This window comes from Pseudescherichia vulneris NBRC 102420 (assembly GCF_000759795.1).
GTDB classification, from domain to species: Bacteria; Pseudomonadota; Gammaproteobacteria; order Enterobacterales; family Enterobacteriaceae; genus Pseudescherichia; species Pseudescherichia vulneris.
In genome coordinates, this window is record NZ_BBMZ01000021.1 from 1 (window position 1) to 57,671 (window position 57,671).

At 56.5% G+C, this 57,671-nt stretch carries 54 protein-coding genes (1 of these 54 running past the window's edge); 27 read left to right on the forward strand and 27 right to left on the reverse strand.

Going from position 1 to position 57,671, the window contains the following annotated elements:
- Positions 1-166 precede the first annotated feature (166 nt).
- The 13 genes from EV102420_RS15910 to EV102420_RS15975 all read right to left on the reverse strand — a co-directional run bounded on the left by EV102420_RS15910 (position 167) and on the right by EV102420_RS15975 (position 13,658).
- On the reverse strand, positions 167-607 hold the full coding sequence (locus tag EV102420_RS15910; protein WP_042393877.1) for a DcrB-related protein: 441 nt from the start codon (positions 605-607) through the stop codon (positions 167-169).
- A gap of 285 nt (positions 608-892) precedes the next feature.
- Positions 893-2,014: a hypothetical protein gene (locus tag EV102420_RS22765; protein ID WP_255211689.1), complete on the reverse strand. Its 1,122-nt coding sequence runs from the start codon at positions 2,012-2,014 to the stop codon at positions 893-895.
- Between the two features lie 91 nt (positions 2,015-2,105).
- Positions 2,106-2,615: a hypothetical protein gene (locus tag EV102420_RS15925; RefSeq protein WP_255211690.1), complete on the reverse strand. Its 510-nt coding sequence runs from the start codon at positions 2,613-2,615 to the stop codon at positions 2,106-2,108.
- Between the two features lie 59 nt (positions 2,616-2,674).
- The gene (locus tag EV102420_RS15930; RefSeq protein WP_052512376.1) at positions 2,675-3,253 is read right to left on the reverse strand and encodes a hypothetical protein; all 579 of its coding nucleotides are present in this window, start codon (positions 3,251-3,253) and stop codon (positions 2,675-2,677) included.
- Between the two features lie 64 nt (positions 3,254-3,317).
- Positions 3,318-3,851, reverse strand: coding sequence for a hypothetical protein (locus EV102420_RS15935; protein ID WP_147282689.1), 534 nt, complete (start codon positions 3,849-3,851; stop codon positions 3,318-3,320).
- Positions 3,790-4,149: an immunity protein Tsi6 family protein gene (locus EV102420_RS15940; RefSeq protein ID WP_042393584.1), complete on the reverse strand. Its 360-nt coding sequence runs from the start codon at positions 4,147-4,149 to the stop codon at positions 3,790-3,792. The genes EV102420_RS15935 and EV102420_RS15940 overlap by 62 nt, the downstream gene beginning before the upstream one ends.
- A gap of 218 nt (positions 4,150-4,367) precedes the next feature.
- Entirely contained in the window at positions 4,368-5,024 is a 657-nt protein-coding gene (locus tag EV102420_RS22635; protein ID WP_042393587.1) for a hypothetical protein, read from the reverse strand.
- 82 nt (positions 5,025-5,106) lie between these two features.
- A complete protein-coding gene (locus EV102420_RS15950; protein ID WP_042393590.1) occupies positions 5,107-7,035 on the reverse strand; it encodes a type VI secretion system Vgr family protein in 1,929 nt (642 codons plus the stop codon).
- Between the two features lie 330 nt (positions 7,036-7,365).
- Positions 7,366-8,826 carry a mannitol dehydrogenase family protein gene (locus EV102420_RS15955; protein WP_042393592.1) on the reverse strand — a complete coding sequence of 487 codons (1,461 nt, stop codon included), beginning with the start codon at positions 8,824-8,826 and terminating at the stop codon, positions 7,366-7,368.
- Positions 8,827-8,992: 166 nt separating this feature from the next.
- Positions 8,993-10,537 (reverse strand): MFS transporter, encoded by a 1,545-nt coding sequence (locus EV102420_RS15960; protein ID WP_042393596.1) that lies wholly within the window; start codon positions 10,535-10,537, stop codon positions 8,993-8,995.
- A 24-nt stretch (positions 10,538-10,561) separates the two neighbouring features.
- A complete protein-coding gene (gene uxaC, locus EV102420_RS15965; protein WP_042393598.1) occupies positions 10,562-11,968 on the reverse strand; it encodes a glucuronate isomerase in 1,407 nt (468 codons plus the stop codon).
- A gap of 40 nt (positions 11,969-12,008) precedes the next feature.
- Positions 12,009-13,223: a starvation-sensing protein RspA gene (rspA, locus tag EV102420_RS15970; protein WP_042393601.1), complete on the reverse strand. Its 1,215-nt coding sequence runs from the start codon at positions 13,221-13,223 to the stop codon at positions 12,009-12,011.
- Between the two features lie 108 nt (positions 13,224-13,331).
- The gene (locus tag EV102420_RS15975) at positions 13,332-13,658 is read right to left on the reverse strand and encodes a YnfA family protein (RefSeq protein ID WP_042393604.1); all 327 of its coding nucleotides are present in this window, start codon (positions 13,656-13,658) and stop codon (positions 13,332-13,334) included.
- Positions 13,659-13,764: 106 nt separating this feature from the next.
- Here EV102420_RS15975 and EV102420_RS15980 point away from each other — a divergent pair, with 106 nt between their 5' ends.
- The gene (locus tag EV102420_RS15980; RefSeq protein ID WP_042393607.1) at positions 13,765-14,106 is read left to right on the forward strand and encodes a DUF1283 family protein; all 342 of its coding nucleotides are present in this window, start codon (positions 13,765-13,767) and stop codon (positions 14,104-14,106) included.
- Positions 14,107-14,108: 2 nt separating this feature from the next.
- Here EV102420_RS15980 and EV102420_RS15985 read toward each other — a convergent pair whose 3' ends face one another.
- On the reverse strand, positions 14,109-14,819 hold the full coding sequence (locus tag EV102420_RS15985; protein WP_042393609.1) for a YnfC family lipoprotein: 711 nt from the start codon (positions 14,817-14,819) through the stop codon (positions 14,109-14,111).
- 258 nt (positions 14,820-15,077) lie between these two features.
- Between EV102420_RS15985 and atzF the strand changes: the two genes are divergently transcribed.
- From atzF to urtE, 8 genes are read left to right on the forward strand one after another with little or no spacing between them, the layout of a single operon-like run.
- Positions 15,078-16,880: an allophanate hydrolase gene (gene atzF / locus EV102420_RS15990; protein ID WP_042393612.1), complete on the forward strand. Its 1,803-nt coding sequence runs from the start codon at positions 15,078-15,080 to the stop codon at positions 16,878-16,880.
- On the forward strand, positions 16,873-20,493 hold the full coding sequence (uca, locus tag EV102420_RS15995; RefSeq protein ID WP_042393613.1) for an urea carboxylase: 3,621 nt from the start codon (positions 16,873-16,875) through the stop codon (positions 20,491-20,493). The genes atzF and uca overlap by 8 nt, the downstream gene beginning before the upstream one ends.
- 2 nt (positions 20,494-20,495) lie before the next feature.
- The gene (locus tag EV102420_RS16000; RefSeq protein ID WP_042393616.1) at positions 20,496-21,182 is read left to right on the forward strand and encodes a GntR family transcriptional regulator; all 687 of its coding nucleotides are present in this window, start codon (positions 20,496-20,498) and stop codon (positions 21,180-21,182) included.
- Positions 21,183-21,216: 34 nt separating this feature from the next.
- On the forward strand, positions 21,217-22,488 hold the full coding sequence (gene urtA, locus EV102420_RS16005; RefSeq protein ID WP_042393618.1) for an urea ABC transporter substrate-binding protein: 1,272 nt from the start codon (positions 21,217-21,219) through the stop codon (positions 22,486-22,488).
- Positions 22,489-22,547: 59 nt separating this feature from the next.
- Positions 22,548-24,122: an urea ABC transporter permease subunit UrtB gene (urtB, locus tag EV102420_RS16010; RefSeq protein ID WP_042393620.1), complete on the forward strand. Its 1,575-nt coding sequence runs from the start codon at positions 22,548-22,550 to the stop codon at positions 24,120-24,122.
- Positions 24,122-25,198 (forward strand): urea ABC transporter permease subunit UrtC, encoded by a 1,077-nt coding sequence (urtC, locus tag EV102420_RS16015; protein WP_042393622.1) that lies wholly within the window; start codon positions 24,122-24,124, stop codon positions 25,196-25,198. The genes urtB and urtC overlap by 1 nt, the downstream gene beginning before the upstream one ends.
- Positions 25,191-25,982, forward strand: a complete 792-nt coding sequence (urtD, locus tag EV102420_RS16020; protein WP_042393624.1) for an urea ABC transporter ATP-binding protein UrtD — start codon at positions 25,191-25,193, stop codon at positions 25,980-25,982. Before urtC ends, urtD begins: the two co-directional genes overlap by 8 nt.
- Position 25,983: 1 nt before the next feature.
- A complete protein-coding gene (gene urtE / locus EV102420_RS16025; RefSeq protein WP_042393626.1) occupies positions 25,984-26,682 on the forward strand; it encodes an urea ABC transporter ATP-binding subunit UrtE in 699 nt (232 codons plus the stop codon).
- 47 nt (positions 26,683-26,729) lie between these two features.
- Here the strand turns inward: urtE and bioD are convergent, their stop codons facing one another.
- From bioD to ynfL, 3 genes are all read right to left on the reverse strand, one after another.
- Complete coding sequence (bioD, locus tag EV102420_RS16030) at positions 26,730-27,425, reverse strand: dethiobiotin synthase (RefSeq protein ID WP_042393628.1); 696 nt, start codon at positions 27,423-27,425, stop codon at positions 26,730-26,732.
- Between the two features lie 125 nt (positions 27,426-27,550).
- Positions 27,551-28,771 (reverse strand): sugar metabolism global transcriptional regulator Mlc, encoded by a 1,221-nt coding sequence (gene mlc, locus EV102420_RS16035; RefSeq protein ID WP_042393630.1) that lies wholly within the window; start codon positions 28,769-28,771, stop codon positions 27,551-27,553.
- A 107-nt stretch (positions 28,772-28,878) separates the two neighbouring features.
- A complete protein-coding gene (gene ynfL, locus EV102420_RS16040) occupies positions 28,879-29,799 on the reverse strand; it encodes a multidrug efflux transcriptional activator YnfL/SxtR(Kp) (protein WP_042393632.1) in 921 nt (306 codons plus the stop codon).
- Between the two features lie 109 nt (positions 29,800-29,908).
- On the opposite strand from ynfL, the gene ynfM reads away from it, so the two are divergent.
- The 6 genes from ynfM to EV102420_RS16065 all read left to right on the forward strand — a co-directional run bounded on the left by ynfM (position 29,909) and on the right by EV102420_RS16065 (position 34,647).
- A complete protein-coding gene (ynfM, locus tag EV102420_RS16045; protein WP_042393635.1) occupies positions 29,909-31,165 on the forward strand; it encodes a multidrug efflux MFS transporter YnfM/SxtP(Kp) in 1,257 nt (418 codons plus the stop codon).
- A 129-nt stretch (positions 31,166-31,294) separates the two neighbouring features.
- On the forward strand, positions 31,295-31,585 hold the full coding sequence (locus tag EV102420_RS16050) for a contact-dependent growth inhibition system immunity protein (RefSeq protein ID WP_042393892.1): 291 nt from the start codon (positions 31,295-31,297) through the stop codon (positions 31,583-31,585).
- Positions 31,586-31,615: 30 nt separating this feature from the next.
- Positions 31,616-33,100: a carboxypeptidase M32 gene (locus EV102420_RS16055; RefSeq protein ID WP_042393638.1), complete on the forward strand. Its 1,485-nt coding sequence runs from the start codon at positions 31,616-31,618 to the stop codon at positions 33,098-33,100.
- Positions 33,101-33,263: 163 nt separating this feature from the next.
- Complete coding sequence (gene asr / locus EV102420_RS21570) at positions 33,264-33,605, forward strand: acid resistance repetitive basic protein Asr (RefSeq protein ID WP_072015283.1); 342 nt, start codon at positions 33,264-33,266, stop codon at positions 33,603-33,605.
- 55 nt (positions 33,606-33,660) lie between these two features.
- Positions 33,661-33,744: a small membrane protein YdgU gene (gene ydgU, locus EV102420_RS23020; protein WP_462687435.1), complete on the forward strand. Its 84-nt coding sequence runs from the start codon at positions 33,661-33,663 to the stop codon at positions 33,742-33,744.
- 96 nt (positions 33,745-33,840) lie between these two features.
- Positions 33,841-34,647 carry a trypsin-like serine peptidase gene (locus tag EV102420_RS16065; RefSeq protein WP_042393642.1) on the forward strand — a complete coding sequence of 269 codons (807 nt, stop codon included), beginning with the start codon at positions 33,841-33,843 and terminating at the stop codon, positions 34,645-34,647.
- Here the strand turns inward: EV102420_RS16065 and EV102420_RS16070 are convergent, their stop codons facing one another.
- The 4 genes from EV102420_RS16070 to EV102420_RS16080 form a co-directional block, all read right to left on the reverse strand.
- Positions 34,648-36,810, reverse strand: a complete 2,163-nt coding sequence (locus tag EV102420_RS16070) for a putative bifunctional diguanylate cyclase/phosphodiesterase (protein WP_042393644.1) — start codon at positions 36,808-36,810, stop codon at positions 34,648-34,650.
- A 159-nt stretch (positions 36,811-36,969) separates the two neighbouring features.
- Positions 36,970-37,107: a hypothetical protein gene (locus tag EV102420_RS22535; protein WP_165570671.1), complete on the reverse strand. Its 138-nt coding sequence runs from the start codon at positions 37,105-37,107 to the stop codon at positions 36,970-36,972.
- Between the two features lie 73 nt (positions 37,108-37,180).
- Entirely contained in the window at positions 37,181-37,603 is a 423-nt protein-coding gene (locus tag EV102420_RS16075; RefSeq protein WP_042393646.1) for a hypothetical protein, read from the reverse strand.
- A 158-nt stretch (positions 37,604-37,761) separates the two neighbouring features.
- A complete protein-coding gene (locus EV102420_RS16080; protein ID WP_042393647.1) occupies positions 37,762-38,001 on the reverse strand; it encodes a BssS family protein in 240 nt (79 codons plus the stop codon).
- A gap of 427 nt (positions 38,002-38,428) precedes the next feature.
- Between EV102420_RS16080 and EV102420_RS16085 the strand changes: the two genes are divergently transcribed.
- From EV102420_RS16085 to EV102420_RS16095, 3 genes are all read left to right on the forward strand, one after another.
- Positions 38,429-39,313 carry an SDR family oxidoreductase gene (locus tag EV102420_RS16085; protein WP_042393648.1) on the forward strand — a complete coding sequence of 295 codons (885 nt, stop codon included), beginning with the start codon at positions 38,429-38,431 and terminating at the stop codon, positions 39,311-39,313.
- A 53-nt stretch (positions 39,314-39,366) separates the two neighbouring features.
- Positions 39,367-41,202, forward strand: a complete 1,836-nt coding sequence (locus EV102420_RS16090) for a glycoside hydrolase family 15 protein (protein ID WP_042393651.1) — start codon at positions 39,367-39,369, stop codon at positions 41,200-41,202.
- 99 nt (positions 41,203-41,301) lie between these two features.
- The gene (locus EV102420_RS16095; RefSeq protein WP_042393653.1) at positions 41,302-41,814 is read left to right on the forward strand and encodes a ferritin-like domain-containing protein; all 513 of its coding nucleotides are present in this window, start codon (positions 41,302-41,304) and stop codon (positions 41,812-41,814) included.
- A gap of 184 nt (positions 41,815-41,998) precedes the next feature.
- Here EV102420_RS16095 and smrA read toward each other — a convergent pair whose 3' ends face one another.
- The gene (gene smrA / locus EV102420_RS16100) at positions 41,999-42,562 is read right to left on the reverse strand and encodes a DNA endonuclease SmrA (RefSeq protein WP_042393655.1); all 564 of its coding nucleotides are present in this window, start codon (positions 42,560-42,562) and stop codon (positions 41,999-42,001) included.
- A gap of 411 nt (positions 42,563-42,973) precedes the next feature.
- Here smrA and ogt point away from each other — a divergent pair, with 411 nt between their 5' ends.
- From ogt to uspE, 3 genes are all read left to right on the forward strand, one after another.
- Positions 42,974-43,489: a methylated-DNA--[protein]-cysteine S-methyltransferase gene (gene ogt / locus EV102420_RS16105; RefSeq protein WP_042393659.1), complete on the forward strand. Its 516-nt coding sequence runs from the start codon at positions 42,974-42,976 to the stop codon at positions 43,487-43,489.
- Between the two features lie 194 nt (positions 43,490-43,683).
- Positions 43,684-44,436: a fumarate/nitrate reduction transcriptional regulator Fnr gene (gene fnr / locus EV102420_RS16110; protein ID WP_131406021.1), complete on the forward strand. Its 753-nt coding sequence runs from the start codon at positions 43,684-43,686 to the stop codon at positions 44,434-44,436.
- Positions 44,437-44,579: 143 nt separating this feature from the next.
- Positions 44,580-45,530 carry a universal stress protein UspE gene (gene uspE / locus EV102420_RS16115; RefSeq protein ID WP_042393661.1) on the forward strand — a complete coding sequence of 317 codons (951 nt, stop codon included), beginning with the start codon at positions 44,580-44,582 and terminating at the stop codon, positions 45,528-45,530.
- A gap of 56 nt (positions 45,531-45,586) precedes the next feature.
- Here the strand turns inward: uspE and pntB are convergent, their stop codons facing one another.
- A complete protein-coding gene (gene pntB, locus EV102420_RS16120) occupies positions 45,587-46,975 on the reverse strand; it encodes a Re/Si-specific NAD(P)(+) transhydrogenase subunit beta (protein WP_042393665.1) in 1,389 nt (462 codons plus the stop codon).
- Between the two features lie 10 nt (positions 46,976-46,985).
- Positions 46,986-48,515: a Re/Si-specific NAD(P)(+) transhydrogenase subunit alpha gene (gene pntA, locus EV102420_RS16125; RefSeq protein WP_042393668.1), complete on the reverse strand. Its 1,530-nt coding sequence runs from the start codon at positions 48,513-48,515 to the stop codon at positions 46,986-46,988.
- 489 nt (positions 48,516-49,004) lie between these two features.
- Here pntA and ydgH point away from each other — a divergent pair, with 489 nt between their 5' ends.
- The 3 genes from ydgH to folM all read left to right on the forward strand — a co-directional run bounded on the left by ydgH (position 49,005) and on the right by folM (position 52,269).
- Positions 49,005-49,949: a DUF1471 family protein YdgH gene (ydgH, locus tag EV102420_RS16130; protein WP_042393671.1), complete on the forward strand. Its 945-nt coding sequence runs from the start codon at positions 49,005-49,007 to the stop codon at positions 49,947-49,949.
- Positions 49,950-50,126: 177 nt separating this feature from the next.
- Complete coding sequence (locus EV102420_RS16135) at positions 50,127-51,512, forward strand: amino acid permease (RefSeq protein WP_042393674.1); 1,386 nt, start codon at positions 50,127-50,129, stop codon at positions 51,510-51,512.
- A 34-nt stretch (positions 51,513-51,546) separates the two neighbouring features.
- Positions 51,547-52,269, forward strand: coding sequence for a dihydromonapterin reductase (gene folM, locus EV102420_RS16140; protein ID WP_042393678.1), 723 nt, complete (start codon positions 51,547-51,549; stop codon positions 52,267-52,269).
- On the opposite strand, the gene EV102420_RS16145 is transcribed toward folM, so the two are convergent.
- Positions 52,266-52,601, reverse strand: coding sequence for a GlpM family protein (locus EV102420_RS16145; protein ID WP_042393680.1), 336 nt, complete (start codon positions 52,599-52,601; stop codon positions 52,266-52,268). The genes folM and EV102420_RS16145 overlap by 4 nt on opposite strands.
- Positions 52,602-52,727: 126 nt before the next feature.
- On the opposite strand from EV102420_RS16145, the gene rstA reads away from it, so the two are divergent.
- The 3 genes from rstA to tus all read left to right on the forward strand — a co-directional run bounded on the left by rstA (position 52,728) and on the right by tus (position 55,855).
- Complete coding sequence (gene rstA, locus EV102420_RS16150) at positions 52,728-53,444, forward strand: two-component system response regulator RstA (RefSeq protein WP_042393683.1); 717 nt, start codon at positions 52,728-52,730, stop codon at positions 53,442-53,444.
- 3 nt (positions 53,445-53,447) lie between these two features.
- Positions 53,448-54,758, forward strand: a complete 1,311-nt coding sequence (rstB, locus tag EV102420_RS16155; protein WP_042393685.1) for a two-component system sensor histidine kinase RstB — start codon at positions 53,448-53,450, stop codon at positions 54,756-54,758.
- A 167-nt stretch (positions 54,759-54,925) separates the two neighbouring features.
- Positions 54,926-55,855 (forward strand): DNA replication terminus site-binding protein, encoded by a 930-nt coding sequence (tus, locus tag EV102420_RS16160; protein ID WP_042393688.1) that lies wholly within the window; start codon positions 54,926-54,928, stop codon positions 55,853-55,855.
- Between the two features lie 10 nt (positions 55,856-55,865).
- Here tus and fumC read toward each other — a convergent pair whose 3' ends face one another.
- Both fumC and fumA read right to left on the reverse strand, forming a co-directional pair.
- Positions 55,866-57,269 (reverse strand): class II fumarate hydratase, encoded by a 1,404-nt coding sequence (gene fumC, locus EV102420_RS16165; RefSeq protein ID WP_042393691.1) that lies wholly within the window; start codon positions 57,267-57,269, stop codon positions 55,866-55,868.
- Positions 57,270-57,389: 120 nt separating this feature from the next.
- Positions 57,390-57,671, reverse strand: partial view of a class I fumarate hydratase FumA gene (gene fumA / locus EV102420_RS16170; RefSeq protein ID WP_042393694.1) — the final stretch only. It continues 1,365 nt past the right edge of the window; the window shows 282 of its 1,647 coding nt (coding positions 1,366-1,647); the start codon falls outside the window, past its right edge — the gene reads right to left on this strand; the stop codon is at positions 57,390-57,392.

Consider the following 57,671-nt stretch of genomic DNA (forward strand, 5'->3'; position numbering starts at 1 on the left):
CCGCCCCTGTGCCCAGCAGCGGGGCCGCCACGGTGGCCGCCGCCGCCACGGCCGAGCCGATGGCGGCATACGCCATGCCTTCAGCCAGCACACTGGTGATATCAGCGAAGAGGGAGGAATGAATAATCTCATCGCCCTGCCGGGCCGCGTAATTGTCGCTCATCCTTTAGACGCTCCGGGTGTTATGCAGCGTCAGGGTCTGTTTCAGGGTGTTCCAGCGCTCGCCATCTTCGTCAGTGAAGGGACGCAGCGCAGAAAGGGTAAAAATCATCAGCACGGGTTTATCCGGCACCTCTACGGCTAGCTGCCGCTGCCACATGCGCTGGCCGTTACGCTCGAATGTGGTTTCGACCTCTGTCGCAGGGATATTGCCACCCGCGCCTGCGGTTAAGCGTTGAAAGTCACTCTGGGTCATCTCACCCATTTGCGTACGCAGCACGTCCCACTGGCGCTGAAACTCTTTTTCGGCATTGCTGCCTTCTGGGATAGTGCCCCGGCTGATCACCACGGATAAACCGCTTTCGTCATCACGCAGAATAGTCATGCTGGTATCCTGCCAGGTGGCAGGAAAAAGGGAAAAGGTCCCTTCCTGAAGGGTATATTTCATCATTTAGGCTTTGCTCCTGCGCCAGTAATAAAATCCGTCTTATTTAATATCGATGCAATGCATGCAAAGGCGAGAGATTTATTACTCTTACAGCTAATAACGATTGATTAAGGTTCTAATGAACATTTCAATCAATAAAAATGTACCTGTACTTTACCCGCTGGGTTTTTCCGCGTTTTGTTTTAAAGTGCTATTGCTTGTTATGAATTATTCACCCCCTGAATAACGCAAGCTATTACAGGGGGTGCTAATATTGACGCTGTTATTAATGAGCGTTACGGTGGGTTAAGGCATTACCGGGAGAGATTGTCGGGTTAAATCATAACTGTTGGGCGCGTAGTAATTTCCCTTCATCGGCGCTTTAACAAGATGCCATTTCATTTTTGCTCCATCAAGTTCAAGCGTCGCGCGTCCATTCTTACCCCCAAATGACGAATCAAATACAATCTCTGCCTTGCCGTTCCTAACTAAACCATGAATGTTATCTTCCTCATCTCCGGGGCAGTCAATACGATTTCCGGCCTGCGTAATATAGCAATAGGTTCCGGTCAAGACATTGCCTGTCTGATTTAATGATAAATTCAACGTAGATTGCCCTGCATCTTCACCCTCCCAGCGACCGGTGAAATTGCTTTCAGCATTTGCCTTTGTCTCTTTTGACCAGACGCCCTTTTCATCAAGAACAATCTTATTATTGCTTATAACGGTCAGGCTATTATTAACTTTACTCAACATATAGACCACCTGCCCATTCTTGAATTCATAGCTGATAATCGGGCATGAATCGGAATCGCACTCCGCCCTTGATGCCTTGCCACGAAGGGTTAATTCCGCACCATCCTTTTTCCGTTTGCCATGGTAGGTTGCATCGTTACATTGGCCATCGGGTTGGCACTGGGTAGTCACTTTGATGATAAATTTATCAGTAGTAAAAGAGTCCACTTCAGATCCTTTTCCGCGCTTTTCCTCTGCCAGAGTAAAGCTCATCCCCTTGAAGCGTGCCGCCCACGCTTTGATAGCAGGATCAATCTCATGATGCTCATTATCATTCGTTTTGTACTGAATGATTTGCGCATCTGGCGTGACCCACCCTGCATAAACTTTACCATTCGGGTAAATAACGAAAGCAGAGGCGTTTTCGAGATAGAGATCGTTTAGCCAACCTTCAATAAAAAGCCCGCCGTCCGAAGTCTGGCGAGGCTCGCCAAAGACATCAAAATTTTCGACGAAGGCGTCATAGTCTTCACCCAGCGTGTCCTGGAGTTTGGATTTAATCTCTTTATCGCTGAGGGAAGCTGAAACCTGCTGTAGCTGGTTATATTTTGTGAGATCGATTGAGCTTAATGCCACAGGCGACATAAACAGTAAACTTGAGAAGAACGGGAGCAGAAGATACCTCTTAAACATAACTACACCTTCCATGCGCTTTTGAACTGTTTATTCTATCAGGAAGGGTTTCAATTTCTACCCACCTTTGATGGCAATGTATTACTGGCTTTTAATCACCTGCAATCACTACCCTGGCCAGGCAGTCAGGATCTTTTACCGTAAAGCTGAAACTGATTTTTTGGCCGTTGGTATCCGCAGGCGTAGTAAAGCTGGTGACCTCCTTTTCTGAGCGCCCACGAGGATAGTCTGTAATGTTCAAATCATGATAATGCTCTTTGATGCTTGCAAGAGTAACGCATTGATTATAAGGCGAAAAAACCAACAGAGGAGTCATATCTTGTCGACTTTTACTTAAGCGCAACTCAATGTCAGCAATTAGTAGGCCATCCGCAAGCTTGACAGGCTCAGCCGTATAAAATTTTATATACTCATTTTCATGAGATAATCTGAACGTCAGCAATGAGTCATCCAAATTGTCAATAGACAAGCTTTTTATAGCCGAGCGTGCTGCTGGAATAAACTGCCATATATTTTGTGACTGTTCGCTTCCCTCTGCCATTCCTGTAGAGAGCAGCATGGCAATTGCCAAACCTCTTTTAATAGTATCGATACTTTTCACAATCCCTCTGCCCCTATAACTTTCGTACGCCAAGCGTGCATTACGCTGAGACAATACAATCACTCTGAACCGTTATCATAATTCATTGTTATTTTCAGAACGTTATTATCTTTGATTTGGAAAGAGAGCACCTTTGCTCCAGTCTCATAAGAGATCCACTCTTCCCCGTCATCATTTTGATCTTGCCCCGCTCCGTATGATTTTCGCAAATCATCAACGCTTGTTCCAACATGGATACCACGCGGGGTAGCAATATCGGGTGCCGTTACAGTAATCTGTGCGACAATATAATCATCGACACTTCTTTCAGCCTTATCCCACCAAAGATTGGCGCTATAAAGTTCTACACCGGGCTTTTTATGCTGATAAAATTTATAATTTGTATCATCAAATGGAACCTTACCCACAAAGGTTCCGCTGTCCACTATCCCTATCTCAGCGGCAAGATTATTGTTCCATCTGTCACCTAATGAGACGGAGTGATTATTTATGGTTACAGAAAAATCACCTTTGGTTAAGGTATTACTCAAGGGCGCGTCGATGGGTTGTGTAGTTTGTCCCGCAATCACAACGTTGGGCAGACAGAAGGTCGTTGAAAGCAGAAAAAGATAGTTCAATAGATTTTTTATTTTATTCACACTGCGTGTCCTTTAAAATCCCATAATTCAACTTAAACCGCACAGATTAAGCCTGCGCTTAGTGTTATTGACAGTTTGCTATTTTTTGAGCATTTTTGACAATTAATAAAACCTTGGTGTAATGATCGGCCGACACCTGATGCATCAGGGTTCCTTCCAGCTTTGCGCATCCGCAAACCGTTACTGGCCCCTGGTATGAAAATACCTGCATCGACCTGACTTCCTGTTCAGGCTGGTTATCAGGATCGTCATCCTCTGTGTCTGCCGATGGTAACACGCTAACCGGTTCTGCCAGGATGACAACCGGCACCGTCACCGTCACCTTTTTATCGCTAGCGTTTTCGCCATAGCCAGGCGGCCCGGCAAACTGCTTTTCAACAACTTTACCGACGATCGTAACGCTTTCTGGCTCATAGTGGTAGACCGTTTCAGCATAAAGCGAAGCGCTGATGAGCAGCAACAGCAGTCCCGACAAGCCCTTGATTTTATATTTTAATGTTAACATCGCCTGCCTTTTGATAAAAAATTTTGAAAGGCTACTTGGAGTTGAATTTTTTATATCGCTTTTGTCTTTTAAGATACTCAGCATCTTGCTCATGGGGCAGAATAACCTTTAAGCCCTGTGCCATTTGTGAGGCTATATAATTTGCATTTGATAGATGCCCGGCAAGCTCCTCATCGGTAGTTTCAAACTCTTTAGATGCCAGTGCGCCAAGGTTTAGCGTATGTAACTTGCTTTTATCGCTTTCAGTCCCAATCAAAATGCTCTTAATATATTCCAGCTGTTCTTTGGCCAAGGTGTACAATGGGAATTCGGAGTTACTTGAAATTCGTTTGCTAACTGCATGGATAGCATCATTGATATAATCCAGCGCCGTATAACTTTGTTTGTTCATCAAACACCTCAATATTCACAATGTAATTAGTGGCTTTGCTATTGCTCGGCATTAAATTACAGAAACTCATTGGCATAAATTCCAGGAGGCGTTCTGCGTAACGAATAGTAATTATTAGCTCGCTTTGACCTTCGATCATTGTAACCTCTTTAACTAAAATTCACCTTATCTTACCTTATAGCACATACTCAGGGTTGAGTTTTAATCTGATACAAAAATCACAACGTTCCGTTGACCCACTGACCGGCCTGTTCTACCAACACCCTGTCACCTTCGCTAACTGTCAGTTTCACTGGTTTATAGGCCACTTTGTAACTAACATTTCCATTATTAAATTCTGCACCCACTACCTCACCTGCTAAGTTTTGCAGCGTCTTACCTTTGAGTGCAATCACGCTGTTATCACTTCTACGCACGCCCAAGTAAGACATGTCATTACACGGAGCGTTAAAATCGCCGCAGTGACTGGTAATCGTAACAGTGAATTTGTTTGTTGAAAATTCTCGTGTGATCGAAGAGGTAGCAGGCGGTTGCCGGGTGAGAACGTAATTCAGTGGGGCATAGTAATCGCCATGGACTGGCGCTTTTATAACCTGCCACTTCATCTGTTCACCATTGAGTTCAAGCTCCGCATGACCGCTTTTACCCCCGAATGACGAACTAAACACGACTTCTGCCTTGCCATTTCTGACTATGCCATGAATGTTTATTTCATTATCTGGCGGACAATCAATACGATTACCCGCCTGGGCGATATAACAATAGGTTCCAGTTAATCTGTTATCTTTCTGACTCAATGATAAATCTAACATTGATAGTTCTTTGTTTTCTCCGTGCCATTGGCCAGTAAAATCGTCTTGCGCGATGACAGGCATACTACACGCACTAGCTAAGACCCAAAAAATAAATAGCTTAATGTTCACTGCAACACGTCCTATTTATAAGGTGTTTATATCTTTAGGTTGTCAAAGGCGGCGTGAAATGCGCCCGCACCGCCTCCTCAATATCACTTTTATGTCCTGCACCCGGCGCGGTAGTTCCTGGCTGGGTTCCGGATACGTTAAGGTGAATCTTGCCGCCGGTGGTTATATACCCTTCGCCCTCAACAAAGACATTAAACTCTTTGCCGATTAGGTTAATCTTGCCGTTGGCGTTCAGCTCGATTGCACTCTCCCCGGAGACCAGACGTAGCTTCGTACCCGAGGCAATGACATACTGCTCCACCGCCGCGTCCAATTTCCCCTTCCCGGTCAAGATCTCGCTTTCTCCTTTCACTGCCTGAGTATGATTAGCCTCAACGCGGTGCAGTTCATTTTTGCGCACGTAGTGGCTGCGCGCGCCGTTCACGCTGTGTGACTCATCATTTTTGACGAGGGTATCCATATTCCGCTCGGCCTGGATCCACACCTGCTCCTCTCCCGCCCTGTCCTCAAAGCGCAGAACGTTGGCGTTATCCGGCGAGCCATCTTTGGTGCGGCTCATGAATCCCATCTGCGTGGCAGCGGCCGGGAGTGCCCACGGCGGCATGCTCGCCTCGTTGTATACCCTGCCGGTGATGATTGGCCGGTCCGGATCGCCGTTGATAAAATCCACCACCACCTCGTCGCCTACGCGAGGGATCTGCACCCCGCCGTAGCCCTGACCTGCCCACGCGCTGGAGACGCGCACCCAGCACGAACTGGTATCATCTCCTTTCGCCAGCCGGTCCCAGTGGAACTTCACCTTCACCCGGCCGTATCTGTCCGTCCAGATGCTCTCGCCCTCCGGCCCTACTACCCTTGCCGTCTGCGGGCCGTACGTTCGCGGCCACGGGGCGGTCTGCGCCGGACGGAACACCACCGACGCCGGGATGACCGTAAACACGGTAGAGTGAACGGTGTCATCTTCGGAGCCGCTGGCGTAGCGGTTCTCCACAAACTCATAGGTTGCGGAGATGGTTAGATACTCGCCGTTATCGCTGAAGAACGGCGCATCGCTCAGGGTGAAGATGTACCCCGGCGCGATGCCCATTGCCGTGGCGGTGGCGTGTATCTGCCGATGCTCCACCTGCCAGCGCTCCTGGCGGATGCGGGCATAAAACTCGCCGTGGCCGTGCTCAACAAAGCGCCCCGGCCAGTCATAGACATCGATGCTTCCCGGCTGCGGTGAGACGGCGTTCTGCTGCGCCTGCAATAGCCATGCATTCGGCTTGCGGAAGTCGTAGTCGTCCAGGCTGTAGAGCCCCGGCGTCACGCTGTCCTCCAGTGCCCACTGACCGATACCCTCTTCGTCCGTGCTGCCGCCCGACGGCGTCACGTGGTAGGGGATGATTTCATAGCCGCTGAAGGGCTGATGCTGCACGGCTGCATCCGTCAGCACCAGCGTGTGCCTGTCCGCCTCATGACGGAAATGGTAAGCAATACCCTCTAGCTCCATCAGACGGCTAATAAACGCGAAGCTGCTCTCCTGATACTGTACGCAGTAGTCCCACACCCGATAGCTGCCGGTAAGCCTGCTCTCCACGCTGACCTGAAACTCGTCCAGCAACGTGTTGACGATCTGCGGCACCGTCTGGCCCTGAAAGATGCGCAGGTTGCGGTCACGCTTCATCCGCCACAGGTCCGGCTCGACGGTCAGCTTATACGCCGCATAGCGTTTACCGGTCAGCTCCACCGCACTCACGGCCGCCTTAGTGATTTTGCCGTTGATGTAACGCGGAGACAGCGGGTTCTGCGTCGGGATGGTGATGGTCACCGGCTGGCCCAGCAGCATGCTGCGATCCAGACGGGCATCGGTGCCGAGCACGGTTAGCGTCAGTTCAAACGACTCGGACATCGCCTCACGGCCAGAGAGTTTCCAGAAAAGCAGCCCCTCAACGGGAAGCTGAACGGTTATTCGATTGTGCAAAATGCCTGATCCCTTTAAGCAAAATAGAGCGGATCTATACCCTGACTACCTGGCGGGCTGCACTAGCAGGATGTAAGCAGGTTATTCCTTGCAGAAGCATGCAGAAGGCAAAGCGTGGACTTAATAGCTGGGTAGGATAACGAAGAGAGAAGATCGCCAGGTCACTCAGGCGCCGTATACTGCGAAACGGCAAATGACAAAAATGGCCCAGCGGCAACGGCTGCTAATAATTTGATAAATATCGCATTAGGAAATCCTTAGAGGCCAGAAAAACAAAAAATGCCGATCGCTGTTAATCGATCGGCATTGCGTTTTGAAAATGGTGTTTGATTAACGTTGCGCGTACTGCGCAACGGTGGCTTTCGCCCCTTGAGTCAGCAGCTGCTGATAGGCCTGCTGGACCCGTTCCACGAAAGCACGCTCCTGCGGCAGCTCTTTACCAAAGATCGCTTCAATGCCCAGCAGCGCCATCACGCGGGATTCGCCCTCTTCGCTGCCGTTCACCGCCTGCTGAATAGTAGACAGCAGCGGATCGCTGACCTCAATCGCCTGCCCTTGCTCATCTACGCCGCCAACGTAGCGCATCCAAGCCGCCACGCCCAGTGCCAGCAGGGAAAAGTCGCTGTTGTGCACCAGATGCCAGCGAACGGAATCCAGCATACGCTGGGGCAGCTTCTGGCTTCCGTCCATCGCGATCTGCCAGGTACGGTGGCGCAGCGCCGGGTTGCTGTAGCGAGCAATCAGCAGATCCGCGTAGTGAGCCAGATCGACGCCCTTCACCTTCAACGTCGGTGCCTGCTCGTTTAACATCAGCGCATGCGCAGCGCGGCGATAGTTTTCGTCTTCCATGCACTCGTTGATGTGCTGGTAACCGGCCAGATAGCCAAGGTATGCCAGGAACGAATGGCTGCCGTTGAGCATTCTCAGCTTCATCTCTTCGAACGGCACTACGTCAGCCACCAGCTCCGCGCCTGCTTTCTCCCACTCTGGACGTCCGGCAACGAAGTTATCTTCTACTACCCACTGACGGAACGGCTCACAGGCCACGCCCGCCGGATCGCGTACGCCGGTCAGCTGTTCGATTTTTTCGAGCGTATCCGCCGTTACGGCCGGAACGATACGGTCCACCATGGTTGACGGGAAGGTAACGTTTTGCGCAATCCACTCGCCAAGCTCAGCGTCCACTGCCCGAGCGTAGGCGCAGACCACGTTGCGCACAACGTGACCGTTCTCCGGCATGTTATCGCAGGACATCACGGTAAAGGCTGGCAGGCCAGCGGCTTTGCGGCGGGCCAGCGCTTCAACGATAACGCCCGGTGCGGATTTTGGCTGCTGCGGGTTTTGCAGATCGGCAACGATCAATGGATGATCCAGCATTAACTCGCCGGTGGCAGGCGCATGGCAATAACCTTTCTCCGTGATGGTCAGAGAGACAATCGCCACCTGCGGCTCACAGAGCGCGGCAAACACGGTTTCCAGGCCGTCGACCTGAGCGTGTAGAGCACGTTTCACCACCCCGACGACGCGCGACGTCCAGGCATCGGCGGACATCTCCGCCACGGTATAGAGGTTATCCTGCTGCTTAAGATCGGCAATCTGCTGCTCGCCACCGATCAGGTTGACCTCGCAGTATCCCCAGTCACTGTTGTGCTCTGCCGCCAGGATGTCCGTATAGACGCCCTGATGGGCGCGGTGAAATGCACCAAAACCTAAATGGACGATACGGGGAACCAGTTTCGTGCGATCGTAGTCAGGCAGCGTAGCCTTTGCCGTTAAGAGCGTGTTTTGCATTATATGACCTATGGTTTGATGAGATCAGGACGCATCGAGAGTAACGCTTGTATGGTTGTATGTTTTGACCTGAATTAAGCTTTTAGCAATTGGTATGACATCATTACTTAGTTATGTGACAGCCTGCCATAGTGCGGGGCTATTATGGTGGGCCGTCACCGATGCATTAACTTAACGTTGTTACCGAGCGTACCGTTTTTAACGGCTTAACGTCGGGATCGCACCACAGCGCTTCATAGGAATAGCCAGTCAGATCCTCAACAATTTTACGCGTTTCCGGGGTTACATCCGCTTTAGCACCGTGTGCTTTCAGGCGATCCACCTCATCGACAAAAATTTTGTGGGTGCGCTTATTTAAATGGAAGGTCACCGCCTGCCACAGGGCCAGTATCAGTAATCCTGCCGTCCCGGCAAACAGCAAAGTCGCAATGGTGGTGATAGCCTGTTCCGGTTGAACCTGGCTTCCCTTCACAAAGCCGCCGCTTTGCAACATCAGACCTACGATAAACGTAGCGATAGCTACCGTAGTTTTTCGGGAGAAGGTCATCACCGCAGCAAAGAGCCCTTCGCGACGCTGGCGGGTGATCATCTCATCAATATCCGGAATGAATGGGAAAACGTTCCAGGGCGTGAACTCCAGTACACAGCGTCCCACCTGATACAGCGCCGCCAGGATCACAAGAACCGTCACCTTATTGCCCATCGGGAATTGATAGACGAGGAACAGCCCCGCCAGGCACAACATCATTAGCGTGTAGGCAAAAATATAGAGCCGGGAAGGACCATATTTTATTATCGCTACCCCGGCAATTAACGTGACGGGCAGCCCGACGATGCTCATCGACAGCAGCGTACCTGCCAGAGATGAGGAGACATTTAGGCAGTAGACGCAGAAGAAAACGAAAACCGTGTTGTAGACATCCTTCGCCGTGAATGAAAAGAGATAGATAGCCAAATGTTTTCTAAAGGCCCGTACTTTCAACGTCGAGCCATACTCTTTGAACAGGTGCCCTACGCCAATGAGTTTTTCAGTAAAGGTTGCTGGCGAGCGGGTACGTTCTAGCTCTTGCAGCATCTCCGGCGTCAGCTCCCGCTCCCACGTTACTTTCCAGGAGATGAATACGCAGATCATAAACAGTACCGCAAAAACGACGCCGTTGATAAAATAGGCATTGGGATCGTGTTCACCGAAATGGCCGATCAGCAGGCCTGGAATAAACGTTGCCAAAAACGTGCCCAGCGCAGAGAGAAACATACGGCAGGTTGAAAGCTTGGTACGTGAGTTAAACTCTTTAGTCATCTCTGACGGTAGCGTTTCCCAAGGAATCAGAACCATCGCAGCAATAACCTCAAAGGCAAGGTAAACCGCCAGATAGAACCAGAAACTCATGCCGGTAACCCAGAGTAGGGTATAGACCAGCATGAGGGGCGCGCCAATTAACAGAAAAAATCGTCTCCGGCCAAACCTTTTACCCAGCGTGTTTTTATAAAAATGATCGGTAAAGCTGCCCATAAACAGACTGACAATCGCATCGACTATTCGCGCCACCGCTACAATGGTTGCAGCCTCTATCGGCGATAACCCAACAAATGTCGTATAAAAAAAGAGTAGCCAGGCACCGATTACCGTAAATGCCCCCCCGCCCATAATATCTGTCAGGCCATAGCCTATACTGACCGGAATTGTTATTTTTCTTGTAGTACGAGTCATGTTCTATCCTCATCGGAAAGCGTTTTAGAATCTGAAATAGCGACAAGCGTTGTCGTGGCAAATATTTCTGATCATCCGCGTCAATATTTCTCGATTGTCAGGAATCTCACCTTTTTCAACCCATCCGCCAATAAGGTTGCAGAGGATACGGCGGAAATAGTCATGGCGAGTGTAGGAGACGAAACTGCGTGAGTCGGTTAGCATCCCAATGAAATTCATTAGCAATCCCTGTTCTGCGAGGGTTATTAATTGATTCTCCATACCACGGCGGGTATCGTTAAACCACCAGCCCGAGCCAAATTGAATAGGTGACTTCACACCTTTCTCGCCATGCTGGAAATTGGCGATAGTGGTGGCAACCACATCGTTATAGCTGGCATTGAGGTTATACAGAATGGTTCGGGGAAGTGAACCCGCCCGGTTCATCGCATCCAGTAACTGATTGAGTGAGGCGGCCAAACCCGACTGATCGTTGATGGAGTCAAACCCGCTGTTTATGCCAATACGTTGATGCATTTGGCTATTATTATTGCGGATCGCCCCAAAATGGATCTGCATTGCCCACTCCCTGGCCTTGTAGTGCCCGGCCAGCATCACAAAGAGCGCGCTGTTTAATTCAACGTTTTCAATAATGCTTAATGGCTCTCCCGCTGCCTTGCGCATAAATAGCTGATTGATCCATGCAGGTTCGGCGGTACGGTAGTCAATGTTGACCGGTCCATGATCGGAAATACGGCAGCCCGCCTCGTGGAACCACTCCACGCGCTTTTCGATAGCGTCAGAGAAATCCTTGAACGTTGCGATATTAATATCCGTTTGCTGAGTAAGCCTGGCAACGAACGCTTTAAACTGCTGCGGATCTTCATTAAATACGTCATCGGGACGAAAAGTCGGTAACACTTTAATTGGGAAGGTATCATCCTGTTGCAGGAGACGATGATATTCCAATGAATCCAGCGGCGCATCGGTGGTGCAAATCACCTCAACGCCAGAGCGCGCCATAAGCTGGCGAGGCGTAAAACCGCCCTCTTTTATGTGGCGGTTACAATGCATCATAATACGCTGCCAGCTCTGGCTATCGAGGGTTTCGTCGCAGGCAAAATATTTATTAAGCTCTAAATGCGTCCAGTGATAAAGCGGATTGCCAAATGCGGCCTCTACCGTCTCTGCCCACGCTTTGAATTTCTCTTCATCAGTAGCATCACCGGTAATATAATATTCATCGATGCCGTTGGCGCGCATCGCCCGCCATTTATAGTGGTCACCTGCAAGCCAGAGCTGGGTAATATTTTCAATACTTTTATTTTCGTAAATATCTTTTGCATCGAGATGGCAATGATAGTCAATGATCGGCAGATCTTTTGCTATGTCCAGATATAGCCGAGCACCGACTTCATTACCGATCATAAAACGATCGCTAATGAAGCCCATGTTTTATCTCCAAATAAACGCTATAGGGATGTGATTTTTTTTACCAGTTCCACAGGGTGCCGTCTTCGAGGCGGGCGACCGGCAGATAGGCAGGGTCGTAGGGATATTTCGCTGCCAGCTTCTCATCGAACTCAATGCCGAGGCCGGGCTTCTCGCCGGGGTGCATGTAGCCGTTGTCGAATGTCCAGCTGTGCGGGAAGACCTCCAGCATCTGCTCGGAGTAGCCCATGTACTCCTGCACGCCAAAGTTCGGCACCCACAGGTCGAAATGCAGCGCTGCCGCGTGGCAGATCGGCGAGAGATCCGACGGGCCGTGGGAGCCGGTACGCACCTGATAAAGCGAGGCGAAGTCGGCGATACGGCGCATGCCGGTGATGCCGCCCGCGTGGGTGATGGTGGTGCGGATATAGTCAATCAGCTGCTCTTCAATCAGCTGCTTACAGTCCCAGATGCTGTTAAAGACTTCACCTACCGCGATAGGGGTCACGGTGTGCTGGCGGATCAGGCGGAAGCAGGCCTGGTTCTCGGCCGGGGTCGGGTCCTCCATCCAGAACATGCGGAACTCTTCAATGCTCTTGCCGAAGCGCGCCGCCTCAATGGGAGTCAGGCGGTGGTGCATGTCGTGCAGCAGATGCTCGTTAAAGCCAAACTTGCTGCGCACCGCGTCAAACAGCTTCGGCGTAAAGTCGAGATACTTCTCCGTTGACCAGAGCTGCTCTTCCGGCCACTGACCTTTAGTCGCAGGCTCATAGGCCAGGCCTTTACCTTTAGACATGCCGTAGGTGGTTTTCATTCCCGGCACGCCGCACTGCACGCGAATGGCTTTGAAACCCATCTCTTTATGGCGGGCGTAATCTTCCAGCACGTCATCAATGCTGTGACCCGTAGTGTGGCAGTAGACCATCACCCCTTCACGAGAGGCACCGCCCAGCAGCTGATAGAGCGGCATGTTGGCCGCCTTGGCTTTGATATCCCACAGCGCCATATCGATAGCCGAGATAGCGGACATGGTGACCGGACCACGACGCCAGTAAGCGCCCTTGTAGAAGAACTGCCAGATATCTTCGATGCGGTGCGCGTCGCGGCCAATCAGCTGCGGGCAGAGGTGATCCTTAAGATAGGACGCCACGGAGAGCTCGCGCCCGTTCAGCGTGGCATCGCCCAGACCGACAATCCCCTCGTCGGTAGTAATTTTGAGGGTGACAAAATTGCGCCCCGGACAGGTAACAAATACTTCAGCCCCTACGATCTTCATCTTCTGATCCTTTACATCTCGGTTGTGATGGAGAGAATCTACGCAACTGAGCTACTACCATACAAGTATGATGATCAGAAAACCTTCGCTGGATCACAAAAAAAGGCGCTAGGCGCGCCCCCATCCTGCCACGATAATCAGCATGCCGCAGAGCGCCACGAGCGCGCCGAGCCAGTCATAAACGCTGAGCTTGACCCCATCCACCACCCGCAGCCAGATCAGCGCGGTGCAGACGTAGACCCCACCGTAGGCGGCGTAAACCCGGCCGCTGGCTGCTGGATGTAAAGTGAGTAACCAGACGAAGGCCGCCAGCGCCAGTCCGGCCGGGATCAGCAGCAGCGGGCTCGCTCCCCGCTTCAGCCACAGCCACGGCAGAAAGCAGCCGAGGATTTCGCACAGCGCGGTGATGAAAAAGAGCAGCGTGGTATGGAGCATGGCGGTAGTGAACATTCCGGATAACGGCCTTATATCGTTTGAGAAGAATGGTGTAGAATAACGGGAGGCGAGCACCACGTCTTCTCTATCGAACCAAGGAATAACAATGAACATGACCTTTAGTAAACGCCTCTGCGTGGCGGCCATGCTGACGCTGGGTGCGGGCATGATGAGTGCCACAGCCAACGCCAATACGAGTAAGCTTATCATTGAGTCCGGCGACAGTGCCCAGAGCCGCCAGCAGGCCACGATGGAAAAAGAGCAGTGGAACGATACGCGTAACCTGCGCCACAAGGTGAATACCCGCGTGGAGAAAGAGTTTGATAAGGCCGACGTAGCGTTTGACGCACGTGATAACTGCCAGCAGAGCGCTAACCTCAACGCCTACTGGGAAGAGAATACCCTGCGCTGCCTTGACCGCCGCACCGGGCGGCCAATCGGACGTTAATCTCAGTAGTAGGCAATGGTGTTTTTGATGGCGTACTTATGCTCAACGGCAGGCGTGACGCTTTCATCTACGATCGTCAGGGAGCAGCTTACCGGGTTGTCATGACGATCGTATTCGCAGGCCTGCTTCACGCTGCCGATAGGCTTATCGTTCAGCGTACTGACGCCGGTGTAGTCGAGCTTCTTACGTTTGTCCGTTGAGGGTGTTGATTCCACGGACAGATGCATCTCTTTGCTGGTGGTCGATTTACCAAGCGGATACCCTTCCGCATCGTACTGGTAGTTAATCTGCAGCTCCTTGCCGCGCGCTAACACCACAAAGCCCTTCTCATCCGTATCCCAGGTCACGCCCGCCGACAGGAACTCCGCCAGCTGGCATTTACCCTGCAAGCGCAGGCGCTTTTCATGCGTCACGGCATCGACATAGAAGTTGGCATTCAGCACCAGCGCCAGGCCGGTGTTGTTATCCATATCGTGAAGCTCCAGCGTATCAAAACAGCCCTCCTGCGAGAGCGTGCCGGTGACGCGTTTCGATACTTCACCCTTCTCATTGAGCAGCGTCTGGCTAAAGTCTTTCACCGGGCCGCGCAGTGGGTCAAAGTCAAACTCATTGGAGAAGCTGGCCATCTCCGGCGTAAACGACACCGGCGCTTTGCCGTCATCGCATCCGGCCAGCGCTGCCGTGACTGCCGCCAGCATCATTAACTTTTTCATAAATTTCCCACCCGTTGCACCTTATTAAAGCATCTTAGCAAATTCAGTGATTTATGTAACATCATCCCTTTGTATTACCCGCGTCCCCATACCGTGACCAGGCGCACCTTTTTTGTTCAACGCTGCGCAGGTCGAGTGCAAGCCTAACCTGCCCGCCCCGGCACATTATTAAAATATTATTAATTAACAATAGATTAAAAACTGGCACGCCGCTTGCTATTTGAATTCCATCTTGTATACCAGATGGAATTGCTCACTATGACAACAATGACCGGCCAGACCCTGAGCGGATGGCAGCAGCAGATCCAGCAGCAGCGCGGCGACCTTTTATCGCTGCTGACGGCGCACCTGGCAACCCTCTCTGTTGATGACAATGCCTGGATCACCCTCGCCACGCCCGAGCAGATCGCCGCCCAGCTAGCAGCATTAGCGCCCCGCTATCAGCAAAACCCGGCGGCGCTGCCGCTGTATGGCATCCCTTTCGCGGTAAAAGACAACATCGACGCCGCTGGATTTCCGACCACGGCGGCCTGCCCGGCGTTTCACTATATCGCCGAGCAGGACGCGACCACGGTTGCGCAGCTCAAAGCCGCCGGGGCCATTGTCATTGGCAAGACCAATCTCGATCAGTTTGCTACCGGACTGGTAGGCACGCGCTCTCCCTGGGGGGCGGTGAGCAACAGTTTTAACCCGGACTATGTGAGCGGCGGCTCCAGCTCCGGCTCGGCGTCGGTCGTCGCGCGCGGTCTGGTTCCGTTTTCACTCGGGACTGACACCGCAGGTTCCGGCCGGGTGCCCGCCGGATTTAATAACATCGTTGGGCTGAAACCCACCAAAGGCTGGTTCTCCGCCAGGGGCGTGGTTCCGGCCTGCCGCCTTAACGATACCGTCTCGGTGTTTGCCCTCACCGTCAGTGATGCCTGGACTGTCGCCGAGGCGGCAGCAGGCTACGACGCTCATGACGCCTACTCCCGCCGCGCACCGGGCACCGCTCCCGCCTCGCTGCCCGAGCGTCCGGTGTTTGCCGTTCCCGATACGCTGCAATTCTTTGGTGACGCCCAGGCCGAAGAGGCGTGGGAACGCGCCCTGGAGCAGCTGCGCGCCTGCGGCGTAACGCTGAAAACCATCGATTTCACGCCGTTCGCCGAGCTGGCCGCCCAGCTCTATCAGGGACCGTGGGTTGCCGAGCGTACCGCTGCCGTCGGCGATATGATCAATCACCCGGAGGAGATGGATCCGACGGTATATCAGATTATTGCCGGAGGCAGCCGCTATAGCGCGGTAGAAGCCTATAAAGCCGAGTACCTGCGCGCCGAGCTGGCCCGTCAAATTCAGTTGGTCCTTGCCGAGGTCGACGCCCTGGTCGTGCCTACCTCGCCCACCATCCGCACCAAAGAAGAGATGCAGCTGGAGCCGATCCGCTACAACTCGGAGTTTGGCACCTACACCAACTTTACTAACCTGGCCGATCTCAGCGCCTTGGCCCTCCCCGCGCCGTTCCGCGCCGACGGCTTGCCCGCCGGGCTCACCCTGCTCGCTCCCGCCTGGCACGATCGCGCCCTCGCCAGCTTCGGCATTCGCTGGCAGGAACAAAGCGGCCTGACCCTGGGGGCAACCGATGCCCCGCTCCCCGTAGCCCAGGCCGCGCTGCCTCTCTCACCGGATCACGTGCGTATCGCGGTTGTCGGGGCGCATCTGCGCGGTATGCCGCTTAACCACCAGCTGATTAACCGTAAGGCGGTGTTTGTGGAGGCCAGCGAAACCGCGTCCTGCTACCGCCTCTACGCCCTGGCCAATACCCAGCCGGCAAAACCGGGCCTGGCCCGCGCCAGCAGCGGCGAATCTATTCAGGTTGAGCTGTGGGATATCCCGCTGGCGCGCTTCGGGGAGTTTGTCGCCGAGATCCCGGCTCCGCTGGGGATCGGCTCTCTGGAGCTGGCGGATGGCCGCTGGGTGAAAGGCTTTATCTGTGAGGGTGCGGCGCTCGGCGACGCGCAGGACATTACGGCTTACAAAGGCTGGCGAAACTGGCTCGCCAGCAAGGAGATGCAGCATGTTTGATCGCGTACTGATTGCCAACCGGGGCGAAATCGCCTGCCGCGCCATCCGCACCCTGCGCCGTCTGGGGATCGTGAGCATCGCCGTTTATTCCGACGCGGATAAAAACGCCGAGCACGTCAAGGCGGCAGATATTGCCCTGCCGCTGGGAGGTGAGAAGGCCAGCGACAGCTATCTACGCATCGACAGCATTATTGATGCCGCTAAACAAAGCGGCGCGCAGGCTATCTGGCCCGGCTACGGCTTTCTCTCTGAGAGCCTGGCCTTTGCCGACGCCTGCGAGCAGGCGGGCATTGTCTTTGTTGGCCCCACGGCGCAGCAGATCGGTGAGTTTGGCCTCAAGCACCGGGCGCGGGAGCTGGCCGCGCAGGCCGGTGTCCCGATGACGCCGGGTACGGGCCTGCTGAACAGCCTCGATGAGGCGCTGCTGGCCGCAGAGGAGATTGGCTACCCGGTGATGTTAAAAAGCACCGCGGGCGGGGGCGGGATCGGCTTAACCCGCTGCGCCGATGGCGAGGCATTGCAGCTGGCGTGGGAGAGCGTCCGCCGTCTGGGCGAGCAGTTCTTCAGCGACGCGGGAGTGTTTATTGAGCGCTGCATCGATCGCGCCCGCCACGTCGAGGTGCAGATCTTCGGCGACGGTCAGGGCAACGTGGTAGCGCTCGGCGAGCGCGACTGCTCCCTGCAACGCCGCAATCAGAAGGTGGTGGAAGAGACGCCTGCGCCGGGGCTACCGCAGGCGACCCGCACCGCGCTGCTTGCCTCCGCCGTTGAGCTGGGCAAGCTGGTTAACTACCGCAGCGCGGGCACGGTGGAGTATATCTATGACGCCGAGCAGGATGCGTTCTACTTCCTTGAGGTCAATACCCGACTCCAGGTAGAGCACCCGGTCACCGAGTCCGTTACCGGTCTCGATCTGGTGGAGTGCATGCTGCGCGTTGCCGCCGGAGATACCATCGACTGGGAACGGCTCCAGCATGCGCCGCAGGGCGCGGCGATTGAGGTGCGGCTGTATGCCGAAAATCCCCTGAAGAATTTCCAGCCGAGCCCTGGCGTGCTGACCCACGTAAGCTTCCCGGAGAACGTGCGCGTCGACAGCGGCGTGACCACCGGCAGCGAGGTCTCCGCCTTCTACGATCCGATGATCGCCAAGCTGATCGTCCATGCGGAGACGCGCGAGGCTGCCCTGGTTAAGCTGCGCGAGGCGCTGGACGCCACCCAGCTGCACGGCATCGCCACTAACCTTGACTACCTGCGGCAGATCGTCGCCAGCGAGGCCTTTATTGAGGGCAGCGTCTGGACGCGGATGCTCGATACGTTTAGTCCCACCACGGCGGCCATTGAGGTTTTACAGCCCGGTACCTGGAGCAGCGTTCAGGATTACCCCGGTCGTCCGGGCTACTGGGACGTGGGCGTCCCGCCCTCGGGGCCGATGGACGATTTTGCCTTCCGCCTGGCTAACCGCATCGTCGGCAACCACGCCTCCGCCGCCGGACTGGAGTTTACTCTGCAAGGCCCGACGCTGCTGTTTCACAGCGACACCACCATCGCCCTGACCGGGGCCGACTGTCATGCCGAGCTTGACGGCCAGCCGGTCACGTACTGGCAGCCGGTAGCGGTGAAGGCCGGGCAGACGCTGGTGCTGGGCCGCGCCCAGGCCGGGTGCCGCACCTATCTTGCCGTGCGCAACGGTATCGATGTGCCCTGCTATCTCGGCAGCCGGGCGACCTTCGCCCTCGGCCAGTTTGGCGGCCACGCCGGACGCACGCTGAAGGTGGCCGATCTGCTGCCTATCTCCCGACCCACGCTGGCCGCCTGCACCACGCCTGCGCCAGAGCGGGATCCGCAGCCGCTGGCCGCCGGGCTGATCCCGGAGTATGGGGAGAGCTGGCACATCGGCGTCCTCTACGGACCCCACGGCGCGCCGGATTTCTTTACTCAGGACGCCATCGATGAGTTCTTCGCCAGCGAATGGCAGGTGCACTACAACTCTAACCGTCTCGGCGTGCGCCTGACCGGGCCGAAACCCTCCTGGACGCGGCCCGACGGCGGCGAGGCGGGCCTGCATCCGTCCAACGTTCACGACTGCGAGTACGCCATCGGCGCGATCAACTTTACCGGCGACTTCCCGGTGATCCTTACCCGTGACGGCCCCAGCCTCGGCGGTTTTGTCTGCCCCGTGACCATCGCCAAAGCAGAGCTGTGGAAAGTGGGCCAGGTGAAGCCAGGGGATCGCCTGCGCTTCTACCCGATTAGCGTTGAAGAGGCGGTAGCGCTGGAGAAGGCCCAGCACCGCATCGTCGAGACGCTGGAGCCTGCCGAAACGCTGCCTGAGTTTGCTACCCCGTCGCTGGCGGATCGGGACGGGATCTCCGCCGCCGCGCTGGTTTCAATTCCGGCCAGCGGCACGACGCCCGCTATCTGCTATCGCCAGGCGGGGGATAACTACATCCTGATTGAGTATGGCGAAAACGTTCTCGATCTGGCCCTGCGCCTGCGCGTCAGCCTGCTGATGGAACAGCTTCAGGCCCTGGCCCATCCGGGCATTAAAGAGCTGTCGCCCGGCGTGCGCTCTCTGCAAATCCGCTACGACAGCCTGGTTATCAGCCAGCCATCGCTGGTGAAGATGTTGCTGGATATTGAAGGCCGTCTGGGAGACGTCAGCGACATGAAGGTGCCGTCGCGCATCGTCTGGATGCCGATGGCCTTTGAGGACAGCGCCACCCTTGGGGCGGTCAGTCGCTATCAGGACACGGTGCGGGCCACCGCCCCCTGGCTGCCGAACAACGTCGATTTTATTCAGCGCATTAATGGCCTGGCGGATCGTAACGCGGTGCGCGACACGATTTTTGATGCCAGTTACCTGATCCTCGGTCTCGGTGATGTCTACTTGGGCGCGCCCTGCGCCGTCCCGGTAGATCCGCGCCACCGCCTGCTGAGCTCGAAATACAACCCGGCGCGCACCTTTACCGCCGAGGGCACGGTAGGCATCGGCGGAATGTATATGTGCATCTACGGCATGGACTCCCCCGGCGGCTACCAGCTGGTGGGCCGCACCCTGCCTATCTGGAACAAATTCCTGAAAAACAGCCAGTTCAAACCGGACGAGCCGTGGCTGCTGCGCTTCTTTGACCAGGTTCGCTTCTATCCGGTCAGCGAGGAGGAGCTGGATCGCCTGCGGGATGATTTCCGCGAAGGCCGGGCCACTATCCGCATCGAGGAGACGGTTTTCGATTACGCCGAGCATCTGCGTTTCCTTGCGCATAACGCCCCCGAGATTGCCCAGTTCCGCGAGCGTCAGGCTGCCGCCTTTAGCGAAGAGGTTGCCCGCTGGCAGCTCGATCAGCAGGCCCAGCCCGAGGAGATCGTCCTGCCCACGGTCGAGGCGGTAGACGACGGTGCGCTGGCGGTAAACGCCGATATGAACGGCAACATCTGGAAGGTGTTGGTCCAGCCAGGCGATGAGGTTATCGAAGGCCAGCCGCTGGTGATTGTCGAGGCGATGAAGATGGAGCTGGCGATCCACGCCCCGCAGGCGGGCCGCATCAAGCGCATTGGCTGTCAGCCGGGCCGCCCGGTAACACCTGGCGACGCCCTACTGTGGCTTGAGCCGTGAGCATGGGCGGCAAGCCGGGGCTGGCGGAGCGCATCTACCGCGCGCTGAAAAATGAGATTTTCACTTTTCAGCTGATGCCGGGGGATCGCTTTAGCGAGAGCGAGGTTGCCGGACGGATGGCCGCCAGCCGAACCCCGGTGCGCCAGGCGCTCTACTGGCTGGAGCACGAGGGTTATGTGGAGGTGGCCTCCCGCAGCGGCTGGCAGGTAAAGCCGTTCGACTTCGCCTGGTTCGAGGCGCTGTACGATCTGCGGATCGTGCTGGAGCGCGAGGCGGTTCGTCGCCTGTGCGGCATGCCTCCCGGCACCTGCGCCGAGCATCTCGCCCCGCTGATTGCGTTTTGGGTCGATGCCCTGCCGCTGGAAGACGGGCTGGCGGTCTCGACCCATGACGAGCAGTTCCATACCGCGCTGGTGGCGGCAACGGGCAACGGCGAGATGACGCGAGTGCACGTCGATCTGACGGAGAAGATACGCATTATTCGCCATCTCGACTTTACGCGGGACGATCGGGTGGCAGCGACCTATCAGGAACACGGGCGTGTGCTACGCGCCATTTTGACACAGCAGACAGAGGAGGCGCAGCGGATCCTGACCGACCACATATTACAGAGCAAAGCGGTGGTCAGAAAAATCACACTACACAGGCTTCAGCAATCGCGGCTACCGCCGGTTTCATCGCAGATATAACGCAATAATTCTCTTACACTTCTAGGGGTTGATGATGAAAACACGTTCGTTAATTAAAGCCTTTGCCCTCTCCGCCACCATGGTCGGCATGGGGATCTCATGGCAAGCCTGGGCCGCCGATACCATCAAGGTCGGCATCATGCACTCGCTCTCCGGCACTATGGCGATCTCCGAGACGCCGCTGAAGAACGTTGCGCTGATGACCATCGATGAGATCAACGCCAACGGCGGCGTGCTGGGGAAAAAGCTGGAGCCGGTGGTGGTCGATCCCGCCTCTAACTGGCCGCTGTTCGCTGAGAAAGCCCGCCAGCTCATCTCCCAGGATAAGGTCGCCGCGGTATTTGGCTGCTGGACTTCGGTGTCGCGCAAATCGGTGCTGCCGGTGTTTGAGGAGCTGAATGGCCTGCTCTTCTACCCGGTGCAGTACGAGGGCGAAGAGATGTCCCCGAACGTCTTCTACACCGGCGCAGCCCCGAATCAGCAGGCGATCCCGGCGGTAGAGTATCTGATGAGCGAGGACGGCGGCAGCGCCAAACGCTTCTTCCTGCTGGGCACCGACTACGTCTACCCGCGCACCACCAATAAGATCCTGCGCGCCTTCCTGCACAGCAAAGGCGTACAGGATAAAGATATCGAAGAGGTCTACACCCCGTTTGGCCACAGCGACTACCAAACCATCGTCGCCAATATCAAGAAGTTCGCCGCCGGAGGCAAAACCGCCGTGGTCTCCACCATCAACGGCGACTCCAACGTGCCGTTCTATAAGGAGCTGGCTAACCAGAGCATCAAGGCTACCGACGTGCCGGTCGTGGCCTTCTCGGTGGGCGAAGAGGAGCTGCGCGGGATCGACACCAAGCCGCTGGTGGGCCATTTGGCGGCATGGAACTACTTTGAATCCGTCGATAACCCCACCAACGCCAAATTTGTAGCTGACTACAAGGCCTATGCCAAAGCGCATAACCTGCCGAATGCCGACACCGTGGTGACCAACGATCCGATGGAGGCCACCTACGTCGGGCTGCACATGTGGGCCCAGGCGGTAGAGAAAGCGGGCACCACCGACGTGGATAAGGTGCGCGCGGCGATGGCCGGACAGACCTATAAAGCGCCGGACGGCTTCACCCTGACCATGGACAAGACCAACCATCACCTGCACAAGCCGGTAATGATCGGCGAGATCGAAGACAACGGCCAGTTCAACGTCGTGTGGCAGACCGAACAGCCGGTTCGCGCCCAGCCGTGGAGCCCGTTCATCGCCGGTAACGATAAGAAGCCGGATACGCCGGTGAAATCCTCCGGGCAGTAACCCAGGCGCCCGGCGGCATGCGCTGCCGGGCAATGACCCCATCAGCGGAATGAGCGACCATGAAAATAGCCACGCGCTTCGGCCTCTTCTTTGCCTGCTGCCTGCTGTTCATCGGCACGGCCTCTGCCGGACCGGCAAGCGAGTACGGCGCTGCCAGCCGGACCCAGCAGGCACAGCTTTTACAAACCTGGTCCGCCGCGCCCGATGCGTCGCGTTTTCCCCTGCTTCAGACGCTTCGCCAGGAGAACGTGGTCGTTGATAAACGCGGCCAGCTCTTTACCCAGTCGGGAGAGACCCTGACGCCGCTGGAGGGCAACGCAGCCCCAGAGGGTAAACCGCGTAAGCTGTTTATGAACAACCGCATCCGCACCCTGGTGGCTAATGCCTTTGCCGCCCACCAGCTGGTGAGCGAGGATCGTACTCAGCGTCTTGCCGCTGCCCATAATCTGCAAAACGACGCCACGGCGGAGCAGCTGCCTCTACTGCAACAGCGGCTGGCCCAGGAGCAGGATGACGAGGTCAAGTCGGCCCTGCTGCTGGCCATCGCCACTCTCCAGCTCGCCGATGCTAATCCGCAGGTGCGTCTGCAGGCGGTCAAACAGCTGGGTGAAAGCAGCGCTCCGCCGATCCAGGCCAGCCTTCAGCGGCTGACCCAGCCGCAAAACGAGCCAGACGCCAGCGTGCGCACCGCCGCCGCCGACAGCCTGAAGCAGATCCAGCAGCGCCTGCGCTGGGGTGACTGGCTGGGGCAGGCCTTTAGCGGCCTGTCGCTGGGATCTATCCTGCTGCTCGCCGCCCTCGGTCTGGCTATTACCTACGGTCTGCTGGGGGTGATCAACATGGCCCACGGCGAGATGCTGATGCTGGGGGCCTATGCCACCTGGCTGGTACAGGATCTCTTTGCCCGCCTCGCCCCGCAGTGGCTGGCCCTCTACCCCATCGTCGCCCTGCCGGTAGCTTTTTTCATTACCGCCGCGATGGGCATGGCGCTGGAGCGGCTGATCATTCGTCACCTGTATGGGCGTCCGCTGGAGACCCTGCTGGCTACATGGGGCATCAGTTTGATGCTGATCCAACTGGTGCGCCTGCTCTTTGGAGCGCAGAACCTGGAGGTGGCCAACCCCGGCTGGCTCTCCGGCGGCTGGGCGGTGCTGCCCAACCTGATCCTGCCTTATAACCGCATCGCGGTGATCGTCTTTGTCCTGCTGGTGCTGGCCCTCACCTGGCTGCTGCTCAACAAGACCCGGCTGGGGATGAACGTGCGGGCAGTCACTCAGAACCGGCGGATGGCCGACTGCTGCGGCGTGCCCACCGGGCGGGTAGATATGCTGGCCTTCGGGCTGGGATCCGGCATCGCCGGGCTGGGGGGCGTGGCGCTCTCGCAGCTAGGCAACGTCGGTCCCGAACTGGGCCAGGGCTATATCATCGACTCATTTTTAGTGGTGGTACTGGGTGGCGTTGGTCAGTTGGCAGGCACGGTGGTGGCGGCCTTTGGCCTTGGCATCATCAACAAGCTGCTGGAGCCGCAGATTGGCGCGGTGCTGGGCAAAATCGCCATTCTGGTACTGATCGTGCTGTTTATCCAGAAACGGCCACAGGGGCTGTTCGCATTCAAGGGGCGAGTGATCGACTGATGAGCCAACCTATAACCCTAACGCTGGCGCAGCGTGCGCCCCGTCTGACGCGCACCCTGACGCTGGGCATTATCGTCCTGCTGCTGGCCCTGCCGTTTTTGGCCCTGCTACCGCAGGATCACCCTCTGGCAATGTCCGCCTACACCCTGACGCTGGTGGGCAAGATCCTCTGCTACGCCATCGTCGCCGTGGCGCTGGATCTGGTCTGGGGCTACGCTGGCCTGCTGTCGCTGGGGCACGGGCTGTTCTTTGCTCTCGGTGGCTATGCGATGGGCATGTACCTGATGCGCCAGGCGGCGGGGGATGGCCTTCCGGCCTTTATGACCTTTCTCTCGTGGAGCGAGATGCCGTGGTTCTGGACCGGCACCCAGCACTTTGCGTGGGCGCTGTGCCTGATCGTCCTGCTGCCGGGCCTGCTGGCGCTGCTGTTTGGCTACTTCGCCTTCCGCTCGCGTATTAAAGACGTCTACTTCTCGATCATGACTCAGGCGCTGACCTACGCCGGGATGCTGCTCTTCTTCCGCAATGAAACCGGCTTCGGCGGTAACAACGGCTTCACCGGTTTTACCACCCTGCTCGGTTTTCCGGTCACCGCCACCGGGACGCGCATCGGCCTGTTTATCGCCACCGTGCTGCTGCTGGTCGCCGCGCTGGGTATCGGCATGGCGCTGGCGCGCAGCAAGTTTGGTCGAGTGCTAACGGCGGTGCGCGACGCCGAGAACCGGCTGATGTTTTGCGGCTACGATCCGCAGGGGTTCAAGCTCTTTGTCTGGACGCTCTCCGCCGTGCTCTGCGGTCTCGCCGGGGCGCTCTACGTGCCGCAGGTGGGCATTATCAACCCAAGCGAAATGTCGCCTACCAACTCCATCGAAGCCGCCATCTGGGTAGCGCTGGGCGGGCGCGGGACGCTGATCGGGCCGCTGCTGGGGGCGGGTATCGTCAACGGGGCGAAGAGCTTCTTCACCGTGGCCTTCCCGGAGTACTGGCTCTTTTTCCTGGGCCTGATGTTTATCCTCGTCACGCTGTTTTTACCGCGCGGCGTGATTGGTTTGCTGAAGCGGAGAAAGCATGACTGACACCCTTTTTACCCAGCCGCTGCCGCAGGATCGCTACCGGGAGACCACCGACCCGGTGCTGATGCTGGAGAATATCAACGTCTCCTTCGACAGCTTCCGCGCCCTCACCGACCTGACGTTGGCGATTGGCGTTGGCGAGCTGCGCTGCATCATCGGCCCCAACGGCGCAGGCAAAACCACGCTGATGGATGTGATCACCGGCAAGACCCGCCCGGACAGCGGCCGCGTGATCTACGACCAGGATATCGATCTGACCCAGCTCTCCCCGGTGGAGATTGCCCGGGCGGGCATCGGACGCAAGTTTCAGAAGCCGACGGTATTTGAGGCGCTGACGGTGGCGGAGAATCTGGAGATCGCCCTGAAAACCGACAAATCGGTCTGGGCCAGCCTGCGGGCGACGCTCAGCGGCGAGCAGCGGGATCGTATCGACGAGACCCTGGAGCTGCTGCGGCTGGCCAATCAAAGTCAGCGGCAGGCGGGGCTGCTCTCACACGGCCAAAAGCAGTTTTTGGAGATCGGCATGCTGCTGGTACAGGAGCCGCACCTGCTGCTCCTCGACGAGCCAGCCGCCGGGCTGACGGACGCCGAGACAGAGTATATTGCCGAGCTGTTTCGCACCCTGGCCGGCAAGCACTCCCTGATGGTGGTGGAGCACGATATGGGCTTTGTCGATACCATTGCCGATCACGTTACGGTGCTGCACCAGGGCCAGGTGCTGGCCGAGGGTTCCCTGCGCGAGGTGCAGGCGAATGAACAGGTTATTGACGTTTATCTGGGGCGCTAACATGCTGGAAGTGAATGAACTGCATCAATACTACGGCGGCAGCCATATCCTGCGCGGCCTCTCGTTTGCGACGCATCCCGGCGAGGTGACCTGTCTGCTGGGGCGCAACGGCGTGGGAAAAACCACCCTACTGAAGTGCCTGATGGGGCTGATCCCGGCGAAGTCCGGAACCATTAGCTGGCAGGGTAAGCCCATCAATCAGCAGAAACCCCATCAGCGGGTGCGCAGCGGCATGGCCTACGTGCCGCAGGGGCGGGAGATCTTTCCCCGGCTGACGGTTGAGGAGAATCTGCTGATGGGCCTGGCGCGCTTTACCGGTTCGCAGGCGAAGCGGGTTCCCGATGAGATCTACGATCTGTTCCCGGTGCTGCGGGAGATGAAGCAGCGGCGCGGGGGCGATCTCTCCGGTGGTCAGCAGCAGCAGTTAGCTATTGGCCGGGCGCTGGCCTGTCGGCCGCAGCTACTGATCCTCGATGAACCGACGGAGGGGATCCAACCTTCGGTGATCAAGGAGATTGGCGTGGTGATCAAGACCCTGGCCGCGCGCGGCGACATGGCGATCCTGCTGGTGGAGCAGTTTTATGACTTCGCCGCGGAGCTGGCGGACAGCTATCTGGTGATGTCCAGGGGAGCGATCGTTCAGCGCGGCAGAGGCGAAGAGATGGAGAGCCACGGCGTGCGCAATCTGGTGGCGATTTAGCCGTGGCCGTCAGCGTGCGGCTCCCGTAGCGAGCCGCAGTCATCGGATCAGGCCAGCACGCGATCGGCGATCAGCGTCCGGGTCAGCAGGGTGACGTCGATATAGTGCGCCAGCTCGCGCTGCTCGGCGCGGGGCAAATAAGGTAGCTCGCCGATCATCGGCGCAGGGATCTTTTTGCCCAGCACGTTAATGATCTCAGCATAGTGGGCAAGGCCGGGGTTAATGCGGTTCGCGACCCAGCCAATCAGCGGCAGGCCGTCGCTGGCGATCGCCTGGGCGGTCAGCAGAGCATGGTTGATACAGCCCTCCTGGATCCCCACCACCATAATTACCGGGAGCTGCTCCTGCACCACCCAGTCAGAGAGCGGCCGCAGATCGTTCATCAGCCCGCGCCAGCCGCCGGTCCCCTCAACCACCACGTGATCGACACGCTCGGTCAGGTGCGCCAGCCCTTTGGAAAGCAGACCATAGTTAATGGGACAGCTGTGGGCCACGCTGCTCTCTTCCTCGCTCAGGGCGATAGGGTTCACCGCCTCGTAGGGCAGCGCCAGGGTCGAGACGCTTTGCAGCACCAGCGCATCTTTGTTGCGCAGGCCCTCAGGCGTCTCTTTACTCCCTTTCGCCACTGGCTTGTAGCCGGCTACGCTTCTGCCGCTGGCCGCCAGCGCCTGCAGAAGTGCGCGGGAGACCACTGTCTTCCCGACAGCCGTATCGGTACCCGTAATAAAGAAACGCTTAAGCATCACTTACTCCACCGTTTTGCCGCGAAAATATACACCACGAAAATAATTCAGAGGAGAAAGTCTAAGTTAAGTCGCCAGGGGCTAATTTGAGGTAGCGCAATTTTTCCCTCAACTGTGCGAATTTGTTAACCCTGCAACAGTCGAATCAGCAACGAACCGTTATACATCGCGTCTTTTACCAGCGCGGCACCCGCCATGGTGCCCTGATTAGAGAACTGCGTGCTTTCGACGGTGATGTGGCGGCTATAGGCAGGCAGCGACTGCTGGCGAATGCAGCTGCTGATGGCCGGGAAGAGAATATCGGCGGCCTGGCTCAGGGGTGAACCGATAAGAATTTTTTGCGGATTAAACAGGTTGACCATGATCGCCAGAATGCGTCCGACGTTGGTGCCTACCCCGGTAATGATATCCGTCGCCAGCCGATCCCCCTCTCGCGCCGCCTGGCAGAGTGAGGCCACGGTAAGCGGCTGCCCGTGCAGCTGCGAGCTCATCGACTGGCTCATGCGCTGCTGCGCCAGCTCCAGCACGCTCTCTACGCTGGCGATGGTTTCCAGACAGCCGTGGTTGCCGCAGTAGCAGCGCTTGCCGTAGGGATCGACTTGAGTATGACCAATCTCCACCAGGCTGCTGCTGCCCGCGTGCAGCAGACGTCCATCGGTGATCACCCCTGCGCCAACGTTGTGGTCGATCACCACCTGGATAACATCCCGCGCGCCGCGGGATGCGCCAAACAGCGCTTCCGCCATGGTCCATGCGCTGATGTCATGCTGAATATAGACCGGCACACCGGTATGGCGCTCAAGGGCTTCCCCCAGCGCCATGTCTTTAACGTCTTCATAGAACGGCATCCGGTGCACGATACCGTTCTCGGTATCGATGATACCCGGCAGCGTGATAGCGATGGCGGTCAAACGTTCGAGCTGGTTCTGGTGGCGAATAAAAAACTGATCGATGTGATGAATAACGCGGCTAGCGAAGGGCGTATCGGCGTGTAAAGGCAGCTCAAGCTGCTCCTCGACCACCAGCTTGCTGCTGAGATCGCGCAGGGCGAGATGGATCTCCCCCCGGCTGATGCGCAACGAGAGATAGTGCCAGGCCTCGGTCTCTACCATCAGGCCCACGGCAGGACGCCCTCGGCTGCCCGGCTCCTGGATCTCCGTCTCCTGCACCAGGTGCGCTTCTAGCATTTCACGGACAATCTTAGTAATGCTGGCGGGGGCAAGCTGCGCCAGACGCGACAGATCGATACGTGAAACCGGGCCTAGCTGATCGATAAGCCGGTAAACGGCTCCTGCATTGGTCTGCTTAATCTGATCAATATGGCCGGGCGTACTATCAGCAACCACCTCTTGCTCCCTTTATTTTCGCGCTTCGAAATAAACTTTAGGCTATGGTGAAGCAGTTCCTTAAGGCCGTCAAATTTTTGATTAGCCTTGTGATTTACCGCACATTTTCATCCGCTGCGGGATAAATTCTGGTCACTTTTAACGCTCTCCAACAGCTGCTGCTTGAAATGCAGTGCGGCAGCGCCCTGCTCGTGGTGCTTCGACCAGACCAGCCACATCTGCGAGACCGCATCGGCTTCGGCAATCGGCAGCCAGCGCATCTCGCTGAGCTGAACCCGGCAAAACGACGCAGGTAGGATCGACACCCCCAGACCAGCGGCCACCAGTCCAATAATGGTCATCGCCTCGCCGACCTCCTGGGCGATACGCGGCACCAGGCCGTAACGGCGCAGCAGGCCAAGAATATCGTCGTACAGTCCCGTCCCGACATGGGGATCGAAAAAGACAAACGGCTCCTTCGCCAGCTCGCTCAGCGTTACTACAGGCTGCGCCGCCAGGGGGTGATCGCGCGGGACCATCGCCAGCAGCGGCTCGCGCAGGATCACCTCCCATGCCAGGGTTTCCGGCAGGGCGGTATTACGCATCAGGCCCAGATCCAGGGTCCCCTCGTGCAGGGGGGCGATCTGCTCTCGGGTGTTGATCTCTCGTGTTTGCAGATGCACATCCGGGTAGCGCCGTCGGAAGGTCGAGAGGGTGTCTGAGACGGCTTTAATAAAGGGCGCGGAAGAGGTAAAGCCGACCCGCAGCTCACCGCTCTGCCCCTGATGCAGCCGGGCGGCGCGGGCGGCAGCGTCATCGACCTGGCTGAGGATCTGTCGGCTGTCGATCAGAAACTGCCTTCCCGCCGGGGTCAGCGCGACGCTACGGTTGGTACGGGCCAGCAGTCGGGCACCCACCTGCTGCTCCAGCAGCTGGATCTGCTGGCTTAGCGGCGGCTGGGAAATATTCAGCCGGGCCGCCGCATGGCCGAAATGCAGCTCTTCTGCCACGGCAATAAAGTAGCGCAGGTGACGCAGTTCGATATTCATATATTTAATGTATTATTTGAGATTATTAATATATTAGACAGAATATTTACATTTTCCTACCCTTAGCGGTAATTGCTTACCCGCTGTTATAAATCACTAAGGATCCACTGTGAGCCGTACTACCGTCGTTGACATCGCCCCGGCGAGCGATGCCGACGTGCAAACCGCCGCTGCTCCCGCCACGCGCTATGTTAAACGCGGCACTCCCCAGTTTATGCGCGTCACGCTGGCGCTCTTCTCCGCCGGACTGGCGACCTTCGCCCTGCTCTATTGCGTACAGCCGATCCTGCCGGTGCTCTCCCACGAGTTCGGCATCTCACCGGCCAGCAGCAGTATCTCGCTCTCTATCTCTACCGCCATGCTGGCCATTGGCCTGCTCTTCACTGGCCCGCTCTCGGATGCCATCGGCCGCAAGCCGGTGATGGTGACCGCGCTGCTGCTGGCCTCCTGCTGTACGCTGCTCTCCACGATGATGACCAGCTGGCACGGCATTTTGGTTATGCGGGCGCTGGTGGGGCTGTCGCTGAGTGGCGTCGCGGCAGTTGGGATGACCTACCTGAGCGAGGAGATCCACCCCAGCGTGGTGGCCTTTTCGATGGGGCTCTATATCAGCGGTAACTCCATCGGCGGCATGAGCGGCCGCCTGCTCAGCGGCGTGTTTACCGACTTCTTTTCCTGGCGCATCGCCCTGGCGGTTATCGGCTGCTTTGCCCTCGCCTCGGCGCTGATGTTTTGGAAAATCCTTCCCGAGTCGCGCCATTTTCGCCCCGCCTCGCTGCGGCCCCGCTCGCTGATGATTAACTTTCGTCTGCACTGGCGCGATCGCGGTCTGCCGCTGCTGTTTCTTACCGGCTTCCTGCTGATGGGATCGTTTGTCACCCTGTTTAACTATATTGGTTATCGCCTGATGCAGACCCCATGGCAGTTGAGCCAGGCGGTGGTAGGGCTGCTTTCGGTGGCTTACCTGACCGGGACCTGGAGCTCGCCCAAAGCGGGGGCAATGACCGCACGCTTCGGGCGCGGGCCGGTGATGCTGGTTTCAACGGGGATTATGCTGGGCGGCGTGCTGCTGACGCTCTTCTCATCGCTGGGGCTGATTTTTGCCGGTATGCTGCTCTTCTCGGCCGGTTTCTTTGCCGCCCACTCGGTAGCCAGCAGCTGGATCGGACCGCGTGCGCGCCGGGCGAAAGGCCAGGCCTCCTCACTCTATCTGTTTAGCTATTATCTGGGATCGAGCCTGGCGGGGACGCTAGGCGGCCTGTTCTGGCACAGCTACGGCTGGAACGGCGTAGGCGGGTTTATCGCCGTGATGCTGCTGGCCGCGCTGCTGGTGGGCCGCAGCCTGCACCATCGCCTCTCTGCGTAGCTAAATGTATCCTGCCTGAACATGCCGGGCGGCGCTACGCTTGCCCAGCCTACAAACAGCACCTTCCCGTAGGCCCGTGCAAGCGTAGCGCCGCCGGGCAATATGAGCGATAAAGCACCGAGATAAATGATGATAACTAACTATCTGGATCACCTAATGGGAGCCTACTTTAATCAGGACTATGACCTGTTTGGCGAGACCATCGAAGAGGTTATGAATGAATACCTGAAATGTGAAGGACCAGAACATGCCAAAGGGTTGATTGCCGATTGTCATCATTTTCTCCAGAGAAGTGATGACATAGAGACGGCGTTTCTCGACCTGTATGGGTTCGACTTTGATCCAGCCTTATGGGGTATGACTGCCAGACAATTTCTCACGGTGGTATCCGCGCAAGCGTCCTGTTATCTTGAAATGTAAGCAAATAAAATCAGCACAACACGAGGCATAATGGACACCAGCAACTACCAGCAACTCACCCGTACCTTCCAACGTCTTTACCGCTTCTCACACCTCTCCTCCATCGCCGGCTGGGACATGATGACCATGATGCCTGCTGCCGGGAGCGCCGCCCGGGGCGAAGCGTTGGCGGAGATCAGCGTCCTGAAACACCAGATCCTGACCGATAAAAAAGTGGCTCAGTGGCTGGACGCGGCCGCGCAGGAAGATCTCAACGACGTTGAACAGGCCAACCTGCGGGAGATGACCCGTCACTATCAGCAGGCGGCGGTGCTACCGGAGGCGCTGGTAGAGGCCAAGTCGCTGGCGGGCAGCCGCTGTGAGCACGCCTGGCGTAGCCAGCGCCCTGCCAATGACTGGGAGGGTTTTTCCGCCAACCTGAAAGAGGTGGTGAAGCTGAGCCGTGAAGAGGCTAAGCTGCGCGCGGCGGCGAAAGGCTGCACCCCCTACGATGCGCTGCTGGATCTCTATGAGCCAGATATGACCGCCGCGAAGCTCGACGTGCTGTTTGCCGATCTCAAATCCTGGCTGCCGGATCTGCTTAATCAGGTCGTGGCGAAGCAGTCGCAGCGCCAGCTTATTGCGCCGGTCGGGCCGTTCCCGGTGGAGAAGCAGCGCGAGCTGGGTCTCACGGCGATGCGCACGCTGGGCTTCGATTTTGACGCAGGCCGTCTGGACATCAGCGCCCACCCCTTCTGCGGCGGCGTGCCGGAGGACGTGCGCATCACCACTCGCTATGACGAGAACGAGCTGCTCAGCGCCCTCTTTGGCGTGGTGCATGAAACCGGGCATGCCCGTTACGAGCAGAACCTGCCCCGCACCTGGCTGGGACAGCCGGTAGCCGAGGCCCGCTCGATGGCCATCCACGAATCACAGAGCCTGTTCTTTGAGATGCAGCTTGGCCGCAGCAAGGCGTTCTTGCAGCGTCTCCTGCCTGCGGTCATTGACCGTTTTGGCGTGCAGCCTGCCTTTAGCGACGAGAACTTTATCGCCTGGAACCAGCAGGTCAAGCCGGGCCTGATCCGCGTTGATGCCGATGAGGTGAGCTATCCTGCGCATGTGATCCTGCGCTATGAAATTGAGCGGGCGCTGATCAACGGTGAGATCGACGTCGACGATATTCCGGCGCTGTGGGATGAGAAGATGCAGCACTGGCTCGGCCTCTCGACGGTGGGCAACTACCGGGACGGCTGCATGCAGGATATTCACTGGACCGACGGCGGCTTTGGCTATTTCCCGTCCTACACCCTGGGTGCCATGTACGCCGCGCAGCTGTTCCATGCCGCACGCACCGCCCTGCCTAACCTTGATGCTGCCATTGCCGAAGGGGATTTCAGCGCCCTGTTCGAGTGGCTGCGGCAGAATATCTGGCAGCACGGCAGCCGCTTTACGACCGCTAAGCTGATTGAGTCCGCCACCGGCGAAGCGCTGAACAGCCGCTACTTCCGTCAGCATCTTACCGCCCGCTATCTGTAACCTGTCAGGCCGGGAACGTGATCCCCGGCCCCTCTCTCTACGTTGTACAAACGGTTACACGCCGATACCAATCACTCACGGAAGCCTCGCCGTGAGAAGCATATAGTCTCTTCAACGGCCCCGCAGTGGGGTTAAATGATGAAACCAATTCGAGGATATCAGAATGAAAAAAGTATTAGCTCTGGTTGTTGCCGCTGCTATGGGTCTCTCTTCTGCTGCGTTCGCTGCTGACACCGCTGCGACCACCGCTGCGCCAGCGGCTACCGCTCAGACTCAGAGCGCTGCTCCGGCTGCCAAAACCACCCATCACAAAAAACACCACAAAGCTGCCGCTACCCAGAAAGCGCAGGCTGCTAAAAAGCACCACAAAAAAGCCACTAAACCGGCCGCTGACCAGAGCGCTGCTAAACCAGCCGCTGACCAGAAAGCCCAGGCTGCCAAAAAACACCACAAAAAAGCAGTAAAACACACTGCGGCTAAACCGGCTGCTCAGCCTGCTGCCTAAGTTTGATGCTTACTTCAGCGCCCGCCTGTCGGGCGCTGCTTCTTTCGGAGGGTCTATGCTGCAACGCTACCGTTTCGAGCTGATTTTGCTCATGCTGATTGCCTGCGCGCTGGTGACCCTCCGCTTCTATCTTTCCTGAATGTAGCACGCTGATTTTACTCCCCCTTTCCTGCCGTCCCGTCTATAGTTGTTGCTTAGGGTTTGAATAATCATTATTGCCCCACCAGAGTGTGATATGCATAAATTCGGTATTCTGCTATTGGGTTCGCTTTGTTCATTTTCTTTTTACAGCCATGCCGATGATGCTGCCGCTGAGATCAAGACGCTGTTTTTTAATCATGACGACCGGGTGAAGGTAACCAATCCGACGCAGTCGCCGTGGGACGCTATCGGCCAGCTAGAGACCGCCAGCGGCAATCTCTGCACCGCGACGCTGATTTCACCGCGCGTGGCGTTGACCGCCGGGCACTGCCTGCTGACGCCGCCCCGTGGTAAGGCCGATAAAGCCGTGGCGCTGCGCTTTGTGGCGCAAAATGGCATCTGGCGTTATGAGATCCACGGTATTGAGGGACGGGTTGAGCCAACCCTGGGCAAACGCCTTAAGCCTGACGGTGAAGGCTGGATTGTTCCGCCTGCCGCCGCGCCGTGGGATTTTGGCCTGATCGTGCTGCGCTATCCGCCGTCGGGGATCACCCCCCTGCCGCTGTTTGAAGGGGATCGTGATGCGCTCACTGCCGCGCTAAAAGCGGCCGATCGGAAGGTGACCCAGTCAGGCTATCCGCAGGATCACCTGGATAACCTCTACAGCCATCAAAACTGCGTGGTGACCGGCTGGGCGCAGGATAGCGTGCTCTCTCACCAGTGCGATACCCTGCCTGGCGACAGCGGCTCTCCGCTGATGCTGAAAACTGACGATGGCTGGCGGCTAATTGCAGTCCAAAGCTCCGCACCGGGTGCCAAAGATCGCTGGCGCGCCGATAACCGGGCGATTGCCATCACCGGCTTTCGCGATCGGCTGGACGCCCTGGCACAAGAGCCGTAGTTAACCCTGGCGGCGCTGACGGTGCTGCAGGAGCGCGTCAATCGGCATCGGCGCGCTAAAGAAGAACCCCTGAAGCCGATCGCAGCCGGCCAGACGCAGCAGCTTCATCTGTTTTTCGTTCTCAATGCCTTCCGCAATCACCGTCATCCCCAGCGCGCTGGCAATACGTATCGTCCCGCCCACCAGCGCCGCCGCCTGCTCATCATGATCCACCAGCCCGGCCAGCGACTTGTCTATCTTGATAGTGTCAAAGTTGAAGCGTCGGAGGTAGCCAATGCTGGAGTAGCCGGTACCAAAATCGTCCAGCGCAATGGCCGTTCCCAACGCTTTCAGATTACCGATCGCTGAAAGGGAGCGCTCCGGGTTCTCCAGGACATAGGTTTCAGTCACCTCCAGCTGCAGGCGATGCGCCGGAAAATGGCTATCCCTGAGGATACCCGCCACCTTATTTTCGAAATCGGGATCGCGAAACTGCGCCGGGGAGATATTCACCGACAGCTTGAGATCGCTAAGGGGTTGCAGATCCCTACAGGCGCGGCGCAGCACGAACTGCCCCAGGGCGTGGATCAGCCCGCTGGTTTCGGCAATGGTAATAAACGCATCCGGCGGCAAGGCACCTGCGGGCCGTCGGGGCCAGCGTACCAGCGCCTCCACGCCCACCATCATCTGGCTGCGGGCATCGACAATGGGCTGATACCAGACGTCAAATTCGTCGCGGAGCAGGCCCTCGCGGATCTCGTTTTCGATGGCAACCTTGCGCTCGCGGACACTGTTCAGCTCGGCATCGTAGTGGGTGACCTGCGCTTTACCGTTCATTTTTGAATGGTACATCGCAATGTCCGCCCGGCGAAACAGCTCCGTGCTTGTACACTCCAGCAGCGTGCCGCTGGCAATACCAATGCTTGCACCGATGTAAATAGTGCGCTCGCTCAGGCGAACCGGCAGATCGAGCATCGCCAGCACCTGCTCCGCAAAGCGGCTGGCCTTCTCGCTTGCCTGGTCGCCGCTGATGGTCATGGCAAACTCATCCCCGCCCATCCGCGCCAGCATGCCGCCATCAGGCACCTTATCGCGTAGGGTTCTGGAAAGCTCCACGATCAAGCGGTCACCCACCTCATGACCGTAGATATCATTAACGTCCTTGAAGCCGTCGAGATCGATAAACACCACGCTGATCGCCTCATTTGGATTAGCGAGGCTAAGGGTCTCCAGCCTTGCCAGCAGCGCTCGTCGGTTCGGCAGGCGGCTTAGCCAGTCGGTCATGGCCGTACGCCTGGCCAGCGTCTCGCCCTTTGCCAACTTGTACAACCCGGCGCTGCTCAGCATGATAAACAGCAGAATTAGCCCGGTAATGAGAGCAATAATTTGCCGAATATCCCATACTGCTGCTTGCGCGGCTTTCGCCCCCGGGAGCTGCGGTTCCCAGCTTAAATAACCCAGCAGATCCCCCGCCGAGCTTTTTAGCGGCACGCTGGAGTCATTGTTGCGGTTAAGGCTGAAACGCAGATTTTCGATCTGGAAGGTATCCCCCAGCGCTTTAAGATTCTGGGTATCTATATGACGCGTAATCACCAAATAACGCCGAATATTGCCGGGCACCTGAAGCGGGCTAATTCTGGGCTTGATAAGACCGATAGCCACAAATGCAATGCCGTGACGGGTACGGGTAATCCCTGCGGTGATATTTTGCTCATTCGTTTGAGCTGCGGAGTGCTTATTAATAAGCGCCTTAAAGCCCTCGCCAAAAAAATCCAGACTCTTCTCATCAAAGGGCTGACTGCGAAAGGAGCCCCACAATACCCTATAGCCCTCATCAAGCACGAAGGTACCATCATAAAGGTTACTGCTCTTATATGCGGCTCCCCAGATATCATCCAGCCAACGGGTATCAAGCTGCGGTCGGTAGACCTCGCGTGCGGCATCGTCCCAAACGGCATTATCGATGACCAACGACGAGACGCGATTAACCGAGGTCTGGATTGCCCCCTGCACGGAAAGCGCCGTGCGATGCTCATCGATTTCGTTAGTTTTAGTGCTGATAAGATGCAGGGAGAGATAGAACAAAGCGACTACGGAAATAATCAGTCCAATGCCGGCGATAAAAATCAGTACCGATAGCGTTCTTGCGGTGGGGATATTACGCCAGCTTAACGGTTTAAACATTCACCGCCCTCTTATCCGTCTGAACGGCCATCATTTTTTTGTTGGTTTTCTGAATTAAGCGTAATACAACCAGCCGTTTTCGCTGCCCGTTAATCGCGAATACGGACGGCGATCACAGCAGCAGCGAAAGGGCTTTGGGGACAGGTTTCTGGCGTAGCGCTAGCTGGCCTGGAACGGATCCTTTTGATCGTCCTGGCTGTCATCACGCTTGCGGGGGAGCTCACCCTGCTTAGCGGGGTTATCTTTAACCGGTTTGGTCTCTTCTGCTTTTAAGGGGGAAGCGTAGTTGTCCGTCATCATGTTCTCCTGTTATTACCTCACCTGAAGTTTAGTCAACGATTCAGGAACCGGGTAACAGAATCTCTTGCCGCTATAAGGAACGTTTTTGGCTTGCACCGCGGGCAGGACGCACAAGGACGTAACCCAGAGCGATAAACTGACGGTTATCTATCGTGCTGGCACCCTGCCTCTCCTGTTGCCATAGCCCCGTCAGGGCATTAAACACAAGCTGCATCTCGCCCTCCGGGGTATTAACGATATACTTCCCACTCGGCAAATAACCGCATGAGTAACTTATTCTGCGCATAGGCGGGGCTTTAACGGCATATTCGATTTTGCGAAAACCAGTAGAGGCGGTGGTAAAAAAATAGAATGGCAGAGTGGCTATTTTTAAATCACCCACGTCGGCAATAATTTCGCCATCACGAAACAGCGTCAGCGCTTTTAAAACCAGATTAACTGAATGAGATCCCTCATATCCAGGATATTCAGCCTTAAAATAGACGAAATTCATAGATGCCTCTATCACCACTCTTAGCGACCGCGTTAAAACAAGATTAGCAATGAAAACGCAACCGCAACGTTTTTTATTAACGTGTCGTGATAGTCAGGCGGGGATTTCCGCAGCAGCCAGAGAAATAGACGCTACTGCGGTTACAATGGAGTAAGGGCTCAGGCAACTTTTTCCACGACAGGCGTTTCACACTGGCGCAGACTGAGCTGCAGATCGTAAATCAGACTTTTTACCATTTCCGGCGACAGGTGGAAAAACTGTGAATCAAAGGTGCTGGCCCCTGCTGTATATGGAGAGGTGCTGAAACCAAATCTCATCACAACACCGTTATGATCCTCTTCCGGACCAACCTGCCAGCCTACGACAGGAAACGCAGGTAATACGGGCTCTTTGCTCATCCTAAATCTCCTTATAAACGTGATGCAATATTTAACCTTTGCAGCCAATCTTGTTAGCGTGGCTTAAGATTCATCTTAAACTCACCCGCAGAATTTTCAGTTTAGCCTACCGTTAGGCAGACACAAGCCGACCACAGGATTAATGGCCCTTAATCGTGTAACCAGGAGCATTCTGAACCCTTTCTTGCAAAACGTTAACAGTACTTTCGTATGATTTGCACCTTTCCCCTTTTTATTTAGCACAGACGTTACTGAATTTCAGAGAATTACCTAAAAAGTTTACAATTTAAGCAGCTACCATAATTTCAACGCCAAAATAACTTTTAGGTAAAGTTTTTAAAGTATCAGCATAAATTTTAAAAAAAATAGCGGATCGGCGTATTGCTGACTACGTTTATTACTGGTTCATTCAACGAGACGGATTATTATGACGACACAAGATAACAACCTCCCTCACTATCCACGCCCTCCTTTTGTAGAGCAAACGCAGAAAGTGCCGGGGCTTGCGTCAGAAATGAAGCCGATCCCCGATCATGGTGAAACCAGCTATACCGGTTCGGGTCGTCTGGCAGGTAAAAAAGCGCTGATTACCGGCGGTGACTCCGGTATCGGTCGCGCAGTAGCGATTGCCTATGCCCGTGAAGGCGCAGATGTGGCCATTAACTATCTGCCGGAAGAAGAATCTGATGCAGAAGCGGTGATTGCCTTAATTAAGGCGGAAGGTCGTAACGCCGTGGCGCTGCCAGGCGACATTCGCTCAGAAACCTTCTGCCAGCAGCTGGTGGTTGAAGCTATCAACAAGCTTGGCGGCCTGGACATTCTGGTCAACAACGCCGGTCACCAGCAGTTCTGCGAATCTATTGAGACGCTGACCACCGAAGCGTTTGATGAAACCTTCAAAACCAACGTCTATGCCCCATTCTGGATCACCAAGGCAGCCGTGCCGCATCTGAAAGAGGGCGCAGTGATTATTAACACCTCTTCTGTGCAGGCCTTCCAGCCGAGCGATATCCTGCTGGACTATGCGCAGACCAAGGCCTGTAACGTCGCGTTTACCAAAGCGCTGGCTAAGCAGCTCGGTCCGAAAGGCATTCGCGTCAACGCCGTTGCGCCGGGTCCATACTGGACACCGCTGCAGGTGTGTGGCGGACAGCCGCAGGAAAAAGTGAAAGCCTTCGGTGAAACCGCCCCGCTCGCCCGTCCAGGCCAGCCGGTTGAGATTGCCCCGCTCTATGTTCTGTTTGCCTCTGACGAAAGCTCCTTCTCGTCCGGTCAGGTATGGTGCTCAGACGGCGGTACCGGCACGGTGTAATACTCGGGCAGGCCCCGCCTGCCTTGTCGATTTTTGCAGGATAAGCATCATTAATGAAGAATCAACCTTTATCCCGAACCGAGCGTGTCGACGGCTATGCAGGCCTCGGCGACTATGCTGCCATTGGCGATGGCCGCTCGGTGGCGCTGATAGCACCGGATGGCGCTATCGACTGGTGGTGCGCCCCTAATATGGATTCGCCGCCGCTGTTCGATCGTATTCTGGATGCCAAGTTTGGCGGTTATTTCCAGATCGAACCGGTCGAAGACTACTGCATGGAGCGACAGTACCGGGAAAACAGCAACGTGCTGGAAACCTGTTACACCACTAACAAGGGTAAAGTTCGATTCACCGAGTCTCTTAACAGTAATAACGCAGGCCGTTTGCCCTGGTGTGAGCTGGCCCGGCGCGTTGAGGGGCTGGAGGGCGAGGTGAAGATAAAGCTGGTCTTTGTGCCTGGTACTGCCGCCTGCACCCGCTCCTCATGGATAGGTGATTCATCAAAGGGTCAGATTGTACATATTGGCGATCTGATGGCGATGCTGCGTACCACCTCCGACATTGAAATTACCTGCGTTGACGATCAGGCGATTGAGGGCGTGTTTACCGCAAAAGCAGGCTCGCGTTCGCTGGTAGCCCTGCTGGTCAGCGACGGAGAGCCGCTGGCCGTGCCGCCGCTGGAAAAAATCGACGAGCGCATCGACGTGAGCGATAAAAACTGGGCGTCATGGGCGGAACAGCTGAGCTACGAAGGCGTGCACAAGAAGCACGTTGTTCGCTCGGCGCTGGCACTTAAGTTTCTGCTCTACTCCCCGACCGGCGCACTGGCTGCTGCCCCGACCACCTCCCTACCGGAGGGCGTCGGTGGCGAAAAGAATTACGACTACCGCTATGCCTGGATCCGCGACGCCTGCCTAATCATTCGCGCCTTTGCGTTTATCGGCGCGCTTGAGGAGTGTAAGGCGGCCTTCTCCTGGCTGACGCATACCATTGTACGTCACGAAGGCAAGCTGCGGGCCTGCTATACCCTGGACGGCGACGTAGTACCAAATGAGACCTATCTTCCCCTTGAAGGCTACAAAGGGTCGAAGCCGGTACGCGTGGGCAATAACGCCCAAAGCCAGCAGCAGCTCAGCATGTTTGGCGACATGCTGGATACCGCCCTGCTGTTCGTTCATGCCGGTCACGTGCTGGATCTCACTACCGCCCGCCTGCTGGCTTCTTTGGCTAACGAGTGCGCGGATACCTGGCGCCAGGACGACTGTGGTATTTGGGAGCTGCCCGAACGGCGTCACTATACCCACTCCAAAATGGCCTGTTGGGTGACGCTGGACATCGCCGTACGATTGGCAGAAGACGGCCACATTGAAAAAACCTGGGTTAACCGCTGGACTCGCGAGCGGGATCGGGTCAGCGCCTGGATTGAAGAGCACTGCTGGTCTGAAAAGAAGCAGGCCTACACCTTCTACGCCGGTAGCGACCATCTGGATGCCGCGATGTGCCTGGCATGGTACTACGGCAAGAAAGTTAACCCAGAGCGCATGAAATCCACCTATGACGCCATTTACGCGGAGCTGGGACACCATTCGCCGATGCTCTATCGCTATAGCGACGTAGAGAAAGAGGAGAGCACTTTTGTGGCCTGCTCATTCTGGTTGGTAGAGGCATGGGCGCGCCTGGACGATACGCAAAAAGCGTCTGAGTACATGGAAACGATCCTTGGCAACCTGTGTGACCAGGGTAACGTCGAGAACTTTAACGAAATGTTTGACGTGCGCACCGGCGAGTGGCGAGGCAATGTCCCGCAAGGGCTGAGCCATCTCTCGCTGATCTGCGCTGCCGACGCGTTATCACGCTTCCGTGATGGCGAAAAGCAGTGGCACGTCTGACGAATTCAACCAAGGCTTCTATACTTCAGAGCATAGGTGCTCTGTTAAACCCAAAGAAGAGTGCAATAAATAATTGGATCTTACGAGGAGTGATTAACGATGGCGACTAACTATACTGAACACTACCATGATTGGTTACGTGACGCTCATGCGATGGAAAAACAGGCCGAGTCCATGCTGGAAAAAATGGCAGATCGTCTTGAGCACTACCCGGATCTGCGTGCGCGCATTGTACAGCATATCGAAGAGACCCGTCAGCAGCAGAAGCTGGTTGATCAGGTGCTTGCCCGCAATAACATCTCTACCTCAACCCTGAAAGATGCGATGGGTAAACTGTCCGCGATGGGTCAGGCCATCGGCGGTATGATGACGCCTGACGAAGTGGTCAAAGGCGCAATCAGCGGCTACGTCTTCGAGCATTTCGAAATTGCCTGCTACACCTCACTGATCAGCGCAGCCGAGATGGCCGGTGACCATGAAGGCGCGGCTGTTTTCAAACAGATCCGTGAGCAGGAGATTGCGATGGCTGACTGGTGTCAGACCCACCTGCCAGACGTGACTCAGCAGTTCCTGTCGCGCTCTGCCCAGCCACATACCGAAGCTAAACGCTAACTCTCCCCTGCCCGTTTCATGCTGAAGCGGGCAGTTTTCCTCTTGTTGCTGGTTTCGCCCATCTTCACCCATCACGCGGCATATATAATACACCTATCCTAATAACGCTGCGTAATTAATACAGCAGTGACCTTTAAGCGACGCGTAAATAAAGGTAAAAATACCTACATTATTATTTCGACCCTTAGCGACTACGCTTAGCATGGCGCTCCCAATTATCCTGTTTTGCCTGCTCGGATTTACGTAGCGCAATATAACAGGCTCCGCTCCCGCCATGGTGCGGCAGCGCCTGACAAAATGCTTGAACGTCTTCAAATTCGGGCAGCCAGCGTGCAAGATAACTTCGTATAATATTAGCGTGCGATTTATCTTCACGCCCTTTACCATGAATAATAAGCAGGTTGCGCAGGTTATCCTGTCTGGCCTGATGCAGGAAGCTAAATAGCATCTGCCGACACTGCTCAACCGGCTGCTTGAGCAGGTTAAGGCTGGCCTGCTGGCTGTACTTACCTAGACGCAGCTTATCAATAACGCCGCTTTGCAGCCCCTCACGGCGAAACTCCAGCGGCGTTGCCAGCGGCACCACATCCAGAAAATCGGTTGTCAGGAAATTTTCCTGCTGTAACAGGTCGATACGCGGCGGCATGCGCGTGTTGCGGCTGGGATGCCACTGTACGTCGGCGCAGCGTTTAAGGGGTTGGACATCCTCCATGGCGTCAAGAAATAGCGATTTGTCGTCAAGGTTCATGGTCACTCCTCGTGCAACGTTTGACAGCTCAGGCGCTACTATAGCCACCCGCGAGGCCGGTCACAACGCTGTTGTTTAATTTCCATCATGCTCCTGATAAGGCACACCGTCTGGCGAATGTACTCAGGTATAAGTACATTAACTGCCACTTAACTAATACCCCTATTACAGTAAACAAAATGATTTAACTTAAACCGTTGATAAACTCATTACCAAACTTTACTGGTATTAGTATTAAAGATGTCTATACTAAAATAAACCCGCCCAAGGAGTGGTTGCGTTAAAATAATGTATGGATGCACTGCTGTGTGTACTGTAGAGTCTGGCGGATGTCGACAGGCTCTATTTTTTTACGTCAAAATCGGTAAGATAATATCCTATATTGCTTTCTCGCCAATTTAGGATCTCGCCATGTTAACCCTGCTGGAAGACAAAATCGACACGCCCCTCGGCCCGCTTTGGGTGATCTGTGACGAACAGTACCGCCTGCGCGCCGTTGAGTGGGAGGAGCACGTCGACCGCATGGAGCTCCTGCTCAACGTCCACTATCGTAAGCCAGGCTATCGCCGCGTCCCGGCCAGTAATCCCGGTGGGCTAAGCGACAAACTCCACGACTACTTTGCCGGTCATCTTAGCGTCATTGACGATCTGCCCACCGAAACTGCCGGGACCCCGTTTCAACGGGCGGTATGGAAAGCGTTGCGCGAGATCCCCTGCGGCCAGGTCATCCACTACGGCCAGCTGGCCGAGTTGCTGGGGCGCGCTGGCGCAGCGCGAGCGGTGGGCGCGGCGAATGGTTCTAATCCCGTCAGCATTGTTGTTCCCTGCCACCGGGTGATCGGTCGCAACGGTACTCTGACCGGCTACGCGGGCGGCGTCCAGCGTAAAGAGTGGCTTTTGCGCCATGAGGGCTATCTTTTACTGTAGAAAAAGGGGACTTTTTGTGCCTTTTTACGCGCCTTTAATCAATAAACCCCTAATCAACATAAGGAATTTCAATAAGTTAAACTTATTGATTTTTCAAAGGTTCCAATAATCGCTGTTTGGGGATTAAGCAGGCTTACGTGCTCAGCAAAAAGATGTTAAAATTGACCAATATCAATTACGGCCTGAGCAGACCTATGATCCCGGAAAAGCGAATTATACGACGCATTCAGTCTGGCGGTTGTGCTATCCATTGCCAGGATTGCAGCATCAGCCAGCTTTGTATCCCGTTCACCCTCAATGAACACGAGCTGGACCAGCTTGATAACATCATCGAGCGCAAAAAGCCGATTCAGAAAGGCCAAACGCTATTTAAAGCGGGCGACGAACTGAAGTCTCTTTATGCGATCCGCTCCGGTACTATTAAGAGCTATACCATCACCGAACAGGGTGATGAGCAGATCACCGGTTTTCATCTGGCTGGCGATCTGGTGGGCTTTGACGCTATCGGTACCGGCCACCACCCGAGCTTTGCTCAGGCGCTGGAGACCTCAATGGTCTGCGAAATTCCGTTTGAGACGCTGGACGATCTCTCCGGCAAGATGCCCAATCTGCGTCAGCAGATGATGCGTCTGATGAGCGGCGAGATCAAAGGCGACCAGGATATGATCCTGCTGCTGTCGAAAAAGAATGCGGAAGAGCGCCTGGCGGCCTTTATCTATAACCTCTCCCGCCGCTTTGCCCAGCGCGGTTTCTCACCCCGTGAGTTCCGTCTGACCATGACCCGTGGCGATATTGGCAACTACCTGGGCCTCACGGTAGAAACCATCAGCCGTCTGCTGGGTCGTTTCCAGAAGAGCGGCATGCTGGCCGTGAAAGGTAAGTACATTACTATCGAAAACGGCGATATTCTCGCTGAGCTTGCCGGCCACGCGCGCAACGTCGCCTGACGGTCACGCCAATACTCACCTCTTGCCAGACAGCAAAATAGTCCGATTTGTTGATCTGGCAAAGGCTAGCCTCTGTTTCATTCTCCACATATAGGTTACTCTTTTAATTACAGACTGCGGTGACAGATGTAAGGAGACCCTGTATGGCCATGTATCAAAATATGCTGGTTGCCATCGATCCCAATCAGGATGACCAGCCAGCGCTACGGCGTGCTGTATATTTGCATCAGAAAATTGGCGGCCGCATCAAAGCCTTTCTGCCGATCTATGACTTCTCATATGAGATGACCACTCTTCTGTCGCCCGACGAGCGTACCGCCATGCGTCAGGGCGTCATCAGCCAGCGGACCGCCTGGATCCGCGAGCAGGCAAAATATTACATCGATGCCGGGGTGCCGATTGATATCAAGGTGATCTGGCATAACCGCCCTTTCGAAGCCATCATTCAGGAAGTGTTAACCGGGCATCATGACCTGGTGTTGAAGATGGCCCACCAGCACGACAAGCTGGAGTCGGTGATCTTTACCCCTACCGACTGGCATCTGCTGCGTAAGTGCCCTTGCCCGGTGTGGATGGTGAAAGACCAACCGTGGCCCGAAGGCGGTAAAGCGCTGGTGGCGGTGAACCTCGCGAGCGAAGAGCCGTACCATAACGCGCTCAATGAGAAGCTGGTGCGGGAAACCATTCAGCTTGCCGAGCAGGTGAACCATACGGAAGTGCATCTGATTGGTGCCTACCCTGTCACTCCGATCAATATTGCCATCGAACTGCCGGAGTTTGACCCTACCGTTTACAACGACGCTATTCGCGGTCAGCATCTGCTGGCGATGAAAGCCCTGCGCCAGAAGTTTGGCATCTCTGAGAAGCTCACCCACGTGGAAAAAGGCCTGCCTGAAGAGGTGATCCCGGATCTGACCGAGCATCTGCAGGCTGGGGTGGTGGTGCTGGGCACTGTCGGTCGTACCGGCCTCTCCGCGGCGTTTTTAGGCAATACCGCCGAGCAGGTCATTGACCATCTGCGCTGCGACCTGCTGGTGATCAAGCCCGATGACTACCGCTCGCCGGTTGAGATAGATGACGACGAAGATGATTGAGTCGTTGAAGTCATAAAAAAACCGCCTTTACGGCGGTTTTTTATTTTATGCGCTTCTTATAACGCTTTAAGGATCGCATCCACGCTCTGCTTGGCATCGCCAAACAGCATCTGGGTGTTCTCCTTAAAGAACAGCGGGTTCTGTACGCCAGCGTAGCCGGTGTTCATCGAACGCTTAAACACGATCACGTTCTGCGCCTTCCACACTTCCAGAACCGGCATCCCGGCAATCGGGCTACGCGGATCGTCCAGCGCCGCCGGGTTCACGGTGTCGTTCGCGCCAATGACCAGCACCGTATCGGTATCGGAGAAATCATCGTTGATCTCATCCATCTCCAGCACGATGTCGTAAGGCACTTTGGCTTCTGCCAGCAGCACGTTCATATGGCCCGGCAGACGCCCGGCAACCGGGTGAATACCAAAGCGCACCTTGATGCCGCGGGCACGCAGCCGCTCCGTGATCTCCGCCACCGGATACTGCGCCTGGGCGACCGCCATGCCGTAGCCTGGGGTAATGATGACCGAGTGTGAATTCTTCAGCAGATCGGCAGTCTCTTCCGCACTGATTTCACGGTGCTCGCCTACCTCTTCGTCCTCACCGGTTGAAGAGCCGTCGGTGCCGAAGCCGCCCGCGATCACGCTAATAAACGACCGGTTCATCGCCTTACACATGATGTAAGAGAGGATCGCACCGGACGAGCCCACCAGCGCGCCGGTGACGATCAGCAGGTCGTTGCTGAGCATAAAGCCCGCCGCCGCCGCTGCCCAACCGGAGTAGGAGTTAAGCATCGATACCACCACCGGCATGTCAGCCCCGCCGATTGACGCCACCAGATGCCAGCCAAACGCCAGCGCAATGATGGTCATCAACAGCAGCGCCAGTACCTGGAGCCCCACGCTTTCGGTGCGGACAAACACCAGCAGCAGCAGGAAGGAGACCACCAGCGCCGCAAGGTTCATCTTGTGACGGTTTGGCAGCATCAGCGGCTTAGAGGAGATTTTGCCGCGCAGCTTGCCGAACGCCACAATGGAGCCGGTAAAGGTCACCGCCCCGATAAAGATGCCGAGGAACACCTCCGTAAGGTGGATATTCACCAGAATCGGCTCAAGGCCCGGCTCGTGGTACAGGTAGCTGTTAAAGCCCACCAGCACCGCCGCCAGACCCACGAAGCTGTGCAGGATCGCCACCAGCTCCGGCATTTCGGTCATCTCAACTTTCTTCGCCAGATGAATACCAATCGCGCCACCGATAATCATCGCGACGATGATCCAGGCGACGTTGCCGGTCTCCGGCCCAAAGATGGTGGCGATCAGCGCAATCGCCATCCCGGCGATGCCAAAGCGGTTACCCTGCTGAGAGGTTTCATGCTTTGACAGCCCGGCCAGGCTGAAAATAAACAGGATCGCGGCAACAATGTATGCAGCTGTAACTAATCCTCCAGACATGTGCTACCCCTTAGTTCTTCCGGAACATTTTCAGCATACGCTGAGTGACGGTGAAACCACCGAAAATATTGATACTGGCGATCAGCACGGCAATAAAGCTCAGGAAGCTTATCCAGCCGCCGTGACCAATCTGCAGCAGCGCACCGACCACGATAATTCCCGAGATGGCGTTCGTGACCGACATCAGCGGGGTATGCAGCGCATGGGAGACGTTCCAGACCACGTAGTAACCCACCACGCAGGCCAGCGCGAACACGGTAAAGTGACCGAGGAACTCCTTCGGTGCCACATCCGCCAGCCAGCCGAAGAGGATAATTACCAGCGCCATCAGGGCGTATTTGCGCCACGGCGAGGCGGGAGCCTTCGGCTCTTCGAGGACAGGGGCAGCTTTCGCGGCCGCCTGCGGCTGGGCTGAAACCTGAATCGGCGGCGCAGGCCAGGTGGTTTCACCGTCACGGATCACCGTCACGCCGCGCACCACCACATCGTCAAAATCAACGGTGACGTTGCCATCTTTCTCTTTGCACAGCAGCTTCAGCAGGTTAACCAGGTTAGTACCGTAGAGCTGGGAGGACTGCGTCGGCAGACGGCCCGGCAGATCGGTATAGCCGATCACCTTCACGCCGTTGGCGGTAGTGAACACCTCGTTGGGCACGGTGTATTCGCAGTTGCCGCCGTTCTGCGCGGCCAGGTCGACAATCACGCTGCCCGGATTCATGGAATCTACCATTTCACGGGTGATCAGCGTCGGAGCCGGTTTGCCTGGGATCAGCGCAGTGGTCACAATGATGTCCACCTCTTTTGCCTGAGCGGCAAACAGCGCCATCTCGGCCTTGATGAACGCCTCAGACATCACCTTGGCGTAGCCGTCCCCGCTGCCCGCTTCCTCTTTGAAATCCAGCTCAAGGAATTCAGCGCCCATACTCTGGACCTGCTCTTTCACTTCCGGGCGGGTATCAAAGGCGCGCACGATGGCACCCAGGCTGTTGGCTGCGCCGATGGCGGCAAGGCCAGCGACGCCTGCGCCAATGACCATCACTTTAGCAGGCGGCACTTTGCCGGCGGCGGTGATCTGGCCGGTAAAGAAGCGGCCGAACTCGTGGGCAGCCTCAACAATGGCACGATAACCGGCAATGTTGGCCATCGAGCTGAGCGCGTCGAGGGACTGGGCGCGGGAGATACGCGGCACGGAGTCCATCGCCATAACAGTGACGTTACGCGCGGCCAGCTTCTCAAGCAGCTGCGGGTTCTGCGCCGGCCAGATAAAGCTCACCAGCGTCGTGCCCGGATTAAGGCGCTCAATTTCATCGTCGCCGGGCGCATTCACCTTGAGGATGATGTCTGATTGCCAGATCGCATTGCCGTCGACAACCTCGGCACCTGCCTCGGTAAAGGCAGCGTCATCGAAGCTTGCCAGCTTGCCTGCGCCGCTTTCGACCGCGACGGTGAAACCCAGTTTTAGCAGCTGCTCGACCGTTTTCGGTGTCGCCGCCACGCGAGTTTCATTGGCCAACCGCTCTTTTGGTATACCAATACGCATAGTTTTCCCTTCCATCGGTTTTGAATGAGGGTTTGTCAGTTTCTTCACAGATATCAAAAATAAAACCGTAACAAACTTTCTATAACCTACTGAAAATAACGCCTGTGATCTACCGCAACAATTAAGAAATGAAGGTTTTATGAGGTAAAATTGAGCCAGCACGGGTATAAACAGCCCAATTTAACTTTTAATAATAGCGAAGGCCCCATATTCCGCTTATACGAGGCGGCAAAACATGATTTATCGCCGAGGCAGATCGCCAATTTAACATGGTATTAACTTAAAAAAGTCATATGCTTAACCGCTTTTACTGGTCAAGCGTCTGTTTTTTCAACATATCGCGTTTTAGTATGTCAGCCTGGCTCCCCGGTAGCACAGGCGGTGAAAAATCTCGCAGACAGTCGCAAGATTAAAATGCAATAATCATCCACGTTTTCAAGACATCTCTAATACCAGTATCTGGTTTGCGCAAGGCGAAGGACTATTTTTATGAAGCTTAAGAACACCCTCCTGGCATCCGCACTCCTGTCGGCAACGGCCTTGTCGGCGCAGGCCGCCACCGAGTTGACGCCGGAGCAAGCGGAAGCGGTAAAACCTTACGACCGTATCGTGGTCACCGGCCGCTTTAACGCTATTGGTGACGCTGTCACCGCCGTCTCCAACCGTGCTGATAAAGTTGGCGCAGATGCCTTCTTCGTCGTCGATACCTCTGATTTAGGCAACAGCGGCAACTGGCGCGTGACGGCCGATCTCTATAAGAAAGACGCTGCCAAAGCAGAGGCATCGCAAAATCGGGTTATTAACGGCGTGACCGAACTGCCTAAAGACGAAGCTATCCAGCTTGAGCCGTTTGATACCGTAACCGTCCAGGGTTTCTACCGCAGCCAGCCTGAAGTAAACAGCGCGATCACCAAAGCGGCGAAAGCCAAAGGCGCGGCCTCGTTCTACATTGTACGCCAGGTTGACGCCAACGACGGTGGTAACCAGCGTATTACCGCCTACATCTATAAAGCCGATGCCAAAAAACGCGTTCTGCAAAGCCCGGATGCTATCCCGGCTGACTCTGAAGCAGGCCGCGCTGCACTGGCGAAAGGCGGTGAAGAGGCGAAGAAAGTGGAGATCCCAGGCGTAGCCACCAGCGCTGCACCGAGTGCGGAAGTGGGCCGCTTCTTTGAAACGCAATCCTCGAAAGGTGGACGTTACACTGTCACCCTGCCGGACGGCACCAAGATCGAAGAGGTGAACAAAATCACGGCAGCGCAGATGGTGCCGTTCGACAGCGTTCAGTTCACCGGTAACTATGGCAACATGACCGAGATCTCTTACCAGGTGGCGAAACGCGCCGCGAAGAAAGGCGCGAAGTATTACCACATTACGCGTCAGTGGCAGGAGCGTGGTAACAACATTACCATCAGCGCCGACCTCTACAGATAATTCTCCAAAAGGCGGCTCCCAGCCGCCTTTTTCACCCATTTCTGCAAATTTCTGCCATACATTATTGCATGCGCATCTTCCACTACGTAAAATCCCGCGCCTTAGTACGATCTACGCTATTTATGCGCTCCGGCGAAATAATTATTCTGGATTTGTCGTTTTTTTAACAGGATGCCAATGGAAAAGAAACTTGGCCTGAGCGCGCTGACTGCGCTTGTTTTAAGTTCAATGCTGGGCGCAGGCGTCTTCAGCCTGCCGCAAAACATGGCGGCCGTCGCCAGTCCCGCTGCGCTCATGATCGGCTGGGCCATTACCGGAGTCGGCATTCTGCTGCTGGCCTTCGCCATGCTGCTGCTCACCCGCCTGCGGCCCGATCTCGACGGCGGCATATTCACCTATGCGCGAGAGGGCTTCGGGGAGCTGATTGGCTTCTGCTCGGCTTGGGGCTATTGGCTCTGCGCGGTGATCGCCAACGTCTCCTATCTGGTGATTGTCTTTTCGGCGCTGAGCTTCTTCACCGATACGCCAGCGCTGCGCCTGTTTGGCGATGGCAATACCTGGCAATCCATCGTCGGCGCCTCCTGCCTGCTGTGGATCGTCCACTGGCTGGTGCTGCGCGGCGTGCAGACAGCGGCGAGCATTAACCTCGCAGCCACGCTGGCGAAGCTGGTTCCACTGGGTCTGTTTGTGGTGCTGGCCGGGCTGGCGTTCAACGCCGACAGGTTCAGCCTCGACTTTACCGGGGTAGAGCTTGGCGTACCGGTGTGGGAGCAGGTAAAAAATACCATGCTCATTACCCTGTGGGTCTTTATCGGCGTTGAAGGTGCGGTGGTGGTATCCGCCAGAGCGCGCAATAAGCAGGACGTCGGCCGGGCGACGCTGATGGCGGTGATCGCCGCCCTGACGGTCTATCTGCTGGTCACCCTGCTGTCGCTGGGGGTGGTGCCTCGTCCGCAGCTGGCGGAGATGCGCAATCCCTCTATGGCCGGACTGATGGTGGATATGATGGGCTCCTGGGGTGAGGTGATCATCGCTGCCGGGCTGATCGTCTCTGTTTGCGGGGCCTACCTCAGCTGGACCATCATGGCGGCCGAGGTGCCTCTGCTGGCGGCCAAGTACAAAGCCTTCCCGCGCATTTTTGCCAAGCAGAATGCGAATAACGCCCCGTCGGCCTCGCTGTGGCTGACCAACGCCAGCGTCCAGATCTGCCTGATTCTGATCTGGCTCACAGGTTCTGACTACAATACACTTTTAACCATCGCCTCCGAGATGATTCTGGTACCCTATTTCCTGGTGGGTGCCTATCTCTTAAAAGTCGCCCAGCGTCCGCTGCATCAGGCTACGGGTATCGGTGCCTGCATCTATGGCCTATGGTTACTTTATGCTTCCGGGCCAATGCATCTGCTGCTGTCGGTGGTACTCTATGCGCCAGGTCTGCTGGTCTTTCTCTATGCACGCCGCACGCATCCGCAGCCCGATCTGTTACAACGTCACGAAAAGGTGTTGATGGGGCTGCTGTTGATCGCGGCGCTTCCGGCAACCTGGATACTGATGGGGCAGTAATGCTGCCCCTACGCTGTAAAACAAGGAGATAACGATGGGAAGAAACGACCCCTGCCCGATTCTGATTACCGGCGGCGGCCGCCGCATTGGCCTTGCCATCGCCCACCATTTTCTTAACCAGCAGCAGCCGGTAATCGTCAGCTATCGCACCTTCTATCCGGCCATTGAGGTGTTACAGGAAGCGGGTGCGGTCTGCATCAAGGCGGATTTTTGTCACGATGAGGGCATCCTCGCTTTTGCCGAGGAGGTTAAATCCCGTACCCACGGGCTGCGGGGCATTATCCACAATGCCGGAGCCTGGGTGCCGGAGAAGCCGGGAGCGCCAATTACCGAGGTGCTCTGTGCGATGATGCAGATCCACGTTCATGCCCCCTATCTGCTGAATCACGCCCTGGAAAGCCTGGTGCGCGGCCACGGTCACGCAGGCGGTGACATCATCCACTTCACCGATTACGTGGTCGAGCGCGGCAGCGACAAGCATATCGCCTATGCGGCCAGTAAGGCGGCGCTGGATAATATGACCCGCTCGTTTGCCCGCAAGCTGGCCCCTGAGGTAAAAGTAAACTCCATCGCCCCGTCGCTGATCCTGTTCAACGAGGGGGATGACGCTGAATATCGGCAGAAGGCGCTCAACAAGTCGCTGATGAAAATCGCCCCCGGCGAGAAAGAGGTGATCGATCTGATCGACTACCTGATGACCAGCCGGTTCGTGACCGGCCGCAACTTTGCTCTCGACGGAGGTCGCCCGCTGCGCTAGTGGAAGCGGCTCCAGCAGAAAATCAACAGCCAGGCGCTGAGGCTCCAGCAGAGAACGGCCGCACCCAGCGCCAGCGGCAGTCGCATAGCGGCGGTGAAATACCAGAGCGACAGCAGGTAGATGAAGTAAGGAATAATTGCCCACATGCCAAACACAATGGTCGTGCGCAGCGCCTCAATGCCGCGCTCGGAGGCGACGATGTAGTGCGCGATCAGGGCGAAGGTAGGAAACAGCGGGATCAGCCCGGCAATGTAGTAATTTTTTGTTTTTGCGAGCACGCCAATCAGCAACACCACCAGCGCGCCAATCGCCGCTTTAACCACTAACCCCATGATTTATCCCTGACTCTTTTCCAGATTAAGCGCCCAGCATAACGGAACCGTTGCCGTTTATGAAAGATTAATGGAAGCTTCCGGCAAGGCGGTGTATGTTGGCGCTTTTGCCCCCGATGATGACCAATGAATAAGATCGTTTTTGTGGAAGACGACCCGGAAGTGGGTGCGCTGATTGCTGCCTACCTTGGCAAGCACGATATCGACGTTATGCTGGAGACGCGTGGCGATCGCGCCGAAGAGACCATCCTGCGTGAAAATCCTGAGCTGGTGCTGCTGGATATCATGCTCCCCGGTAAAGATGGCATGACCCTCTGTCGCGACCTGCGCGGTCAGTGGCAAGGCCCTATTGTGCTACTCACCTCGCTCGACAGCGATATGAACCATATCCTCTCTCTTGAGATGGGGGCCAGCGACTATATTCTGAAAACCACGCCGCCCGCCGTGCTGCTGGCGCGTCTGCGCCTCCACCTGCGTCAGAGCAGCGTGACTGCCCGCCCGGCTGCCACCGCGTCACTTACGCCGCACAACGCGCTGCGTTTTGGCACCTTATCCATCGATCCCGTTAACCGTCAGGTGCTGCTCGCCAACGAGCCGGTCGCCCTCTCCACCGCCGATTTTGACCTGCTGTGGGAGCTGGCAACCCACGCCGGGCAGATCATGGATCGCGACGCGCTGCTGAAAAACCTGCGCGGGGTGAGCTATGACGGGTTAGATCGCAGCGTTGACGTCGCCATCTCGCGCCTGCGCAAAAAGCTGCTGGATAGCGCCACCGAGCCTTACCGGATCAAAACCGTGCGTAACAAAGGCTACCTGTTTGCCCCGCACGCGTGGGATAACTAACGAATGAAGAAGCTTTTCGTCCAGTTCTACCTGCTGCTGTTTGTCTGCTTTCTGGTGATGACCATGCTGGTCGGGCTGGTGTACAAATTTACCGCCGAACGGGCAGGCAGACAGTCGCTGGATGACCTGATGAAAAGCTCCCTCTACCTGATGCGCAGCGAGCTGCGGGAGATCCCACCCCACGAGTGGAGCAAAACCCTGAAGGAGATGGATCTTAATCTCTCTTTCGATATGCGCATCGAGCCGCTGACTAAGTTTCACCTCAGCGCGGCCACCACCCAGCGGCTACGCGAGGGGGACATTGTGGCGCTCGACGAGGAGTATACGTTTATCCAGCGTATTCCCCGCAGCCACTACGTGCTGGCGGTAGGCCCCATCCCCTATCTCTTCTACCTGCACGAGATGCGCCTGTTTGACATCATTCTGATGGTCTTTATTGCTATCTCCCTCGCCTTCCCGGTCTTTATCTGGATGCGACCCCACTGGCAGGAGATGCTGCGGCTGGAGTCTGCCGCCCAGCGTTTTGGTAGCGGGCACCTGAATGAACGGATCCACTTTGCCAGCGGGTCGAGCTTTGAGCGCCTCGGCGTCGCCTTCAACCAGATGGCAGATAATATTAACGCCCTGATTGCCAGCAAGAAGCAGCTTATCGATGGGATTGCCCACGAGCTGCGCACCCCGCTGGTACGCCTGCGCTATCGGCTGGAGATGAGTGATAACCTCACGGAAGCCGAGCGGCTGGCGCTGAACCGCGACATCGGCCAGCTTGAGGCGCTGATCGAGGAGCTGCTCACCTACGCCCGTCTCGATCGTCCGCAAAACGAGCTGCACCTCTCTGAACCGGATCTTCCCCGCTGGGTAGCGAGCTACGTAGATGATGTGACAAGCATCAACCCTGCCCGCACCCTGACGCTGACGGCTACTTCCGAGGCAGACTACGGCGCGCTGGATATGCGGTTGATGGAGCGCGTGCTTGATAACCTGGTAAATAATGCCCTGCGCTACAGCGAAAGCACCGTGCAGATTGCTCTCCGGCATGACGGCGCACGGGCCAGCCTGATCGTTGAAGATGATGGCCCAGGCATTGAGCCCGAGGCACGGGAACGCATATTTGAGCCTTTTGTCCGGCTCGACCCTAGCCGGGATCGGGCCACCGGCGGCTGCGGTCTGGGATTGGCGATTGTACGCTCTATCGCCCAGGCCATGGGCGGAGAGGTGGTTTGTGATGCCGGTGAGTTGGGCGGAGCACGCTTTACCTTTAGCTGGCCGGTCTATCATCTGGTCTCTTTACCCGCCGACATCACCGCGCTATAACGTCTGCACTGACCGTAGGTCGGGTAAGCGAAGCGCCACCCGACTTGACCGAGTGATAACGCCGGATGGCGGCTGCGCCTTATCCGGCCTACAAGACCTTTCAGCACCGTAGCCTGAATTGTAGAGTTATGCTAAAATAATAGCATGTTGTAACTAATGAGGTTCCTATGGCCAGCTACGATCTGATCGAGCGTTTAACCACTACTTTCCGCCAAATTGAGCGTGAGCTTGCGGAGCTAAAGAGCGAACTGAGCGCGTGTCGGCTCATGGCCGGGCGGGTGTTTGAGCTACCGGAAGTCACCAAAGAGGCCGAACACGAGCCGCTGACCACGATTCAGGTCAAGCAGCACGTGGGCAAGCGCGCCGCCGAGCGCGCCCTGCACCACTTCTCGCATCTCTTTATTCAGCAGCAGTCGGAGAACCGCAGCAGCAAAGCGGCCGTGCGCCTGCCGGGAGTGATCTGCTTCCAGACCACGCTGGCGACACGCGACAGCCTGGAGGCACGCATCGGGCAGATTAACAGCCTGAAAACAGCCTTCGAGCAAATCGTTACCGTCGAGTCCGGTTTGCCCTCTGCGGCCCGCTTTGACTGGGTACACCATCATCTGCCGGGGCTGATCACTCTCAATGCCTATCGAACGCTAACTGTCCTGCGCGATCCGGCGACGCTGCGCTTTGGCTGGGCGAATAAGCATATCATCAAGAATTTCACCCGTGATGAGGTGCTGGCCCAGCTGGAGAAGAGCTTAAAAGCGCCGCGGGCGGTAGGCGGCTGGACGCGGGAGCAGTGGCAGGCCCGGCTGGAGCAGGAGTACAACGATATAGCCGCCCTGCCGCAGAAGGCCCGGCTGAAGATCAAGCGACCGGTGAAGGTCCAACCCATTGCCCGAGTCTGGTACGCCGGTTCGCAAAAGCAGGTGCAGCACGCCTGCCCGACCCCCATCATTGCATTGATCGCCGAGGAGAACGGTGGTCGAGTGCCGGACATCGGCGAGCTGCTGAACTACGATGCCGACAACGTTCAGCACCGCTATAAACCTGAGGCGCAGCCGCTGACGTTAATCATTCCCCGGCTGCACCTCTACGTTGCAAACTAACCCTGGCGAACTAGCTGCCGGATGGCATGCTGCCCACCATGGTTTCTGGACGCACCCAGGTATCAAACTGCTCCTCGGTCAGGTAGCCCAGCGCCAGCGCCGAGGCCTTCAGGGTCAGGCCCTCTTTGTGCGCTTTTTTGGCAATTTCGGCAGCCTTGTCGTAGCCAATGTGCGTATTCAGGGCCGTTACCAGCATCAACGACTCGTTGAGAAGCTGATCGATACGCGCCCTGTTTGGTTCAATGCCGATGGCGCAGTGCTCATTGAAGCTCTCCATCCCGTCGGCCAGCAACCGCACCGATTGCAGGAAGTTATGGATAACCATCGGGCGGAAAACGTTTAGCTCAAAGTTACCCGACGCGCCGCCCATGTTGATTGCCACGTCGTTACCCATCACCTGACAGCAGAGCATGGTCAGCGCCTCGCACTGGGTTGGGTTGACCTTACCCGGCATGATGGAGCTGCCCGGCTCGTTTTCCGGGATAGAAATTTCACCGATGCCGCAGCGTGGGCCCGAGGCCAGCCAGCGGACGTCGTTAGCGATCTTCATCAGCGAGGCCGCCAGGCCTTTCAGCGCGCCATGGGCATGCACCAGCGCATCGCAGGTTGCCAGCGCCTCGAACTTGTTCGGTGCGGTGATAAACCCCTGCCCGGTGATGGCCGCCAGCTCGTCGGCCACGCGGCGGGCATATTCCGGATGGGTATTCAGCCCGGTCCCTACCGCCGTGCCACCGAGCGCCAGCTCCGACAGGTGCGGCAGGCTATTTTCGATATGCTTAAGATTATGCTCCAGCATCGCCACCCAGCCGGAGATCTCCTGACCCAGCGTCAGCGGCGTCGCATCCTGCAGATGGGTACGGCCAATTTTAACGATATCGGCATAGGCGCGGGATTTTTCCGCCAGGGTGCGGGTCAGCTCCAGCAGCGAGGGGATCAGATCTTCGCGCACGGCAATAACCGAGGCCACGTGCATGGCGGTAGGAAAGACGTCGTTTGAGCTTTGGCTTTTGTTAACGTCGTCGTTGGGGTGCACCTTACGCGCCATCCCACGCTCGCCGCCCAGCAGCTCACTGGCACGGTTCGCCAGCACCTCGTTCATGTTCATGTTGCTTTGGGTGCCGGAGCCGGTCTGCCAGATCGCCAGCGGAAACTGATCCGGATGGTCACCGTTCAGCACTTCATCCGCTACGCTGATAATGGCCTGTGCCTTCTCGACGGCCAGCAGGCCCAGATCCTGGTTTACCTTTGCTGCCGCCCGCTTGGTTAAGGCCAGCGCCCGGAGTAGCGAGACCGGCATTTTCTCGGTCGAGATGCGAAAATGCTCAAGCGATCGCTGGGTTTGCGCGCCCCATAGCTTGTCTGCCGGGACGTCGATTGCGCCCATCGAATCTTTCTCACTGCGATGCGAAGTCATACACGCTCCTTGAATAGTTGTGATGTGGGTAACAACATGCTCACTTGCCCAAAGAGTTATTAGTATTGATGATTTTCAGCCGTCAGCAGCAAAAAAAACCGCCCTTTCGGGCGGTCTTGTTTACTTCACGCAGCGGGCACAGGCCGAGGCATGGATCTGCTGGAAGAAGTCGTTGCCCTTATCATCCACCAGGATGAATGCCGGGAAATCGACCACCTCAATCTTCCAGATGGCTTCCATACCCAGCTCCGGGTACTCGATGCACTCCAGGCTGCGGATGCTGCCCTGGGCCAGTACTGCCGCCGGGCCGCCAATGCTGCCGAGATAGAAACCGCCGTGCTTATGGCAGGCGTCGGTCACCTGCTGGCTGCGGTTGCCCTTCGCCAGCATGATCATACTTCC

Coding starts and splice junctions, on each gene's coding strand:
- EV102420_RS15910 (WP_042393877.1), bottom strand. CDS start 607: ATGAAATATACCCTTCAGGAAGGGACCTTTTCCCTTTTTCCTGCCACC.
- EV102420_RS22765 (WP_255211689.1), bottom strand. CDS start 2,014: ATGTTTAAGAGGTATCTTCTGCTCCCGTTCTTCTCAAGTTTACTGTTT.
- EV102420_RS15935 (WP_147282689.1), bottom strand. CDS start 3,851: ATGAGCAAGATGCTGAGTATCTTAAAAGACAAAAGCGATATAAAAAAT.
- EV102420_RS15940 (WP_042393584.1), bottom strand. CDS start 4,149: ATGAACAAACAAAGTTATACGGCGCTGGATTATATCAATGATGCTATC.
- EV102420_RS22635 (WP_042393587.1), bottom strand. CDS start 5,024: ATGCCTGTCATCGCGCAAGACGATTTTACTGGCCAATGGCACGGAGAA.
- EV102420_RS15955 (WP_042393592.1), bottom strand. CDS start 8,826: ATGCAAAACACGCTCTTAACGGCAAAGGCTACGCTGCCTGACTACGAT.
- EV102420_RS15960 (WP_042393596.1), bottom strand. CDS start 10,537: ATGACTCGTACTACAAGAAAAATAACAATTCCGGTCAGTATAGGCTAT.
- uxaC (WP_042393598.1), bottom strand. CDS start 11,968: ATGGGCTTCATTAGCGATCGTTTTATGATCGGTAATGAAGTCGGTGCT.
- rspA (WP_042393601.1), bottom strand. CDS start 13,223: ATGAAGATCGTAGGGGCTGAAGTATTTGTTACCTGTCCGGGGCGCAAT.
- EV102420_RS15975 (WP_042393604.1), bottom strand. CDS start 13,658: ATGCTCCATACCACGCTGCTCTTTTTCATCACCGCGCTGTGCGAAATC.
- EV102420_RS15980 (WP_042393607.1), top strand. CDS start 13,765: ATGAACATGACCTTTAGTAAACGCCTCTGCGTGGCGGCCATGCTGACG.
- EV102420_RS15985 (WP_042393609.1), bottom strand. CDS start 14,819: ATGAAAAAGTTAATGATGCTGGCGGCAGTCACGGCAGCGCTGGCCGGA.
- atzF (WP_042393612.1), top strand. CDS start 15,078: ATGACAACAATGACCGGCCAGACCCTGAGCGGATGGCAGCAGCAGATC.
- uca (WP_042393613.1), top strand. CDS start 16,873: ATGTTTGATCGCGTACTGATTGCCAACCGGGGCGAAATCGCCTGCCGC.
- EV102420_RS16000 (WP_042393616.1), top strand. CDS start 20,496: ATGGGCGGCAAGCCGGGGCTGGCGGAGCGCATCTACCGCGCGCTGAAA.
- urtA (WP_042393618.1), top strand. CDS start 21,217: ATGAAAACACGTTCGTTAATTAAAGCCTTTGCCCTCTCCGCCACCATG.
- urtB (WP_042393620.1), top strand. CDS start 22,548: ATGAAAATAGCCACGCGCTTCGGCCTCTTCTTTGCCTGCTGCCTGCTG.
- urtC (WP_042393622.1), top strand. CDS start 24,122: ATGAGCCAACCTATAACCCTAACGCTGGCGCAGCGTGCGCCCCGTCTG.
- urtD (WP_042393624.1), top strand. CDS start 25,191: ATGACTGACACCCTTTTTACCCAGCCGCTGCCGCAGGATCGCTACCGG.
- urtE (WP_042393626.1), top strand. CDS start 25,984: ATGCTGGAAGTGAATGAACTGCATCAATACTACGGCGGCAGCCATATC.
- bioD (WP_042393628.1), bottom strand. CDS start 27,425: ATGCTTAAGCGTTTCTTTATTACGGGTACCGATACGGCTGTCGGGAAG.
- ynfL (WP_042393632.1), bottom strand. CDS start 29,799: ATGAATATCGAACTGCGTCACCTGCGCTACTTTATTGCCGTGGCAGAA.
- EV102420_RS16050 (WP_042393892.1), top strand. CDS start 31,295: ATGATAACTAACTATCTGGATCACCTAATGGGAGCCTACTTTAATCAG.
- EV102420_RS16055 (WP_042393638.1), top strand. CDS start 31,616: ATGGACACCAGCAACTACCAGCAACTCACCCGTACCTTCCAACGTCTT.
- asr (WP_072015283.1), top strand. CDS start 33,264: ATGAAAAAAGTATTAGCTCTGGTTGTTGCCGCTGCTATGGGTCTCTCT.
- ydgU (WP_462687435.1), top strand. CDS start 33,661: ATGCTGCAACGCTACCGTTTCGAGCTGATTTTGCTCATGCTGATTGCC.
- EV102420_RS16065 (WP_042393642.1), top strand. CDS start 33,841: ATGCATAAATTCGGTATTCTGCTATTGGGTTCGCTTTGTTCATTTTCT.
- EV102420_RS16070 (WP_042393644.1), bottom strand. CDS start 36,810: ATGTTTAAACCGTTAAGCTGGCGTAATATCCCCACCGCAAGAACGCTA.
- EV102420_RS22535 (WP_165570671.1), bottom strand. CDS start 37,107: ATGACGGACAACTACGCTTCCCCCTTAAAAGCAGAAGAGACCAAACCG.
- EV102420_RS16075 (WP_042393646.1), bottom strand. CDS start 37,603: ATGAATTTCGTCTATTTTAAGGCTGAATATCCTGGATATGAGGGATCT.
- EV102420_RS16080 (WP_042393647.1), bottom strand. CDS start 38,001: ATGAGCAAAGAGCCCGTATTACCTGCGTTTCCTGTCGTAGGCTGGCAG.
- EV102420_RS16085 (WP_042393648.1), top strand. CDS start 38,429: ATGACGACACAAGATAACAACCTCCCTCACTATCCACGCCCTCCTTTT.
- EV102420_RS16090 (WP_042393651.1), top strand. CDS start 39,367: ATGAAGAATCAACCTTTATCCCGAACCGAGCGTGTCGACGGCTATGCA.
- EV102420_RS16095 (WP_042393653.1), top strand. CDS start 41,302: ATGGCGACTAACTATACTGAACACTACCATGATTGGTTACGTGACGCT.
- smrA (WP_042393655.1), bottom strand. CDS start 42,562: ATGAACCTTGACGACAAATCGCTATTTCTTGACGCCATGGAGGATGTC.
- ogt (WP_042393659.1), top strand. CDS start 42,974: ATGTTAACCCTGCTGGAAGACAAAATCGACACGCCCCTCGGCCCGCTT.
- fnr (WP_131406021.1), top strand. CDS start 43,684: ATGATCCCGGAAAAGCGAATTATACGACGCATTCAGTCTGGCGGTTGT.
- uspE (WP_042393661.1), top strand. CDS start 44,580: ATGGCCATGTATCAAAATATGCTGGTTGCCATCGATCCCAATCAGGAT.
- pntB (WP_042393665.1), bottom strand. CDS start 46,975: ATGTCTGGAGGATTAGTTACAGCTGCATACATTGTTGCCGCGATCCTG.
- pntA (WP_042393668.1), bottom strand. CDS start 48,515: ATGCGTATTGGTATACCAAAAGAGCGGTTGGCCAATGAAACTCGCGTG.
- ydgH (WP_042393671.1), top strand. CDS start 49,005: ATGAAGCTTAAGAACACCCTCCTGGCATCCGCACTCCTGTCGGCAACG.
- EV102420_RS16135 (WP_042393674.1), top strand. CDS start 50,127: ATGGAAAAGAAACTTGGCCTGAGCGCGCTGACTGCGCTTGTTTTAAGT.
- folM (WP_042393678.1), top strand. CDS start 51,547: ATGGGAAGAAACGACCCCTGCCCGATTCTGATTACCGGCGGCGGCCGC.
- EV102420_RS16145 (WP_042393680.1), bottom strand. CDS start 52,601: ATGGGGTTAGTGGTTAAAGCGGCGATTGGCGCGCTGGTGGTGTTGCTG.
- rstA (WP_042393683.1), top strand. CDS start 52,728: ATGAATAAGATCGTTTTTGTGGAAGACGACCCGGAAGTGGGTGCGCTG.
- rstB (WP_042393685.1), top strand. CDS start 53,448: ATGAAGAAGCTTTTCGTCCAGTTCTACCTGCTGCTGTTTGTCTGCTTT.
- tus (WP_042393688.1), top strand. CDS start 54,926: ATGGCCAGCTACGATCTGATCGAGCGTTTAACCACTACTTTCCGCCAA.
- fumC (WP_042393691.1), bottom strand. CDS start 57,269: ATGACTTCGCATCGCAGTGAGAAAGATTCGATGGGCGCAATCGACGTC.